55 protein-coding genes, 1 tRNA gene and 2 pseudogenes (1 of these 58 cut by a window edge) are annotated in these 55716 nt (G+C 75.3%); 32 read left to right on the top strand and 26 right to left on the bottom strand.

Annotated features, from left to right (window positions below; genetic code table 11):
* Window positions 1-122: the 3' portion of an NAD kinase gene (locus LO771_RS20120; RefSeq protein WP_230654437.1), read on the top strand. 781 nt of this gene lie to the left of the window's left edge; the window shows 122 of its 903 coding nt (coding positions 782-903); the start codon falls outside the window, past its left edge; its stop codon occupies window positions 120-122.
* 104 nt (window positions 123-226) lie between these two features.
* Here the strand turns inward: LO771_RS20120 and LO771_RS20115 are convergent, their stop codons facing one another.
* Window positions 227-508, bottom strand: coding sequence for a hypothetical protein (locus LO771_RS20115; RefSeq protein WP_230654435.1), 282 nt, complete (start codon window positions 506-508; stop codon window positions 227-229).
* A gap of 219 nt (window positions 509-727) precedes the next feature.
* Here LO771_RS20115 and recN point away from each other — a divergent pair, with 219 nt between their 5' ends.
* The 4 genes from recN to LO771_RS20095 all read left to right on the top strand — a co-directional run bounded on the left by recN (window position 728) and on the right by LO771_RS20095 (window position 5795).
* Window positions 728-2512 (top strand): DNA repair protein RecN, encoded by a 1785-nt coding sequence (gene recN / locus LO771_RS20110; protein WP_230654464.1) that lies wholly within the window; start codon window positions 728-730, stop codon window positions 2510-2512.
* 116 nt (window positions 2513-2628) lie between these two features.
* Window positions 2629-3495: a hypothetical protein gene (locus LO771_RS20105; RefSeq protein WP_230654433.1), complete on the top strand. Its 867-nt coding sequence runs from the start codon at window positions 2629-2631 to the stop codon at window positions 3493-3495.
* 196 nt (window positions 3496-3691) lie between these two features.
* The gene (locus LO771_RS20100; RefSeq protein WP_230654431.1) at window positions 3692-4858 is read left to right on the top strand and encodes a glycosyltransferase family 4 protein; all 1167 of its coding nucleotides are present in this window, start codon (window positions 3692-3694) and stop codon (window positions 4856-4858) included.
* 226 nt (window positions 4859-5084) lie between these two features.
* Window positions 5085-5795 (top strand): acetoacetate decarboxylase family protein, encoded by a 711-nt coding sequence (locus tag LO771_RS20095; RefSeq protein WP_230654429.1) that lies wholly within the window; start codon window positions 5085-5087, stop codon window positions 5793-5795.
* Between the two features lie 95 nt (window positions 5796-5890).
* On the opposite strand, the gene LO771_RS20090 is transcribed toward LO771_RS20095, so the two are convergent.
* On the bottom strand, window positions 5891-7816 hold the full coding sequence (locus tag LO771_RS20090) for a glycoside hydrolase family 15 protein (RefSeq protein WP_230654462.1): 1926 nt from the start codon (window positions 7814-7816) through the stop codon (window positions 5891-5893).
* 583 nt (window positions 7817-8399) lie between these two features.
* Here LO771_RS20090 and LO771_RS20085 point away from each other — a divergent pair.
* From LO771_RS20085 to LO771_RS20040, 10 genes are all read left to right on the top strand, one after another.
* The gene (locus LO771_RS20085; RefSeq protein WP_230654460.1) at window positions 8400-10061 is read left to right on the top strand and encodes a CTP synthase; all 1662 of its coding nucleotides are present in this window, start codon (window positions 8400-8402) and stop codon (window positions 10059-10061) included.
* 191 nt (window positions 10062-10252) lie between these two features.
* On the top strand, window positions 10253-10897 hold the full coding sequence (locus tag LO771_RS20080; RefSeq protein WP_230654427.1) for an NUDIX hydrolase: 645 nt from the start codon (window positions 10253-10255) through the stop codon (window positions 10895-10897).
* Window positions 10898-11192: 295 nt separating this feature from the next.
* A complete protein-coding gene (locus LO771_RS31400) occupies window positions 11193-14036 on the top strand; it encodes a tetratricopeptide repeat protein (RefSeq protein ID WP_308188954.1) in 2844 nt (947 codons plus the stop codon).
* A gap of 288 nt (window positions 14037-14324) precedes the next feature.
* Window positions 14325-15440 carry an alanine dehydrogenase gene (ald, locus tag LO771_RS20070; RefSeq protein WP_230654425.1) on the top strand — a complete coding sequence of 372 codons (1116 nt, stop codon included), beginning with the start codon at window positions 14325-14327 and terminating at the stop codon, window positions 15438-15440.
* 518 nt (window positions 15441-15958) lie between these two features.
* Window positions 15959-17086 (top strand): ParA family protein, encoded by a 1128-nt coding sequence (locus LO771_RS20065; RefSeq protein ID WP_230654423.1) that lies wholly within the window; start codon window positions 15959-15961, stop codon window positions 17084-17086.
* The gene (locus LO771_RS20060) at window positions 17071-17655 is read left to right on the top strand and encodes a hypothetical protein (protein ID WP_230654421.1); all 585 of its coding nucleotides are present in this window, start codon (window positions 17071-17073) and stop codon (window positions 17653-17655) included. Before LO771_RS20065 ends, LO771_RS20060 begins: the two co-directional genes overlap by 16 nt.
* Window positions 17656-17748: 93 nt before the next feature.
* Window positions 17749-18837 carry a segregation/condensation protein A gene (locus LO771_RS20055; RefSeq protein WP_308188953.1) on the top strand — a complete coding sequence of 363 codons (1089 nt, stop codon included), beginning with the start codon at window positions 17749-17751 and terminating at the stop codon, window positions 18835-18837.
* 581 nt (window positions 18838-19418) lie between these two features.
* The gene (gene scpB, locus LO771_RS20050) at window positions 19419-20000 is read left to right on the top strand and encodes an SMC-Scp complex subunit ScpB (RefSeq protein ID WP_230654456.1); all 582 of its coding nucleotides are present in this window, start codon (window positions 19419-19421) and stop codon (window positions 19998-20000) included.
* Between the two features lie 48 nt (window positions 20001-20048).
* Window positions 20049-21305, top strand: a complete 1257-nt coding sequence (locus LO771_RS20045; RefSeq protein WP_230654419.1) for a pseudouridine synthase — start codon at window positions 20049-20051, stop codon at window positions 21303-21305.
* Between the two features lie 174 nt (window positions 21306-21479).
* Window positions 21480-22460, top strand: coding sequence for a helix-turn-helix domain-containing protein (locus tag LO771_RS20040; RefSeq protein ID WP_230654417.1), 981 nt, complete (start codon window positions 21480-21482; stop codon window positions 22458-22460).
* A 117-nt stretch (window positions 22461-22577) separates the two neighbouring features.
* Here the strand turns inward: LO771_RS20040 and LO771_RS20035 are convergent, their stop codons facing one another.
* The gene (locus LO771_RS20035) at window positions 22578-22940 is read right to left on the bottom strand and encodes a DUF952 domain-containing protein (RefSeq protein WP_230654415.1); all 363 of its coding nucleotides are present in this window, start codon (window positions 22938-22940) and stop codon (window positions 22578-22580) included.
* 198 nt (window positions 22941-23138) lie between these two features.
* Between LO771_RS20035 and LO771_RS20030 the strand changes: the two genes are divergently transcribed.
* From LO771_RS20030 to der, 5 genes are all read left to right on the top strand, one after another.
* Window positions 23139-24152, top strand: coding sequence for an ADP-ribosylglycohydrolase family protein (locus tag LO771_RS20030; protein WP_230654413.1), 1014 nt, complete (start codon window positions 23139-23141; stop codon window positions 24150-24152).
* A gap of 454 nt (window positions 24153-24606) precedes the next feature.
* Window positions 24607-25692, top strand: coding sequence for a prephenate dehydrogenase (locus tag LO771_RS20025; RefSeq protein ID WP_230654412.1), 1086 nt, complete (start codon window positions 24607-24609; stop codon window positions 25690-25692).
* A gap of 220 nt (window positions 25693-25912) precedes the next feature.
* Window positions 25913-26632 (top strand): (d)CMP kinase, encoded by a 720-nt coding sequence (gene cmk / locus LO771_RS20020; RefSeq protein WP_230654409.1) that lies wholly within the window; start codon window positions 25913-25915, stop codon window positions 26630-26632.
* A 128-nt stretch (window positions 26633-26760) separates the two neighbouring features.
* Window positions 26761-27360, top strand: a complete 600-nt coding sequence (locus LO771_RS20015; RefSeq protein WP_230654454.1) for a 1-acyl-sn-glycerol-3-phosphate acyltransferase — start codon at window positions 26761-26763, stop codon at window positions 27358-27360.
* 99 nt (window positions 27361-27459) lie between these two features.
* Complete coding sequence (gene der / locus LO771_RS20010; RefSeq protein ID WP_230654407.1) at window positions 27460-28932, top strand: ribosome biogenesis GTPase Der; 1473 nt, start codon at window positions 27460-27462, stop codon at window positions 28930-28932.
* Between the two features lie 124 nt (window positions 28933-29056).
* Here the strand turns inward: der and LO771_RS20005 are convergent, their stop codons facing one another.
* Together LO771_RS20005 and LO771_RS20000 are read right to left on the bottom strand one after the other, a co-directional pair.
* The gene (locus tag LO771_RS20005) at window positions 29057-29425 is read right to left on the bottom strand and encodes a hypothetical protein (protein WP_230654405.1); all 369 of its coding nucleotides are present in this window, start codon (window positions 29423-29425) and stop codon (window positions 29057-29059) included.
* A 387-nt stretch (window positions 29426-29812) separates the two neighbouring features.
* Window positions 29813-30655: a hypothetical protein gene (locus tag LO771_RS20000; RefSeq protein ID WP_230654403.1), complete on the bottom strand. Its 843-nt coding sequence runs from the start codon at window positions 30653-30655 to the stop codon at window positions 29813-29815.
* A 592-nt stretch (window positions 30656-31247) separates the two neighbouring features.
* On the opposite strand from LO771_RS20000, the gene LO771_RS31125 reads away from it, so the two are divergent.
* Complete coding sequence (locus tag LO771_RS31125) at window positions 31248-31991, top strand: transglycosylase family protein (RefSeq protein ID WP_304944844.1); 744 nt, start codon at window positions 31248-31250, stop codon at window positions 31989-31991.
* A gap of 59 nt (window positions 31992-32050) precedes the next feature.
* Here the strand turns inward: LO771_RS31125 and LO771_RS19985 are convergent, their stop codons facing one another.
* Window positions 32051-32416: a hypothetical protein gene (locus LO771_RS19985; protein ID WP_308188952.1), complete on the bottom strand. Its 366-nt coding sequence runs from the start codon at window positions 32414-32416 to the stop codon at window positions 32051-32053.
* Between the two features lie 43 nt (window positions 32417-32459).
* Window positions 32460-32615, bottom strand: a pseudogene (locus LO771_RS19980) (IS5/IS1182 family transposase); the annotation flags it as partial.
* 164 nt (window positions 32616-32779) lie between these two features.
* On the opposite strand from LO771_RS19980, the gene LO771_RS19975 reads away from it, so the two are divergent.
* From LO771_RS19975 to LO771_RS19955, 5 genes are all read left to right on the top strand, one after another.
* Window positions 32780-33268 carry a GNAT family N-acetyltransferase gene (locus tag LO771_RS19975; protein WP_230654401.1) on the top strand — a complete coding sequence of 163 codons (489 nt, stop codon included), beginning with the start codon at window positions 32780-32782 and terminating at the stop codon, window positions 33266-33268.
* A gap of 309 nt (window positions 33269-33577) precedes the next feature.
* Entirely contained in the window at window positions 33578-34777 is a 1200-nt protein-coding gene (locus LO771_RS31120) for a transglycosylase family protein (protein WP_308188951.1), read from the top strand.
* Window positions 34778-35227: 450 nt separating this feature from the next.
* Window positions 35228-36091, top strand: a complete 864-nt coding sequence (locus LO771_RS19965; protein ID WP_230654399.1) for an acyl-CoA thioesterase II — start codon at window positions 35228-35230, stop codon at window positions 36089-36091.
* 513 nt (window positions 36092-36604) lie between these two features.
* Window positions 36605-37876 (top strand): MFS transporter, encoded by a 1272-nt coding sequence (locus LO771_RS19960; protein WP_230654398.1) that lies wholly within the window; start codon window positions 36605-36607, stop codon window positions 37874-37876.
* A 144-nt stretch (window positions 37877-38020) separates the two neighbouring features.
* Window positions 38021-38094, top strand: a tRNA-Pro gene (locus tag LO771_RS19955).
* A 78-nt stretch (window positions 38095-38172) separates the two neighbouring features.
* Here the strand turns inward: LO771_RS19955 and xerC are convergent.
* From xerC to LO771_RS19900, 11 genes are all read right to left on the bottom strand, one after another.
* Window positions 38173-39408 (bottom strand): tyrosine-type recombinase/integrase, encoded by a 1236-nt coding sequence (gene xerC / locus LO771_RS19950; RefSeq protein WP_230654396.1) that lies wholly within the window; start codon window positions 39406-39408, stop codon window positions 38173-38175.
* Entirely contained in the window at window positions 39396-39602 is a 207-nt protein-coding gene (locus LO771_RS19945; RefSeq protein WP_230654394.1) for an excisionase family DNA-binding protein, read from the bottom strand. Before LO771_RS19945 ends, xerC begins: the two co-directional genes overlap by 13 nt.
* Entirely contained in the window at window positions 39599-40963 is a 1365-nt protein-coding gene (locus LO771_RS19940; protein ID WP_374228203.1) for a replication initiator, read from the bottom strand. Before LO771_RS19940 ends, LO771_RS19945 begins: the two co-directional genes overlap by 4 nt.
* A 94-nt stretch (window positions 40964-41057) precedes the next feature.
* On the bottom strand, window positions 41058-41249 hold the full coding sequence (locus tag LO771_RS19935) for a hypothetical protein (protein WP_374228202.1): 192 nt from the start codon (window positions 41247-41249) through the stop codon (window positions 41058-41060).
* Window positions 41250-41345: 96 nt separating this feature from the next.
* Window positions 41346-41897, bottom strand: coding sequence for a GGDEF domain-containing protein (locus LO771_RS19930; RefSeq protein ID WP_230654393.1), 552 nt, complete (start codon window positions 41895-41897; stop codon window positions 41346-41348).
* Between the two features lie 97 nt (window positions 41898-41994).
* The gene (locus tag LO771_RS19925) at window positions 41995-42312 is read right to left on the bottom strand and encodes a SpdD protein (RefSeq protein WP_230654391.1); all 318 of its coding nucleotides are present in this window, start codon (window positions 42310-42312) and stop codon (window positions 41995-41997) included.
* A 17-nt stretch (window positions 42313-42329) separates the two neighbouring features.
* Window positions 42330-42524, bottom strand: a complete 195-nt coding sequence (locus tag LO771_RS19920; RefSeq protein ID WP_230654389.1) for a hypothetical protein — start codon at window positions 42522-42524, stop codon at window positions 42330-42332.
* A 16-nt stretch (window positions 42525-42540) separates the two neighbouring features.
* The gene (locus LO771_RS19915) at window positions 42541-42729 is read right to left on the bottom strand and encodes a mobile element transfer protein (protein WP_230654387.1); all 189 of its coding nucleotides are present in this window, start codon (window positions 42727-42729) and stop codon (window positions 42541-42543) included.
* Window positions 42730-42743: 14 nt separating this feature from the next.
* Entirely contained in the window at window positions 42744-43445 is a 702-nt protein-coding gene (locus tag LO771_RS19910) for a DUF2637 domain-containing protein (RefSeq protein WP_230654386.1), read from the bottom strand.
* A 102-nt stretch (window positions 43446-43547) separates the two neighbouring features.
* Window positions 43548-44927: an FtsK/SpoIIIE domain-containing protein gene (locus LO771_RS19905; RefSeq protein WP_230654384.1), complete on the bottom strand. Its 1380-nt coding sequence runs from the start codon at window positions 44925-44927 to the stop codon at window positions 43548-43550.
* Window positions 44928-44932: 5 nt separating this feature from the next.
* Window positions 44933-45283 (bottom strand): hypothetical protein, encoded by a 351-nt coding sequence (locus LO771_RS19900; protein ID WP_230654382.1) that lies wholly within the window; start codon window positions 45281-45283, stop codon window positions 44933-44935.
* 154 nt (window positions 45284-45437) lie between these two features.
* Here LO771_RS19900 and LO771_RS19895 point away from each other — a divergent pair, with 154 nt between their 5' ends.
* The 3 genes from LO771_RS19895 (at window position 45438) to LO771_RS19885 (ending at window position 47565) form a co-directional block, all read left to right on the top strand.
* A complete protein-coding gene (locus LO771_RS19895) occupies window positions 45438-45758 on the top strand; it encodes a putative quinol monooxygenase (protein ID WP_230654380.1) in 321 nt (106 codons plus the stop codon).
* The gene (locus LO771_RS19890) at window positions 45755-46996 is read left to right on the top strand and encodes a helix-turn-helix domain-containing protein (RefSeq protein WP_230654378.1); all 1242 of its coding nucleotides are present in this window, start codon (window positions 45755-45757) and stop codon (window positions 46994-46996) included. The genes LO771_RS19895 and LO771_RS19890 overlap by 4 nt, the downstream gene beginning before the upstream one ends.
* 362 nt (window positions 46997-47358) lie before the next feature.
* Window positions 47359-47565 (top strand): hypothetical protein, encoded by a 207-nt coding sequence (locus LO771_RS19885; RefSeq protein WP_230654376.1) that lies wholly within the window; start codon window positions 47359-47361, stop codon window positions 47563-47565.
* 474 nt (window positions 47566-48039) lie between these two features.
* Here LO771_RS19885 and LO771_RS19880 read toward each other — a convergent pair whose 3' ends face one another.
* Window positions 48040-48918: a hypothetical protein gene (locus tag LO771_RS19880; RefSeq protein ID WP_230654374.1), complete on the bottom strand. Its 879-nt coding sequence runs from the start codon at window positions 48916-48918 to the stop codon at window positions 48040-48042.
* Between the two features lie 473 nt (window positions 48919-49391).
* Here LO771_RS19880 and LO771_RS19875 point away from each other — a divergent pair, with 473 nt between their 5' ends.
* Window positions 49392-49811 (top strand): DUF6578 domain-containing protein, encoded by a 420-nt coding sequence (locus tag LO771_RS19875; protein WP_230654372.1) that lies wholly within the window; start codon window positions 49392-49394, stop codon window positions 49809-49811.
* A gap of 116 nt (window positions 49812-49927) precedes the next feature.
* Entirely contained in the window at window positions 49928-50362 is a 435-nt protein-coding gene (locus LO771_RS19870) for a hypothetical protein (RefSeq protein WP_230654370.1), read from the top strand.
* Between the two features lie 179 nt (window positions 50363-50541).
* Here the strand turns inward: LO771_RS19870 and LO771_RS19865 are convergent, their stop codons facing one another.
* On the bottom strand, window positions 50542-50772 hold the full coding sequence (locus LO771_RS19865) for a site-specific integrase (RefSeq protein ID WP_230654368.1): 231 nt from the start codon (window positions 50770-50772) through the stop codon (window positions 50542-50544).
* Window positions 50769-51859: pseudogene (locus tag LO771_RS19860) on the bottom strand (integrase core domain-containing protein). Before LO771_RS19860 ends, LO771_RS19865 begins: the two are co-directional and overlap by 4 nt.
* 60 nt (window positions 51860-51919) lie before the next feature.
* Between LO771_RS19860 and LO771_RS19855 the strand changes: the two are divergent.
* Window positions 51920-52189 carry a hypothetical protein gene (locus LO771_RS19855; protein WP_230654366.1) on the top strand — a complete coding sequence of 90 codons (270 nt, stop codon included), beginning with the start codon at window positions 51920-51922 and terminating at the stop codon, window positions 52187-52189.
* Window positions 52190-52597: 408 nt separating this feature from the next.
* On the opposite strand, the gene LO771_RS19850 is transcribed toward LO771_RS19855, so the two are convergent.
* From LO771_RS19850 to LO771_RS19830, 5 genes are read right to left on the bottom strand one after another with little or no spacing between them, the layout of a single operon-like run.
* Window positions 52598-53032 carry a hypothetical protein gene (locus tag LO771_RS19850; RefSeq protein WP_230654364.1) on the bottom strand — a complete coding sequence of 145 codons (435 nt, stop codon included), beginning with the start codon at window positions 53030-53032 and terminating at the stop codon, window positions 52598-52600.
* Window positions 53033-53072: 40 nt separating this feature from the next.
* Window positions 53073-53489: a hypothetical protein gene (locus tag LO771_RS19845; protein ID WP_230654362.1), complete on the bottom strand. Its 417-nt coding sequence runs from the start codon at window positions 53487-53489 to the stop codon at window positions 53073-53075.
* A gap of 31 nt (window positions 53490-53520) precedes the next feature.
* Window positions 53521-53883, bottom strand: a complete 363-nt coding sequence (locus LO771_RS19840) for a hypothetical protein (protein WP_230654360.1) — start codon at window positions 53881-53883, stop codon at window positions 53521-53523.
* An 8-nt stretch (window positions 53884-53891) separates the two neighbouring features.
* The gene (locus tag LO771_RS19835) at window positions 53892-55397 is read right to left on the bottom strand and encodes a WXG100 family type VII secretion target (protein WP_230654358.1); all 1506 of its coding nucleotides are present in this window, start codon (window positions 55395-55397) and stop codon (window positions 53892-53894) included.
* On the bottom strand, window positions 55394-55690 hold the full coding sequence (locus LO771_RS19830; RefSeq protein WP_230654356.1) for a WXG100 family type VII secretion target: 297 nt from the start codon (window positions 55688-55690) through the stop codon (window positions 55394-55396). The genes LO771_RS19835 and LO771_RS19830 overlap by 4 nt, the downstream gene beginning before the upstream one ends.
* Window positions 55691-55716: the final 26 nt, after the last annotated feature.

The following is a 55716-nucleotide window of genomic DNA, read 5'->3' as shown; positions in this document are numbered from 1 at the left end:
TGCGGCGCGGCCGCATCCCGGTCCGGCTGGCGCGGCTGCACCGGGCGCCGTTCACGGACCGGCTGGTGGCGAAGTTCGCGCTGCCGGTCACGGGCTGGCGGGGCGCCCCGCACGCCGGCTGAGCCCCGGGCGGCGGGCCGGCCAGGTCCCGGCCCGCCGCCCGGCACGGGCCCGGCGCGGTGCGTGCCGGGCCCGGTGCCGCACGGGGTGCGCGGGGTGCGCGGGGTCACTCCCGGGCCGGACCGGCCCCGGGACCGGCCCCGGGCCTGCCCGGCCCGGTGGGCGGCAGGCCCTGCGAGGCGGCGAGGAGCTCCATCCGGGCCCGGAGCAGTTCCACCACGTCCGCCCGCCGGCCATGGCCCTCCTCGTGCGCGAGCAGCTCCCGCAGCTGCTCCAGGGTGAGGGACCTGATGCGGTTGCGCAGGTCGGAGGCCGGCAGCCGGTCGAAGTCCGGCACCAGCCCTCCGTCCGAGGGGCCCTGACCCGCCGGTCGCGTCCAGTCGGTCATGGCGGCACTCCTCTCCGCCGGTGCCGCCGGGACGGGCCCGGCCGCCCCGGGGATCCGGCGGCTCCGGGCCGCGGTCGCCCCGCGGCACGTCCTGCCTGCCGGGTACCGCGTCCGGCTCCCGGAAAACCCGACCGGATCGAAGGAACCCTCCGCCACGGCGCGGGTGCTCGTCGCACTCGGGCCCTCGAACCTCGTAAGGTCGTGTCCGTGTTGGAGGAGATGCGGATACAGGCGCTGGGCGTGATCGACGACGCTGTCGTCGAGCTGTCGCCCGGGTTCACCGCGGTGACGGGCGAGACCGGCGCGGGCAAGACGATGGTGGTCACCAGCCTGGGACTGCTGCTCGGAGGCCGCGCGGACCCCGCGCTGGTCCGCACCGGGGCCGGGCGGGCCGTCGTCGAGGGCCGGATCAGCCTCGACGCGGCGTCCCCCGCGGCCGTCCGCGCCGCCGAGGCGGGGGCCGAGCTGGACGAGGGCGCGCTGCTGGTCAGCCGCACCGTCTCCGCCGAGGGGCGCTCGCGGGCGCACGTCGGCGGCCGGTCGGTCCCGGTGGGCCTGCTCGCCGAGCTCGGCGAGGACCTCATCGCCGTCCACGGCCAGACCGACCAGCAGCGGCTGCTCAAGCCGTCCCGGCAGCGGGGCGCCCTCGACCGGTACGCGGGCGCCGCCGTCTCCAAGCCGCTGGAGCGGTACCAGCAGGCCTTCCGGCGGCTGCGGGAGGTCGCGGCGACGCTGGAGGAGCTGACCACGCGGGCCCGGGAGCGGGCCCAGGAGGCGGACCTGCTGCGCTTCGGCCTGGAGGAGGTCGCCGCCGCCGAGCCGCTGCCGGGCGAGGACGCCGAGCTCGCCGCCGAGGCCGAGCGCCTCGGCCACGCCGACGCCCTGTCCTCGTCCGCGACGCTCGCCCACGGCGCGCTGGCCGGCGACCCCGCCGAGCCCGACTCGGTGGACGCGGGCACGCTGGTCGCCCAGGCCAGGCGCGCCCTGGACGCCGTACGGGCGCACGACCCGCGGCTCGCCGCGCTCGCCGACCGCCTCGACGAGGTGGGCTACCTGCTCGCCGACGTCGCCGCCGACCTGGCCGGCTACGCCGACGGGCTGGACGCCGACCCGGTGCGGCTGGCGGCCGTGGAGGAGCGCCGGTCGGTCCTCTCCCACCTGGTCCGCAAGTACGGCGCCCCCGAACCGGGCGCCGCCGGCGACGACGCGCAGGGGTCCGGCACCACCGCGGTGCTGCGCTGGGCCGAGGACGCCGCGGCCCGGCTGGCGGAGCTGGAGGGCGACGACGACCGCATCGGGGAGCTGGCGGCCGAGCGGGAGGCGCTGCGCGCCGAGCTGTCCGCGCTCGCCGCCGAGGTGTCCGCCGCCCGGCACGCCGCCGCGGGCCGGTTCGCCGAGGCGGTCACCGCCGAGCTCACCGAGCTGGCCATGCCGCACGCCCGGGTGACCTTCGCCATCGCGCAGACCGACGCCGACGCCGGGGACGGCCTGGAGGTCGGCGGCCGCACCGTCGCCTACGGCCCGCACGGCGTCGACGAGGTCGAGGTGCTGCTCGCCCCGCACCCGGGCGCGCCGCCCCGGCCGATCGCCAAGGGCGCCTCGGGCGGCGAGCTGTCCCGGGTGATGCTCGCCGTGGAGGTGGTCTTCGCCGGGGCCGACCCGGTGCCCACGTACCTCTTCGACGAGGTCGACGCGGGTGTCGGCGGCAAGGCGGCGGTGGAGATCGGCCGCCGGCTGGCGAAGCTCGCGGAGAGCGCGCAGGTCGTGGTGGTCACCCACCTGCCGCAGGTGGCGGCCTTCGCCGACCGGCACCTGGTGGTGGAGAAGACCAGCGACGGCACCGTCACCCGTTCGGGGGTCAAGACGCTGGACGACGCCGAGCGGGTCCGCGAGCTCTCGCGCATGCTGGCCGGACTGGAGGACTCCGAGCTCGGCCGCGCCCACGCCGAGGAGCTGCTGGCGGCCGCCCGCGCCCCCCGGCGCCCGGACCGGGCCGCCTCCTGACGGCCGGGGCCCGCCCCACCCGGCCGGGGCGGGCCGCCCCGGGACGGGCCGGTACGGGACGGATCGGTACAGGACGCGCCGGCACACCACGGGCCGGCACAGGACGAGGAGGAGCCGTGGCGGGACGGACCGAGCGCGCGGGACGGCACGGGGACGAGGGCGGCGGCCGCGGGCGGCTGCTCGTGCTCCTCGCCGCGGCCGGCGCAGCCAGGGCGGTGTACGCGGCCCTGGACCGGGTGCCGCCCGGTGAGCCCGCCCTGTGGGAGCGCCGCAACGGCCGCGGCCGCGTCGTCACCCTCTACCAGGGCCCCGCCGTCGCCGTCGCGGCGGCCACGGCCGTCGCCGCCGCCCCCCAGCTGCCGCCGCCGGTCCGCGCCGCCGCCGCACTGGCCGCCGTGGCCGGGGCCGGGGCCGGCGTCGCCGACGACATGGCGGGCGGGAAGGAGCGCGGCCTGCGCGCCCACCTGGCGGCGCTGCGGCGCGGCCGGGTCACCGGCGGCGCCGTGCGGCTCGCCGGCGTCGGCGCGGCCGGCCTCGCCGCCGGCTGCCTCCTGCACCGCAACACCCCGGACCGGCTGCTGGCCGCCGCGGTCGTCGCCGGCACGGCCGGCGCGGCTGACCTGCTCGACGCGCGCCCCGGCCGCGCCGCCAAGGCGGTCGTGGCCGCCGGGCTGCCCACGGTGCTGCGCGGCGGCCCCGGGGCCGCGGCCGCCGCCGCCCCGGTGGGCGCCGCCGCCGCGCTGCTCCCCGACGACCTCGGCGAGCGGACCACGCCCGGCACGGGCGGCGCGCTCGCCCTGGGCGCGGCCCTCGGCACGGCGTGGGCCGCCGGGTCCGGGCGGACCGGGCTGGCGGTGCGCGCGGCGGCCCTGCTGGCCCTCCACGCCGCGGCCGGGCGCGGCCTGTACGGGGAGGGATGGTGGGCGCGGCAGCCGCTGCGCGCCCTGGACCGGGCGGGACGGGCCGCACGGCCCTCCTCCTGACGGACCGGCAGGTCCCTCCGGACCGGCCGTCCGCCCCCCTCCGGCGACCCCCGGCCGCCGGAGGCGTCATCCGGCCCCGCGGCCCCTGTACTCTGCGGTGCACACCTGCGGTGCCGGGCGCCGGCCCGGGCCGCGGACCGGCCGTCCCCTCGCGCCGGGAGAGCTCGGCGGACCAGATCTACTCGGAGCGAACCACGTGGACGACACCTCTGCCCGGGGGGCGGCCCCCGCCCCCGAGCCGGGCCAGCTGCACGCGGTGCTCGTCGTCGCCGCCAGCACCGGCGGCGTCGGCGCCCACGTGCGCTCCCTCGCCCAGGGGCTCGTCGCGCACGGCCTCAAGGTGACCGTGTGCGGCCCGGCCGCCACCGACCCCCTATTCGGCTTCTCCGAGACCGGCGCCCGCTTCCACCCCGTGGAGATCACCCCCAGCTCCGGCCCGCGCAGCGACGCGGCCGCCATCGGCGAGCTGCGCCGGGCCTTCACCGGCGCCGGGGTGGTCCACGCCCACGGGCTGCGCGCCGGACTCCTCTCCGACCTGGCCCTGCGGACCGCCGGCCGGGTGCCCGGCATGCGGCCGCAGACCCCGCTCGTCGTCACCGTGCACCACGCCCTGCTCGGCACCGGCATGGAGCGGCGGCTGATGCGCCTGATGGAGCGGCGGGTGGCGCGCGCCGCCGACCTGCTGCTGGGCGCCTCCTCCGACCTGGTCGCCCGCGCCCGGGAACTGGGCGCCGGCGACGCCCGCCTGGGGCCGGTGGCGGCGCCGCCGCTGCCCGCCCCGACCCTGGACCGGGCCGCGGCCCGCGCGGCGCTGCCCGGAGCGGACGGCGACCGCCCGGTGGTGCTCGCGGTCGGCCGGCTGGCCCCGCAGAAGGGCTTCGACCTGCTGCTGGACGCCTCGCGGGAGTTCACCGGCCCCGGCCCGCGGCCGCTGGTCCTCATCGCGGGGGAGGGGCCGGAGGGCGCCGCGCTCCGCGACCGCGCCGAGGCCGAGGGCCTGCCGGTGCGGCTGCTCGGCCACCGCACCGACGTGCCGGACCTGCTGGCCGCCGCCGACGTCGTGGTGATCAGCAGCTGCTGGGAGGCGCGCCCGCTGGTGGCGCAGGAGGCGCTGCGCGCCGGGGTGCCGCTGGTGGCCACCGCCGTTGGCGGGCTGCCGGAGCTGGTCGGCGACGCGGCGGTGCTGGTGCCCCACGGGGACCCGCGTGCGCTGGGCCGGGCCGTCGCGGACCTGCTCGCGGACGCGCCGCGCCGTGCCCTGCTGGCGGAGCAGGGCAGGGCCCAGTCCGAGACGTGGCCGGACGAGGCGGCCACCGTCGCCCAGGTGCTCTCCGTCTACGACGAGCTGGTCCAGCGGGCCTGACGCCCCGCCCGCGGCCCCCCGTCCGCGGGCCCGCACGCCCGCCACCCTGCCCCTCCGGGGCGGCCCCGGACGGCCCAGGACGGCGCCGGGAGGCAGGCTCCCGGCCGGTCCGGCGCGGATCCGCCCGGGCCTCCCGGATCCGCCCGGCTGGCGCCCCGGCCCCGCCGCGCCGAGACTGTCGGGTACGGCCGCGCCCGTGCCGACCGGGCGTGCCGCGAGGAGGACGATGGCCGGGGATGCCGGCGGGGAGCGCAGGTTCCCCGGGGTCAGGGTGCTGGTCGGGACGTACGAGGCCGACGGCGAGCTCGTGGAGCCTCTGCTGCCCGCCGGCGTCGAGCCGTGGGACGACCCGGTGCGCTGCGCGGTGTGGGGCCTGGACTTCCCCTTCCCCGGCCCGCCCTACCGGCTGGCCGCGGTGGCGGTGCGCGTGCGCTTCGCCGACGAGCTGCACCACTTCTTCCCGGTGGCCTACTGCAGCCGGTCGGAGGAGCCGGAGGCCGGACTGGTGGGCGCCGCCGGGCCGCGCCGGCGGGCCGACATCGGGATGTCGGCCGCCGCCGGGCAGCGCATCCTCACCGTGGGCGGCGCCGACGGCGGACGGCTGATCACCGTGACCGCGACCCCGGACCGCCCGGCGTCGGTGGACGAGTTCGCCGGGCCGCCGCTGCTCCAGGTGCGCGGGGACCCGGACATCCCGCACCGGGGCCCGGCCGGCCCGTACCGGCTGGTGCGGACCGACCTGGTGATCGACGGCACGGCCCTGGAGGCCGGGCCCGGCCTGGTGACCGTGGACACGTTCTCCGAGCTGGACCCGCTCCTCGCCCTGGAGCCGGTCCGCATGCGGGACTGCTTCTGGGGCACCGTCGAGCTGCGCTCCGCCCGCGAGCGGACGGTGCACCGCGCGACGGGCGGCGGGCAGCGCCCCCGCCCCCGGTGAGCCCGCCCCCGGCGAGCCCCACCCGGGGAGCCGCTCCCACCCGGGGGGGGCCGCTCCCGCCCGGGGGGCCGCTCCCGCCCGGTCCGGCGGGGGCCTCAGCGCTCCTGGTAGGCGCCGCTGGCGTTCAGCCGCAGGGCGGTGTCGATCAGCGGCACGTGGCTGAACGCCTGCGGGAAGTTGCCGACCTGGCGCTTGCGCCGCGGGTCCCACTCCTCGGCGAGCAGGCCGACGTCGTTGCGCAGGGCCAGCAGCTTCTCGAACAGCTCCCGCGCCTCGCCGACCCGGCCGATCATGGCCAGGTCGTCCGCCAGCCAGAAGGAGCAGGCCAGGAAGGCACCCTCGTCGCCGGGCAGGCCGTCCACGTTGCGGCCGTCGGTGCCGTGGGTGGGGTAGCGCAGCACGAAGCCGTCCTCGGTGAGCAGCTCCCGCTGGATCGCCTCGATGGTGCCGATCACCCGCTTGTCGTCCGGCGGCAGGAAGCCGACCTGCGGGATGAGCAGCAGCGACGCGTCCAGCTCCCGCCCGCCGTAGTACTGGGTGAAGGTGTTGCGCTCGGCGTCGTAGCCCTTCTCGCACACGTCGCGGTGGATGGAGTCGCGCAGCTCGCGCCAGCGCTCGATCGGCCCGTCGGTGGGCGTGCCCTCCAGCAGCTTGATGGTGCGGTCGACGGCCACCCAGGCCATCACCTTGGAGTGCACGAAGTGGCGGCGGGGGCCGCGGACCTCCCAGATGCCCTCGTCGGGCTCGGTCCAGTGCTTCTCCAGGTAGCCGATGAGCTTGAGCTGCAGCATGTGGGCGTGGTCGCTGCGGGCCAGGCCGGTCATGTGCGCCAGGTGCAGCGCCTCGACGACCTCGCCGTACACGTCGAGCTGGAGCTGGTCGGCGGCGCCGTTGCCGGTGCGGACGGGGGCCGAGCCCTCGTAGCCGGGCAGCCAGTCGAGCTCCATCTCGCCGAGCTCGCGCTCGCCGGCGATGCCGTACATGATCTGCAGGTTCTCCGGGTCGCCGGCCACCGCGCGCAGCAGCCACTCGCGCCAGGCGCGGGCCTCCTCGCGGTAGCCGGTGCGCAGCAGCGAGGAGAGGGTGATGGCGGCGTCCCGCAGCCAGGTGTAGCGGTAGTCCCAGTTGCGGACGCCGCCGATGTCCTCGGGCAGCGAGGTGGTGGGGGCCGCGACGATGCCGCCGGTGGGGGCGTAGGTGAGCGCCTTGAGGGTGATCAGGGAGCGGACCACCGGCTCGCGGTAGGCGCCCGCGAAGGTGCACTGGGCGACCCAGCCGCGCCAGAACTCCTCGGTGGCCTCCAGCGCCGCCTCCGGGTCCGGCCGGTCGGGGGCGGGCAGGTGGGAGGCCTGCCAGGTGAGGGCGAAGGCGACGCGCTCGCCCTCACCGACGGTGAAGTCCGAGTAGGTGGTGAGGTTGCGCCCGTAGCTCTCCGCCTCCCCGTCCAGCCAGACCGAGTCGGGCCCGGCGACGGCGACGGTGCGGTACGAGCCGTCGGGCTCGTCGATGCGGTGCACCCAGGGCACCACCCGGCCGTAGGAGAAGCGCATCCGCAGCGCGGAGCGCATCCGCACCCGGCCGGAGAGGCCCTCCACGATGCGGATCATCTGCGGCACGCCGCCGCCCTCGGTGAGGTGGCGCGGCGGCATGAAGTCGATCACGCGGACGCCGCCGTGCGGCGTGTCCCACTCCTGCTCCAGGATCAGGGAGTCGCCCCGGTAGCGGCGGCGGTCGGCGGGGACGGCCGGGGCGTGCGCGGTCACCGGGATGCGCAGTTCCCCGGTGGACTCGAACTCGCTGAACTCGACGGGCTCCATCCGGGGGAGGGCGGCGGGCGCGGGGGCCTCGTCGGCCGGTCCGATCCGCCAGAAGCCGTGCTCGTCGGTGCCGAGCAGCCCCGCGAAGACGGCGGGGGAGTCGAATCGGGGCAGGCAGAGCCAGTCCACCGCCCCGTCCCTGCTGACGAGGGCGGCGGTCTGCATGTCCCCGATGAGTGCGTAGTCCTCGATACGGCCGGCCACGTGGATCTCCAGTTCGCGATGGTGCACGGCATCGTCCGGCGGTGTGGTCATGGTGGGGGGCCGTCGCTCGGCGATCGCTGGAGCTTCCCTCGTACGCAGGCGGCGCCCGGGGTGGCCGTGGAAGCCTCGGCGGCTCCGGATGTGTGGGGCGGGTGGTGGACGGCGGCAGGGGGCGTCGACCGCCCCCCTGCGACCGACGGCCCTGATGTCGGCGATGCGTCCGTGCAGAATACGACGGATGGGGCGGCTGTGGAGACCTCGGGCCGCCGCGGCGGGCGCGATCACCCGCGATCGTGTGAAAAGTAGCCCGACCGGAGGGTGCGCGACCACCCCTGCGGGCCATGCGGAACTGATCCTTCCGGGCCTCCCCCGGAACCGCCCGGACCCCCGCCGGAGCACGCACCTGCCCGGGCACTGATACCCTGGTACCCCGTGGACTGGTGGGATTCACCGCACGGTACCCGCCCCCCCCGACGCCCCCCGCGGCCCTCCGGCCGTCGGCGGACCGTCGCGGCGCGGCAGCCGGGCCCCCCTCCACAGGCGTCAGCCACGACCTGCGACCCACGGGAGCCCCCTCTTGGCACTGCCCCACTCCGGCAAGACCCAGACGACCAAGCACCTCTTCGTCACCGGAGGTGTGGCCTCCTCCCTGGGCAAGGGGCTCACCGCCTCCAGCCTCGGCGCCCTCCTCAAGGCGCGGGGCCTCCGGGTCACCATGCAGAAGCTCGACCCGTACCTCAACGTGGACCCGGGCACCATGAACCCGTTCCAGCACGGTGAGGTCTTCGTCACCGACGACGGCGCCGAGACCGACCTGGACATCGGCCACTACGAGCGGTTCCTGGACACCAACCTCCACGGCTCCGCCAACGTCACCACCGGCCAGGTCTACTCCACGGTGATCGCCAAGGAGCGGCGCGGCGAGTACCTGGGCGACACCGTCCAGGTCATCCCGCACATCACCAACGAGATCAAGTCCCGCATCCGCCGCATGGCCACCGACGACGTCGACGTGGTCATCACCGAGGTCGGCGGCACCGTCGGCGACATCGAGTCGCTGCCGTTCCTGGAGGCCGTCCGCCAGGTCCGCCACGAGGTCGGCCGGGACAACGTCTTCTTCGTGCACGTCTCGCTGCTCCCGTACATCGGCCCCTCCGGCGAGCTGAAGACCAAGCCCACCCAGCACTCCGTCGCGGCCCTGCGCAACATCGGCATCCAGCCCGACGCCATCGTGCTGCGCGCCGACCGCCAGGTCCCGCAGGCCATCAAGCGCAAGATCAGCCTGATGTGCGACGTGGACGAGGAGGCGGTGATCGCCTGCCCCGACGCGCCGTCGATCTACGACATCCCCAAGGTCGTGCACAGCGAGGGCCTGGACGCCTACGTGGTGCGCCGTCTCGACCTGCCCTTCCGCGACGTCGACTGGACCGAGTGGGACGACCTCCTGCGCCGCGTCCACCAGCCCGCGCACCAGGTCAGGGTCGCGCTGGTCGGCAAGTACATCGACCTGCCCGACGCGTACCTGTCGGTCACCGAGGCGCTGCGCGCCGGCGGCTTCGGCAACAACGCCCGCGTCCAGATCAAGTGGGTCACCTCCGACGACTGCCGCACCCCCGAGGGCGCCCGCGAGCAGCTCGGCGACGTCGACGCGATCTGCATCCCCGGCGGCTTCGGCGAGCGCGGCGTGGACGGCAAGGTCTCCGCCATCACCTACGCCCGCGAGAACGGCGTGCCGCTGCTCGGCCTCTGCCTGGGCCTGCAGTGCGTGGTCATCGAGGCCGCCCGCAGCCTCGCCGGCCTCGACGGGGCCAACTCCACCGAGTTCGAGCCCGCCGCCCAGCACCCGGTCGTCTCCACCATGGCCGAGCAGCTCGACATCGTGGAGGGCAAGGGCGACCTCGGCGGCACCATGCGGCTCGGCCTGTACCCGGCCAGGCTCGCGGAGGGCTCCATCGTCCGCGAGGTCTACGGCGGCGAGCAGTACGTCGAGGAGCGGCACCGCCACCGCTACGAGGTCAACAACTCCTACCGCGCCGAGCTGGAGAAGGCCGGTCTGGTCTTCTCCGGGCTCTCGCCCAAGGGCGACCTCGTGGAGTACGTCGAGTACCCGCGCGACGTGCACCCCTACCTGGTGGCCACCCAGGCCCACCCGGAGCTGAAGTCCCGGCCGACCCGCCCGCACCCGCTCTTCGCGGGCCTGGTCGCCGCGGCCATCACCCGGCAGCAGGAGCAGGCCGGGAAGTAGCCGCACCGGCGCCTGCCCGGGCCGCACCACGCCGCGACGGCGGCCGCACGATCTTGTGCGGCCGCCGTCGCGCTAGGTTGGACCCCGGGCCCCGAGCACCGGACCTCTGGTCGCGGACGGCGGCCCCCGGACGGCGGCCGGGCGGGACCCGGCCGCCGGGCCCGAGCGACGACTGGAGAGGTGCAGAGCCCATGACAGGCAGCGCAGCCGACATCCGCGACCTGGCCGAGGAGTGGCCGGTCCTCTCCTCCGAGACGCCCTTCCGGGGCGCGGTCACCGGTGTGCGGACCGACCGGCTGCGGATGCCCGACGGCTCCACCGCCGGCCGCGACTACCAGCTGCACCCCGGCTCGGTCGCCGTCCTCGCCCTCGACGCCGAGGAGCGCGTCCTGCTGATCCGCCAGTACCGGCACCCCGTGCGCCAGCGCATGTGGGAGATCCCGGCCGGCCTCCTCGACGTGCCCGGCGAGAACCCCCTGCACGCCGCGCAGCGCGAGCTGTACGAGGAGGCCCACTGCAAGGCCGACGACTGGCGGGTGCTGGTCGACTTCTACACCACGCCCGGCGGCTCCGACGAGGCCCTGCGGATCTTCCTCGCCCGCGGCCTCGGCGACGCCGAGGGCGAGCGGCACGCCGGGGAGGGCGAGGAGGCGGAGATCGAGACCGCCCGCGTGCCGCTGGCGGACCTGGTCGCCCGGATCCTCGCGGGGCACCTCCACAGCCCGTCGCTGGTCACCGGCGTGCTCGCGGCCCACGCCGCGCTGCGCGGCGGCGGAGCCGGCGCGCTGCGGCCGGCGGACGCGCCGTGGCCGGCCCGGCCGTTCCCGGCGGCCTGACCCGGGTGCCGCCCGCCGGCCTGCGCGTCGGCCTGCCGCCGGTCCGCCGCCGGTCCGCGATCCGCCGGACGGTGTGCGGTCGGCCGGCGCAGGGCCGTCCGGCGCGACGCTGCCCGGCGCGGCGCGGCGCTGCCCGGTGCGGGTCCCGCGCCGTCCCGGCCCCTCCTTCCGGGTGATCCGTAGGCTGGTACGACCGGAGGGTGACGGGGCGTGCGGCCACGGTGAACTACCCTTCCGGACGAGGGGTGCGCAGGCCGCCGCACCTGTCCGGTGGTGAGTGTCAGGAGAGGCTCGCGTGGCAGCTGAGACGGCGGCGGTCCACCCAGAGGACCCGAGCGGGCGGCCCGGCCCCTGCACCCTCCCCCCGGACCCCGTCCCCTTCGCCGGCCGCCGCGCCGAGCTCGCCGCCCTGCGCGCCGAGGTCGGCCGCCCCGGCCTCGCCGCGCCGGGCGACCGGGACGCCCCCGCCCGCCGCAGCCGCGTCCTGGTGGTCGCCGGACGGACGGGCTCCGGCCGCACCGCCCTCGCCGTTCGCTTCGCCCGCACCGTCGCCGCCGACCACCCCGACGGGCAGCTCTTCGTCCGCCTGGACGGCAGCGGCGACCGGCCCGTCCCGCCCGGACAGGCCGCCCGGCAGCTCCTCGCCGCACTCGGCGCCCCCGCCCCGGCCGGGCTGCCCGCCGACGCCGGACCGGCTGTGCTCCCCGGACCCGCCGGGCTCCCCGGACCGGCCGGTGCGGCCGGTACCGGCGGAGGCGGCCCGGAGGCGGACGGCGGCCCGGACCCCGCCTGCGAGGCCCTGCGGCGGGCCCTGACCGGCCGCCGCACCGTCCTCGTGCTGGACGACGTCCGCGACGCCGCGCAGCTCGAACCGCTCCTCCCCGACGAGCCCGGCTGCCTGGTCGTCGCCACCGCCGCCGGGCCCCTCACCGGGATCCCCGACGTCCGGCCCTGCGTCCTGGGCGGCCTCGACCCGGCCGCCGCCGTGGCGCTGCTCACCGCGCTGGTGGGGGAGACCCGCGTCGTCTGCGACCCCGTCGGCGCCGCCGAGCTCGCCGAGGCGTGCGGCTGCCACCCCGCCGCCCTCCGGCTGGCCGCCGGCTGGCTGCGGACCCGGCCGCGGGCGGCCGTCCCCGACGCGGTCCACGCCCTCCGCGACCTCGCGGCCGGTCCCGCCGCGCCGCCCGCTCCCCCCTCCGGGGGCGCTCCGGCCGCGCCCCCCGGCCCGGCCCCCGACCGCGGCCCGGGGGCCGGTACCGCCGAGGAGTCGGACATGCTCGCCGTGTGGGAGGCGTCCCGCCGCGCCCCCGCGGGGCCGCCGCAGCCGCCGTCCGGGCCGTCGCCCGCCGGGCCCGCGGAGTCCGACGTCCTGTCGGTGTGGGAGGCGGTCCGCTCCGGCGCGCCCGCCGCACGGTCCGCCGAGTCCGCCGGAGCCGCCCCGCGTCCGTCCGGTCGGACGGCCCCGGCCGCCCCGCGACCTGCCGCCCCGCGACCGGCCGCCGGGCCGCCCCGCCCCGCCGCCCCGCCGACCGTCCCGCCTGCCGCCGTCCCCCCGCCGGCCGTCCCGCGCCGCGCGCCGGGCGTGCCGCCGGTGCCCGCGGCCGCCCCCTCCGCCCCGCCCGCGCCGGGGGCCGCAGCGCCCTCCGGGCCGCCTGCCGCCCTGCTGTCCGTGCCGCTGCCGGTCCCCGGGCCGGGCCCGGTGGCCTGCACCCCGGCCGTGCCGCCCGCGCGTGAGCCGGCCGACCCCGCACCGCCGGCCCCCGCCGACCCGCTGACGCGGGCCTTCACCCTGCTCTACCGCGGCCTGCCGCCCGCCCAGGCCCGCATGCTGCGGCTGCTGCTCCTCGCACCCGGCTCCGCGGCCGACCTGCGGACCGCCTCCGCCCTGGCCGGCTGCCCGCCCGAGGCGGCCGGGCGCACCCTGCGGGCCCTGGCCGAGCAGCAGCTGCTGGAGGAGGAGCCGCCCGCACCGGACGGCACCGTCCGCCACCGGCTTCCGGCCCGGGTGCGCGCCCTCCTCGCCGGGACGCCCACCGGACCCGAGCGCCCCGCCGAACTCCAGCTCGCCCGCGCCCGGCTGCTGGAACGCCTGGTGCGCCTGGTCGAGTCCTGCCGCGCCCTGCTGGCCCCCGAGCCCGGGGCCCCCGCGCCCGAGCCGCTGCCCGGACCGCTGCGGCTGCACTCCGCCGCCCACGCCCGCGACTGGCTGCGCCGCGAACTGCCGGTGCTGCGGGCCGCCGCCCGCGACGCGGTCCGCGCCGCCGACCTGGACGGGCCGGCCGGCCGGCTCGCCGAGGCCCTGGTGCGCACCCTGCCGGCCGCCGGGCCCGCCGAGCCCGCCGTGCTGTTCGAGCTGCACGGGCTGGTCCGCGAGGTCGCCCGGCGCGGCGGCGCGCCCGGCCGCGAGGCCGCCGCCCTGGTCAACCAGGGCGACCTGCTCACCGCCGCCGGGGAGCCCGCCCGGGCGCTGGAGTGCTACCACGCCGCCCTGGAGCCGGCCCGTGCCGCGGGCGACGAGGGGGCGGCCGCCCGGGTGCTGGAGGCCGTCGCGGGCACCCACCGCGCACTGGGCGACCCGCTGCGCTCCGCCGACTGGTACGCCAGGGCGCTCGCGGTCCGCCGCACCCGCGGCGAGCAGCGGGAGGAGGCCCGGCTGTCCGCCCGGCTCGCCGAGGCGCTGGCCGCGCAGGGGCGGACCGAGGAGGCGGCGCGCGAGTACCGGGCGTCCCTGGCGCTGCTGCGACGGCTCGGGGAGGGCGTCGCCCAGGTGCCGGTGCTGCTGGAGGCGGCGCGGGTGCTGATGCGGGCGGGGCGGTCCGAGCAGGCGCTGCGGGCGTCCGGCGAGGCGCTGGCCGCCGCCCGGCGGTACGGGGACCGCGGACTGGAGCGGCGTGCGCTGCTGGCACTGGCCGACGTGCTGGAGGCGGCCGGCGACCCCGAGGGGGCCCGGCTCCACCGCGGTCAGGCGGCCCCGCCGTCCGCCCCCGCCCTCGTTCTGCCGCCCGCTCCCGCCCCCGTTCCGCCGTCCGCACGGTCGTCGGCCCCGCCGTCCCTGCCGCCGTCCGCCCCGCCCCTCGGGGGCCTCGCGGCCGGCCTGCCCGCCGAGGGCGGGTCCGGCCCGTCCGCCGGCCCCTCCTGACCGCACGGAGGGCCCTCCGCCCGGGCCCCGGCGGGGCGGCCCGCTTCCGCGACGAAAGGCCGGAAAGGGCATTGGGCCGGGTTTGTCCCCTCGTGGGCCCTTGCAAGCCTACGAAAGTGCCAATGATCGCCAGAGATTTGGTCGGTTTGTAAGGCTGGCGCATCGCCTGGGCTTCATTACACTCGATGGCAGATGCGCAGCGGCGTCGCACAACGGTGTGCTCCGCCCTGCGACCACCCGCCGGTGTTCCGCCGGTCGGGAACACCAGGGCAAGGGACGTGTATAGCCGTGAAGGTCGGCATCCCCCGCGAGGTCAAGAACCACGAGTACCGCGTGGCCATCACGCCCGCCGGCGTGCATGAGCTGGTCCGCAACGGCCACGAGGTCGTCATCGAGCGCGACGCAGGCGTCGGCTCCTCCATCCCGGACGCGGAGTACACCGCCGCCGGCGCGGCCATCCTCGACACCGCCGACGAGGTGTGGGCCTCCGCCGACATGGTGCTCAAGGTCAAGGAGCCCATCGCCGAGGAGTACCACCGGCTGCGCAAGGGCCAGATCCTCTTCACCTACCTGCACCTGGCCGCCTCGCGCCCCTGCACGGACGCCCTGCTGGAGTCCGGCACCACCGCCATCGCCTACGAGACGGTGCAGCTCGCCAACGGCGCCCTGCCGCTGCTCGCCCCGATGTCCGAGGTCGCGGGCCGCCTGGCCCCGCAGGTCGGCTCGTACCACCTGATGCGCTCGGCCGGCGGCCGCGGCGTGCTGCCGGGCGGCGTCCCGGGCGTGGCGGCGGCCAAGGCCGTCGTCATCGGCGGCGGCGTCTCCGGCTGGCACGCGGCCACCATCGCGCTGGGCATGGGCTACAACGTGACCCTGCTCGACCGCGACATCAACAAGCTGCGCGAGGCCGACCGCATCTTCGGCAACCGCATCCGCACCATCGCCTCCAACGCCTTCGAGCTGGAGAAGGCGGTGCTCGACGCCGACCTCGTCATCGGCGCGGTGCTGATCCCCGGCGCCAAGGCCCCCAAGCTCGTCACCAACGAGCTGGTCTCCCGCATGAAGCCGGGCTCCGTGCTCGTCGACATCGCCATCGACCAGGGCGGCTGCTTCGAGGACTCGCGTCCCACCACGCACGCCGAGCCGACCTTCCAGGTCCACGACTCGGTCTTCTACTGCGTGGCCAACATGCCGGGCGCGGTGCCGAACACCTCGACCTACGCGCTGACCAACGCCACGCTGCCCTACATCGTGGAGCTGGCCAACCGCGGCTGGAAGGACGCCTGCCGCCGCGACGCGGCCCTGGCGCTGGGCCTCAACGCCCACGAGGGCCAGCTGACCTACGGCCCGGTCGCCGAGGCCCACGGTCTGCACGCCGCCGACCTGGACACCGTGCTCGCCTGACGACACGCCCGTCGTCCCCCGGATGTCCGCGCCGGTCCGGCGCGGCCCCGGCGCCGCCGCCGCGGCGCCGGGGACCCGGGGATCCGGACGGCTCCGGCCGTCCCCGCCGACCGTCCTGCCCGGGCGGGACACCCCTCGCGGTGTCCCGCCCTCCGGCATGCCCGGAAACGGCCTTGCGGGCGTGTCCCCGACCGCGTGCCGGGCCGTGCGACCTGCTGTTCCGCGGTGCGTTCCGGGAGCGGAAGTGTCGCTGTGTCAACAAGTGTGCGAGGCATCACTCCTGCGGGTGAACAACGCGACCTGCCGGTTTGCCGCAGGATCAAAACGATGCCGTCACAGCGGCTTTCCTCCCTTGACAGACGGCCCTCGCGTACCCGACACATCGTGCCGACTCCGGCTGATTGTGTTGCTGCGAACGCCTGAAACGGCCTAGAGTCGCGAACCGTCGGCGTTGCCCGTTCTGTCTTCACGCTGACCAATCAAGAAGTGGCCTGGTCGCCAAGGAGGTAAGACGACTTGTGAATGAGTCGACATTTGCTCCCGGGGGTGGTCAGCCAGGACTGGCGGAGCACGCCGCCGGCCAGCCGGGCGAGGACGCCGGCACCCGGTTGCATGCCGTCGGCTCGGTCGCCGTCCGTACCTTCGAGGCGCGCCAGACCGCCGACCGCGACGGCGACCCTGCCGAACACGGCCTCTCCTACGCCGAGTTCCCCTACGGCTCCTACGAGGACCCGGACGCCGAGTACGAGCCCGACCCCGAGTACGCCGCGACGCTCGCCCCGGACGCCGCCCGCCAGCGCCGCGAGCGCGTGGGCCCCACCGGCCGCCCGCTGCCGTACTTCCCGATCCCCGCGCCGCTCGCCGAGCACGGCCCCGCGCAGATCATCGCGATGTGCAACCAGAAGGGCGGCGTCGGCAAGACCACGTCCACCATCAACCTGGGCGCCGCGCTGGCCGAGTACGGCCGCCGCGTGCTGCTGGTCGACTTCGACCCGCAGGGCGCCCTCTCGGTGGGCCTCGGCGTCAACCCGATGGAGCTGGACGTCACGGTCTACAACCTGCTCATGGAGCGGGGCATGACCGCCGACGAGGTGCTGCTGAAGACCGCCGTCCCCGGCATGGACCTGCTCCCCAGCAACATCGACCTGTCCGCCGCCGAGGTGCAGCTCGTCAGCGAGGTCGCCCGCGAGTCCGCGCTCGCCCGCGCCCTCAAGCCGCTGCTCGGCGACTACGACTACATCATCATCTACTGCCAGCCGTCCCTGGGCCTGCTCACGGTCAACGCCCTCACCGCGGCGCACAGCGTCATCGTCCCGCTGGAGTGCGAGTTCTTCGCGCTGCGCGGCGTCGCGCTGCTCACCGAGACCATCGAGAAGGTCTGCGAGCGGCTCAACCCCGAGCTGCGCCTCGACGGCATCCTGGCCACCATGTACGACTCGCGCACCGTGCACAGCCGCGAGGTGCTGGCCCGGGTCGTGGAGGCCTTCGGCGGCCACGTCTTCCACACCGTCATCGGCCGCACCGTGCGGTTCCCGGAGACCACCGTGGCGGGCGAGCCCATCACCACCTACGCCACCAACTCGGTGGGCGCCGCCGCCTACCGCCAGCTCGCCAGGGAGGTGCTTGCCCGGTGCCCCGCCGAGTGAGTCTCCCGGGGGCCGACGAACTGTTCCGGACCACCGGGGGGATGGCCCTCTCGCCGTCCCTCGCCCGGCAGCAGGACCAGGGCCGGCCGGAGACCGCGCGGGGGGCCGGCGCCGACCGGGACGGGGCCGCCGCGCAACGGCCCCCCGAGGAGGGACGCCACCCCGCGGAACGGCCGCCGGACGCGTCCGGCGACGGCCGCGGCGCCGAGGAGCACGGCAGCGCGGCGGGCGGCGCCGCCCCCGCGCACCGGACGGCCGGCCCGGGCCAGGGGCCGCGCCCCGACGCCGTGCCCGCGCCCGCGCCCGCCGCGGACGGCCCCGCCCGCCGCAGGACCCGCGCCGCGGCCCGGCGGCCCAGCGGCCGGGAGCGGCACGACGAGAAGATCACCGTGTACGTCTCCGCCGAGGAGCTGATGGACCTGGAGCACGCGCGCCTGGTCCTGCGCGGCGAGCACGGGCTCGCCGTCGACCGCGGGCGCATCGTCCGCGAGGCGGTCGCCGTGGTCCTCGCCGACCTGGAGCAGCGCGGCGAGGCGAGCATCCTGGTGCGCCGCCTGCGCGGACGCTGACCCGCCGCGCCCGCGGGACCCGCCGGGCCCGCGGCCCGCGCGTCGGCGTTGCCGGGCGACTCCGCCCCGCCGCAGGGCGCACCATGGACAGCGATGCGCACGACCGACGACCCCACCCGGCACGACCCGGACCGCCCCGCCCCCGGCGCCGGGCCCGCGCCCGCCCCGCGGACCGCCGACGCCGGGGCGCCCGCGTCCGCAGCCGCGTCCGGACCCGGACCTGTGCCCGGACCCGCGCCCGCCGCCCCGGACGGGGAGCCGCCCGGGCAGGAGCCCGGCCGGGGGCCCGGCCACGAGTCCGGCCCCGAGTCCGGGCAGGGCGGCTTCCAGGTGAGGCTGGCGAACTTCGAGGGCCCCTTCGACCTGCTCCTCGGCCTCATCTCCAAGCACCGGCTGGACGTCACCGAGGTCGCCCTCTCCCGGGTCACCGACGAGTTCATCGCCCACATCCGCGCCATGGGCCCGGACTGGGACCTCGACCAGGCCACCGAGTTCCTGGTCGTCGCCGCGACCCTCCTCGACCTCAAGGCCGCCCGGCTGCTGCCCGCGGCCGAGGTCGAGGACGAGGAGGACCTCGCCCTGCTCGAGGCCCGCGACCTGCTCTTCGCCCGGCTGCTGCAGTACCGCGCCTACAAGCAGGCCGCGGCCGTCCTCGCCGCGCGCTGGGACGCCGAGCAGCGGCAGCGCCCCCGCACCGTCGGCCTGGAGCCCCACCACGCCGCGCTGCTGCCCGAGGTCGTCATCAGCATCGGCCCCGAGCGCTTCGCCCGCCTCGCCGCCAGGGCCATGGCCCCGAAGCCCAAGCCGGTCGTGTACGTCGACCACATCCACACCCCGCCGGTCAGCGTCCGCGAGCAGGCCGCCCTCGTGGCCGCTCGGCTGCGCGCCGCGGGCGGGGCGAGTTTCGCCGAACTCGTCGACGACGCCGACGGCACGCTCGTCGTGGTCGCCCGCTTCCTGGCGCTGCTGGAGCTCTACCGGGAGCGGGTGCTGGCCTTCGAGCAGCCGGAGGCGCTGGGCCGCCTCCAGGTGCGGTGGGTCGGCGAGGAGGGGCGCACGGTCGAGGTCACGGACGAGTTCGACCGGCCGCCGGGGAGCGCGGACGGCGGGCCGGGGGAGGACGGCGGCCGGCGCGGCGGGGGACGGCAGAGCAGCGGTACGAGGAACGGTGGTCCGTCATGAACCGGGACGACGACAGGCAGGACGGCAGGCACGACGGCCGGGAAGGCCGGGACCCCTCCGGCCGGGAGGCCCGGCCCGCCCGGCGCGCCCTCGGCATGCCCGGCCGGCCCCGGCCCGCCGAGCACCTCCCGCCGGCCCACCTCCCGCCGGACGACGGCGGTCCGGACCCCGACGGCGGCGTCCGGACGGCGACGGGCACGGCCGCCGGTACCGCCGTGCACACGGGCGCCGAGCGGCCGTCCGCGGGCACGTCCGCGGCCGGCGGCGTGGCGGCGGACGTGCCGGAGCCGGCCTCCCCGCCCCCGCACGACCTGCCCCCGCACGACCCGCCTGTGCACGACCTGCCTGTGCACGGCCTGCTGCCGTCGGCCCCGCCCGCCGCCGTCCCGGGCCCGGCGGCCGCGTCCGGGCCCGCCGGCCCGCCGGTGCCGGGCCGGCACGCCGTCCCCCCGCAGTCCCCGGCGCCCGGCCCGGCCCCGGCCCCGGCGCCTTCGGCGCCCCCGGCGGGCGGCCCGCGGCCGCAGGAGGAGCCGGACCCCCTCGCCGCCGTGCCGCTCCGCGCCGCCCTCGAAGCCGTCCTCATGGTCGCCGACGAGCCCGCGACCGAGTCCCACCTGGCTTCCGTCCTCGCACGCCCCCGCCGCGAGGTCGCCGCCGCCCTGCGCGAGCTGTCCGCCGAGTACACCGCCCAGGGGCGCGGCTTCGACCTGCGGCCGGTCGCCGGGGGCTGGCGGTTCTACAGCCGCGCCTCCTGCGCCCCGGCCGTCGACCGCTTCGTCCTGGACGGCCAGCAGGCCCGCCTCACCCAGGCCGCGCTGGAGACCCTGGCGGTCGTCGCGTACCGTCAGCCGGTGTCCCGCTCCCGGGTCTCCGCCGTGCGCGGTGTGAACTGCGACGGCGTCATGCGTACGCTGGTACAGCGTGGCCTGGTGGAGGAGACGGGCACCGAACCCGGGACAGGTGCCATCCTGTACCGGACGACCGACTACTTCCTGGAGCGGATGGGGCTGCGCGGCCTGGACGAGCTGCCGGAGCTCGCGCCCTTCCTGCCCGAGGCCGACGACGTGGAAGCGGAGTCGCTGGAGGGCTCCGCGATCGCCGAGGCCTTGGCCGCCGCACGGGACAGCAGTCAGGACGACAGTGACGTGGTCAGCACCACGTGACTGTGACATCGCAGCTCGGCCGACGACGGAATCGACAACGGACTTTCAATGCGTAGCAGTGGCAGGAACAGCGGCGGCCAGGGCGGCAGCCGGGGCGGATACGGCAACCGGAGCGGCGGCTCCGGCGGCCGCGGCGGCCAGGGCGGGAGCCCCGGCGCCCGCAGCGGCCAGGGAGGCCAGGGCGCCCGCGGCGGCCAGGGCGGGAGCTCCGGCGCCCGCGGCGGCCAGGCAGGCCAGGGCGGCGGCCGCGGGGGCAACCACCGCGGCGCCGGCAACCAGCGCGACGAGCGCGGGCAGCGCTCCGGCCGCCCGCCGCGCCCCGAGGAGCGCTCCTACGGCGAGTACGGCGGCGGCCGCCCCGGCGGCCCCTCCGGAGGCCCCTCCGGCGGCCGCGGGAGGCCGCAGGGCCAGGGCGGCGGACAGGGCCAGGGCGGCGGACAGGGCCAGGGCGGCGGACAGGGCGGCCGGGGCCGCGCGCCCCAGCGCCCCTCCCGCCCCCGCGAGCTGGAGGCCAAGCTGGAGGACGCCGTCCGCGCCCGCCACGACAAGCCCCGGGTCGTCATCCCCAAGACCTTCGGCGAGCCCGAGGGCGAGCGGCTGCAGAAGGTCCTGGCCCGCGCGGGCATGGGCAGCCGCCGCGCCTGCGAGGAGCTGATCGACCAGGGCCGCGTCGAGGTCAACGGCCGCACCGTGCGCGAGCAGGGCGTCCGCGTCGACCCGGAGAAGGACGAGATCAAGGTGGACGGCCTCACCGTCGCCACCCAGTCGTACCTCTTCTTCGCCCTCAACAAGCCCGCCGGCGTCGTCTCCACCATGGAGGACCCCGACGGCCGCCAGTGCCTCGGCGACTACGTCACCAACCGGGAGACCCGCCTCTTCCACGTCGGCCGCCTGGACACCGAGACCGAGGGCATCATCCTGCTCACCAACCACGGCGAGCTGGCCCACCGCCTCACCCACCCCCGGTACGGCGTCACCAAGACCTACCTCGCCGCCATCGTCGGGCCCATCCCGCGCGACCTCGGCAAGCGGCTCAAGGAGGGCATCGAGCTGGAGGACGGCTTCGCCCGCGCCGACAGCTTCCGCGTGGTGGAGAACACCGGCAAGAACTACCTGGTCGAGGTCAGCCTCCACGAGGGCCGCAAGCACATCGTGCGGCGCATGCTCGCCGAGGCGGGCTTCCCGGTGGAGCGGCTCGTCCGCACCCGCTTCGGGCCGATCGCGCTCGGCGACCAGAAGTCCGGCTGGCTGCGCCGCCTCACCAACCCCGAGGTCGGCCAGCTGATGCGCGAGGTCGGCCTCTGACGGCCCGGCCCCGCCCGTGACGCGGCGCACCGGACCCCGCCCCGCGACCGCGGGGCGGGGTCCGGTGCATGTCCGGGCCCCGTTCGGCATACCCTGGTGCCCACGTCCCGGCGGAGGCGGAGCGCCCGCCCACCGGGCCGAGGCGTACGTACGACGGTGTCACGGAGGGGCGGGATGTTCGACTCACTGGGCCTGCCGGAGTCGGACAGCCGGGTGTACGAGGCCCTCGTGGCCGCCCCGCAGTCGGACGCCGAGACCCTGGCCGCCCGCTGCGGCCTCACCCCGGAGCAGACCCGCGCCTCGCTCGCCGCCCTCACCGAGCGGGGCATGGCCACCCGCACGCCGGACAGCGCCGACCACTACCTCGCCGTCGCCCCCGACGTCGCCATCGGCACCCTCATCGGCCGCCGCGAGGAGGAGCTGCGCGCCGCCCGCGCCGGGATGCACCGCCTCATGGACGCCTTCCGCGACGCCTCCCGCTACACCGACCCGGCCCGCTCGGTGGAGGTCCTCACCGGCAGCGAGGCGATATCCCAGCGCTTCGAGCACCTGCAGGACACCGCCCAGGAGCAGATCCGCGGCTTCGACCGCCCCCCGTACGTCCAGAACCCCGGGCTGAACCTCGGGCGGGCCCGGCGCCTGCTGCGCGACGGCATCCGCTACCGCGTCGTCTACGACCGGGAGGCGGTGGCCTGGCCGGGGCGGCTGGACAACGACATCCGGATCAGCTGCGAGGACGGCGAGGAGGCCCGGGTGCGGGTCGCCCTCCCGATGAAGATGATCATGGCGGACGACCGGATGGCCATCCTGCCCATCAGCTCCGGCAACCGGGTCCTGGACGCCGCCTACGTCGTCCACCCCTGCTCCCTGCTGGAGGCCCTGGCCACCCTCTTCGAGGCCGAGTGGGAGCGCGCCGTGCCGCTCAACGCCGCCGTCGGCGCCGACGGGGCGGACCCGGCCCCCGGCGGCCCGGCCGAGGACCACCGCCGGCTGCTCGGCCTGCTCGCGGCCGGACTCACCGACGAGGCCATCGCCCGCGCCCTCGGCTGGAGCGCCCGGACCACCCAGCGCCGCCTGCAGGGCCTCATGCGCGAGCTGGGCGCCACCACCCGCTTCCAGGCGGGCATGGCCGCCCGCGAACGCGGCTGGCTCTGACCGCTCCCGCGCCCGGCCGCGCCCGGGGCCGGCTCCGGCCCCGGACCGGCCGCAGACCGGCCCCGGACCTGCCGCAGACCTCCCGCGGACCGGCTCCCGGCCGCCCCCGGGGCCGGATCAGCTCCACGCCTCCAGCGACGCCCAGCGCCCGTCCGGCCCCCGCCGCACCTCCAGCATCCCGACGACGGCGCCGCGGTTGACGGCCCCGTAGACGTGCGGGAACAGCACGTCCGCGGCGGACCCGGGCGGCGGCGGGCCGTCCGGCTCCTCCCACCGCACCGCCGCGTCCAGCCGGTCCTCGTCGATGAGCAGCACCATCAGCGGGCCGTGGACCTCGGCGAAGAACGCGTTGGCCACCGCCAGCGCCGTCCGCTCGTCCGGCGAGCAGTGCACGAAGCCCTCAGCGGCGAGGGACGCGGGCGCGTAGGGGCGCTCCGGCGTCGCCAGCCAGTCGTCGAGCGGGGTCAGGTGCAGGATCATCCCCCTGTTGTACCGGAGCGCGGCCCCGCCGCACCCGCACCGGCTCCCTCACCGGCTCCCGCCGCCCGCCGCGTCCGCCGCGGCGCGGGAGCGCGCGCCCGGCCCGCGCGCCCGGCCCGCGCGCCGCGTCCGCAAACCGGTGGCCGCGGCGCCGCCCGGTGCGGTAGTCCTGGCCGTCCGCACGACAGGGGAGGGCACATGGGACGGCGGCCGGCCACCGGAGCACTGCTGGGTCTCGCGCTCGGGGACGCGATGGGATTCCCCACGGAGTTCAACGACATGGAGTCGATCGCGGCGAAGTCCGGCCCGTGGCGGGGGATGCGCCTGCCCGGTCCGGCGATCGTCACCGACGACACCCAGATGACGCTCGCCCTCGCCCGCGGCCTGCGCACCGCCTTGGAGCGCGGCCCCCTCACCCCGAGCCGGCTGGAGGCCCCCCTCCGCGAGGAGTTCGTGGACTGGTGGCGCTCCCCGGAGAACAACCGCGCCCCCGGAGCGACCTGCATGGAGGCCTGCCGACTGCTCAGCCGGCCCGGCCTGCCCTGGCAGGAGGCGTCGCAGACCGGCTCCAAGGGCTGCGGCGCCAACATGCGCGTCGCCCCGCTCGGCCTCGTCCCCGGCCTCACCGCCGACCAGCGGTCCGGCGCCGCCCAGCTCCAGTCCGCCCTCACCCACGGCCACCCCACCGCGCTCGCCGCCTCCGACCTCACCGCCCACGCCGTCCACCTGCTCGCGCAGGGCGCCGAGCCCCGCGAGCTCACGGCCCTGCTGCGCGACCACGCGCGGGAGAGCCGCGGCACGTACCGGCGCGACTGGCTCGGCGGCCTTGACGGCCTCAGCCAGGACCCCTCGCCGGAGCACTTCGCCGCCCGCGGCTGGGACGAGTGCCTGGAGGTCCTGGACCGGCTGGAGGCCGCCCTGCGGGCCCCCGACGTCGAGGCCGACCCGTGCCTGGCCACCGGTGCGGGCTGGATCGCCGAGGAGGCCCTGGCCACCGCCCTGCTCTGCTTCCTGATGCTGCCCGACGACCCGCCCGCCGCGATCCGCCGCGCCGCGTACTCCTCGGGCGACTCCGACTCGATCGCCTGCCTCGCCGGCGCCTTCGCGGGCGCCCGCCACGGCGCCGACGCGTGGCCCGCTGAGTGGGTGCACGCCGTCGAGTACCGGGACGAGCTGCTCGCCTTCGGGGAGCTCTGGGACACGGGCGCCTGACGTCCGCCCCGCGGACGTCTCACGGAACGGGACACGGGTCCCGCACCGCGGGCGGTGTCACTAGCCTGGGCCCGGCCGCCCGGAGCGGGATGCCGGGCGGCCCGAACCGGCGTGCGCCCCGTGCGGGACCGCCGACGGCCCCGCACGCCGCCCGCGTGCACCCGGGGGGCCGGGCGGGCCTGCGCAGCCGCCCGGCCGCCGGTCCCGCCCGCGCCCCTCCGGACCTCCGCGCCTCCGCACCTCGGTCCCTCCGGACCTCGGCCCCTCGGCGCCTCCGGACCCCCGCGCCTCCGGACCTTTGCGCGACCCGTCCCCGGCCGGCCGCCGTCCGGGCAGAATGGTCCCCGCGGCCCGCGCCGACCCGCACGGACCGCCCCCGCCACCGCCCCCGCCACCGCCTTCCGGGCCCGGAGCCCCCGGGCCCCGGAGCCGCCTCCCAGGGACGTACACCGCCATGCGCACAGTCGCCGTCGTCGGCACCGGACTGATCGGTACCTCCGCCGCCCTCGCCCTCGCCGCCCGCGGCATCACCGTCCACCTCCAGGACGCCGACCCCGACGCCGCCCGCACCGCCGCGTCCCTCGGCGCCGGCACCACGGAGGCCCCCGAGGACCCCGTCGACCTGGCCGTCGTCGCCGTGCCCCCCGCCCTCGTCGGCCGGGTGCTGGCCGACTGCCAGCGGCGCGGCCTCGCCCGCTGCTACACCGACGTCGCCAGCGTCAAGTCCGGCCCCCGCGCCGACATCGCCGCCCTGGGCCTGGACACCACCCGCTACATCGGCAGCCACCCCATGGCCGGCCGCGAGGTCTCCGGGCCGCTCGCCGCCCGCGCCGACCTCTTCGAGGGCCGCCCCTGGGTCCTCACCCCCACCCCCGACACCGACACCGACACCCTCAACGCCGCCCTGGAGCTGGTCGCGCTCTGCGGCGCCGTGCCCGTCGTCATGGACGCCACCGCCCACGACCGCGCCGTCGCCCTGGTCTCCCACACCCCGCAGCTCGTCTCCTCGCTCGTCGCGGCCCGCCTGGAGCACGCCGACGAGACCGCGGTGCGCCTCTCCGGCCAGGGCGTGCGCGACGTGACCCGCATCGCCGCCTCGAACCCCCGCATGTGGGTCGACATCCTCAGTGCCAACGCGGGCATGGTGGCCGACATCCTGGAGGACATCGCCGCCGACCTCGGCGAGACCGTCGCCGCCCTGCGCTCCCTCCAGGCCGACGACGAGACGAAGCGCGACGAGGGCGCCCGCGCCGTGGCCGAGGTGATGCGGCGCGGCAACGCCGGACAGGCCCGCATCCCCGGCAAGCACGGCGCCCCGCCCACCCGCTACGCCACCGTCGCCGTCGTCATCGGCGACCAGCCCGGCGAGCTGGCCCGCCTCTTCGCCGACGCCGGCCTGGCCGGCGTCAACATCGAGGACGTCGCCATCGAGCACTCCACCGGGCAGCAGGCCGGCCTGGTGCAGCTCTCCGTCGCCCCGTCCTCCGCCACCGGCCTCGCCGCGGCGCTGCGCGAGCGGGGCTGGCGGGTCCGCGACTGACGGGTCCGCGACCGGCGCGCCCGCGACCGGCGGCCCCGGCCCTCGCCACCGGTCCCCGGCCCCGGCCGCCGGGGCGCCCGGTCCGCACCCCGGCCCGCCTCCCGTGCGCGGTCCCGCCGGGAGCGGGCGGTCCCGGTCCGGCGGCCTCCGCGGGTCGACTAACCTTGAGGGAGACCCCCGCACCGAAACCCCTGCACCACGTCCCGAAGAGAGGTCCCCCGTGGAAACTGCCGGCCGAGCGAGCGCCCCGGTCGTCGTCGCCATCGACGGACCCTCGGGTTCGGGCAAGTCCACCGTCTCGCGTGCCGTGGCCGCCCGCCTCGGGCTGAGCTTCCTGGACACCGGCGCCATGTACCGGGCCATGACCTGGTGGATGCTGGCCAACGAGGTCGACGTCGACGACGCCGACGCGGTCGCCACCGCCTGCACCAAGCCCGTGATCGTCTCCGGCACCGACGCCGCCGGCCCCACCATCACCGTGGACGGCCGCGACGTCTCCGGCCCGATCCGCGGCCCCGAGGTCACCTCCCGGGTCTCCGCGGTCGCGGCCGTGCCCGAGGTCCGCTCCCGCCTGGTGGAGCTGCAGCGCACCTCCGCCGGGGCCGCCGAGCGCGGCATCGTCGCCGAGGGCCGCGACATGGGCACCGTCGTCTTCCCCCGCGCCACCGTCAAGATCTTCCTCACCGCCTCCGAGGAGGCCCGCTCCGCCCGCCGCGCCGCCGAGCTGCGCGCCAAGGGCGTCGACGAGGCCACCATCGCCGCCATGGCCGCGGACCTCGGCCGCCGCGACGCCGCCGACTCCAGCCGCACGACCGCCCCGCTGGCCAAGGCCGACGACGCGGTCGCGGTGGACACCAGCGACATGACCCTGGAGCAGGTCATCGACCACGTCGTCGACCTGGTCGAGGCCCGCGCGCCCCGCCCGGCGGCCGCCGGGTGAGCGCCACCGGAACCCGTACGGACACCCGGCGGCCCGCTCCTGCGGGCCGCCCCGCCGCCGCGCCCCCGGCCCGCACCGCCGCCGCACCGCAGCGCCCCACCGCGCGCGGCGCCGCCGTCGGCCGCCGCATCGGCATCGGCCTGGCCCGCGCGGGCTGGCGGGTGCGGGTGCTCGGCGCCTGGCGCGTCCCGGCCTCCGGGCCGGTGATCCTGGCCGCCAACCACGCCAACCTGGTCGACGGCCCGCTGCTGATGGGGATGTCCCCGCGGCCCACGCACTTCCTCGTCAAGGAGGAGATGTTCACCGGCCCGGTCGGCGCGGTCCTGCGCGGCGTCGGGCAGATCCCGGTGCGGCGCGCCAGCGCCGACCGGACGGCGATCACCACCGCTCTGCAGGTCCTCGCCGACGGCGGCGTCCTGGGCGTCTTCCCCGAGGGCACCCGCGGCGACGCCGACTTCGCGCAGGTCCAGGGCGGCCTCGCGTACCTCGCGCTGCGCTCCGGGGCGCCGGTGGTCCCGGTGGCGGTCCTCGGCACCGGCGACCGCGGCCGCACCCTGGGCGCCCTGCCGCCGCTGCGGGGCCGCATCGACGTGGTCTTCGGCGACCCCTTCGACGCCTCCGACGGCTCGCGGCTGCGCACCCGCAGGGCCATGCTGGAGGCCTCCGAGCGGCTGCAGACCCGGCTGGCCGGGCACCTCGCGCAGGCGCGGGAGCTGACCGGCCGCTGACCCCCGGCCCTCCGCGCCCCCAGACCTTCTGCGCCGCGACACCCGCGGCGCGACCCCCGGCCCCCGGGCCGGACCGACGGACGAAAGACGGCACTGGACATGAGCAACGAGAACACCGCCGCTTCGGAGGCGGGCGCCTTCGAGCACGGTGAGCTGGACCCGGCGGAGTACGCCGAGTTCATGGAACTGGCCGCCGAGGAGGGCTTCGACGCCGAGGACGTCGACGGCGACCTCGCCGCGGCCTCCCACGGCCCGCTCCCGGTGCTCGCCGTCGTCGGCCGCCCCAACGTCGGCAAGTCGACCCTGGTGAACCGGATCATCGGCCGCCGCGAGGCCGTCGTCGAGGACCGCCCCGGCGTCACCCGCGACCGCGTCACCTACGAGGCGTCCTGGGCCGGCCGCCGCTTCAAGCTCGTCGACACCGGCGGCTGGGAGGCCGACGTCCTCGGCATCGACGCCGCCGTCGCCGCCCAGGCCGAGTACGGCATCGAGAGCGCCGACGCGGTCCTCTTCGTCGTCGACGCCACCGTCGGCCCCACCGACACCGACGAGGCCCTCGTCAAGCTGCTGCGCCGGTCCGGCAAGCCCGTCGTGCTCTGCGCCAACAAGGTCGACGGCCCCTCCACCGAGGCCGACGCCGCCATGCTCTGGTCGCTCGGCCTCGGCGAGCCCCACCCGGTCTCCGCCCTCCACGGCCGCGGCTCCGGCGACCTCCTGGACGCCGTCATGGCGGCCCTCCCCGAGGCCCCGCCGCAGACCTTCGGCACCCCGCTGGGCGGCCCGCGCCGCGTCGCGCTGCTGGGCCGGCCCAACGTCGGCAAGTCCAGCCTCCTCAACAAGGTCGCCGGCGAGGACCGGGTCGTCGTCAACGAGGTCGCCGGCACCACCCGCGACCCGGTCGACGAGCTGATCGAGCTCGGCGGCAGGACCTGGAAGTTCGTCGACACCGCCGGCATCCGCCGCCGCGTCCACCTCACCGAGGGCGCCGACTTCTACGCCTCGCTGCGCACCGCCTCCGCCCTGGAGAAGGCCGAGGTCGCCGTCATCCTCATCGACGCCAGCGAGACCCTCGCCGAGCAGGACACCCGCATCATCTCCATGGCGGTGGAGGCCGGGCGCGCGGTCGTCATCGCCTACAACAAGTGGGACCTGCTCGACGAGGAGCGCCGCTACTACCTGGAGCGGGAGATCGAGAAGGACCTCGTCCAGGTCAAGTGGGCGCCGCGGGTCAACGTCTCCGCCCGCACCGGCCGCCACATGGAGAAGCTGGTCCCGGCGATCGAGACCGCGCTGGAGGGCTGGGAGACCCGCGTGCCGACCGGCAGGCTGAACTCCTTCCTCGGCGAGCTGGTCGCCGCCCACCCGCACCCCATCCGGGGCGGCAAGCAGCCGCGCATCCTCTTCGGCACCCAGGCCGGCACCCGGCCGCCGCGGTTCGTCCTCTTCGCCTCCGGCTTCCTCGAGGCCGGCTACCGGCGCTTCGTCGAGCGCCGGCTGCGCGAGGAGTTCGGCTTCGCCGGCACGCCGATCTCCATCTCGGTGCGGGTGCGCGAGAAGCGCCGCCGCAAGTAGCCGCCGCCGCGGGCGGCCGACGGGCCGCAGGCCCCGGAGCCGCCCGCACGCGCAGGCACGGAAGGGCCCCGGCCGCTCCCCCGCGGGGGAGCGGCCGGGGCCCTTCCGCCGTGTGCCGGAACCGTCAGGCCGGGCCGCCCGCGCGGCCCGGCGGCAGGGAGAGCATCCCCCGGTGCCGCCCGCCGCGGCCCGTCGACGGGGGGATGTGCCCGACGGGGGTCCACCCGCCGCCGTACTGGTGCCCCTGGGCGAAGGGCGATCCCGCCGCCCCCGCGCCGCCGTAGCCCGTACCGGAGGCCGGCGGGTCCGGCAGCTGCCGCTCCGCGTCCCGGCTGCCGTACGACCGCCGCAGGCCGAACCCGGTGAACTTCATGTCCTCCTCGCCGGTCCGGTCGCCGGGGAGGGTGCGGAACAGCCGCCGGTACTCGGCGCAGAGGCTGTCGTAGATGGGGGTGGCGGAGACGGGGCGTTCCGCCTCGTACGCGGGCCGCATGCCGGGGATCGCATGGGCGCCGGCGTGCCGCCGGGTGGGGGGGGGGGAGGGGTCGTAGGTCTGCACACACGGCCAACGACCGCGCGGCCTCCGGGATGCGGCCTGAGGGCGGTTGACCTGCGGTCGGTCCGGTGTGCGGCGGTCTCCGCGCACCGGGCCGACCGCAGGCGCGCGCGGCCGCCGGGCGGGGTCCCCGCCCGGCGGCCGCGCTCCGTCCGCCCCGTGCGCCCTGTGAGTCCCGTGCGCCCTGTCCTGCCGCCCCGCGGCAGCCGCGGGCCGGTCCGGTCCGGTCCGGGCCGGCGGTGTCGCCGCCCGCCCCGCCCTCCCGGCCCGGCCGCCCCGCCCTCCCGCGTCCCCGCCCTCCCGCGTCCCCGCGTCGCTGCGGGATCAGGTGCCGGCGAGCGGCAGCACCGCCCCGGCGAGCACGCCCTGCCCGGCGGCCCGGTCCAGCGCCTGGCGCAGCAGGTCCTCCCGGGGCTGGCTGCCGATGGTGCCCACCGGCGCCGCGTACATGTACACCTGCGACTGCCGGCTGGCCGCGGCCCGCCACGTGTCGGTGACCTGCAGCGGCTGGTGCGCCTGCCACCACGCCACGGTGCCGCCCTGCGGGCCCGGCTGGAGCACCGCGTGGAGCTGGCCCATCGCCATCAGCACCGACCAGCCCGCCAGCGGCTCCGGGGTCCGGTCCACGTCCTTCACCTCGCCGAAGCCGTGCTCCAGCAGCAGCTGCAGGAACTCGTCCTCGCCGGAGGTGCTGCCCGGCCGCCCCACGGGCACCGTCGGCTCGACGACCAGCGCGGCGTGCGGGGTGTCGCCGACCAGGACCAGCCCGCAGGTGATGGAGAGCACCGCCGGCTGACTGCCCTCCGCCTGGCCGCCGTCGCCGGGGACGGCCGGAGCGGTCCGGGCGGCGGGGGAGGGGGCGGCGGGCAGCCGGGAGCCGTCCCCGGCCCGGTCGCCGCCGATGCTGCGCATGGCGCCGCGCAGCTGCTCCTCCGTCACCGGGACGACCTGCGAAGGGATGCAGCGGGCGTGGGCGAAGGCGAGGACGGCGGTCTCCTCGCCCATGAACAGCACGGTGCTGGTCTGCTCGCGCAGCGAGTCGCCCGGGGTACGGCAGGACGTGCAGTCGTAGGTGTCGGGGGCGTTGCCGCCGGCCAGCAGCCGGTCGGCCTCGTCGTCGCCGATCTCGGCGCGGACCTCGTCGCTGACGTCGAGCATGCGCGGCACGGGGACTCCTCGGATCGTTTCCTGGATCGGGGCGCCGGATGCGGGGTGCACCCGGCCTCCTAACCCAACGGGCGGATGTGGCGGGGGTCACGGCCAGGCCCCCGGGCAGTCGTGAATTCGGCGGAATCCGACTGCGCAGCGTGCACGACCGTCCACTCCGTGTCGACAACGTGTCGGAGGTCACAGGCCGCCGGGCGTGCGTCAGGACACACCGGCGCGGACCGCCTGATCGGAAAATGCCGACAGAGTGCGCAAATCGGCCGTCCGCGACAGATCATTACCGCCGGTAACGGTCAGGTGATCTGGAAGAACCGTGAACCGGTTGAAAGCGACACGGAAGCTTTCCTACGGTCTGTCACCGGTGCAACGAGCACCACCCGGGTACGCCCTCCAGCGCACCGGACGGCCGCAGTTGAGCGGCGGTCAGGTGTCCGCCGCCGGTGACTGACAGGCCGGCGGCGCGTGGCGGGCGGCCGCGGCGGCGCGTCACGTCCGACACGTGCACGGCCGCCGGAGCGGACGAGGCGGCGGACGGTTCCGGTACCACCGGACACCGGCCGACCGGCCCACCCGGGGCTGTCGAGAGGAAGCAATGACCCTTCGTCACGAGACCGACGCCGCCACCGCGAACGCCGGGCAGGGCGCCGACCGGAACGGTGCGGCCGTCCGCCGCAACCGGGTCCGCGCCGCCGTCGTCGCGGGCGCCGTCGCCGCCGTCCCGGCGGTGGGCCTCGTCACGGCCACCTCCGCCTCCGCCGCCTCCGCGTCCACCTGGGACCGGGTCGCGCAGTGCGAGAGCGGCGGCAACTGGAGCATCAACACCGGCAACGGCTTCTACGGCGGCCTGCAGTTCACCCGCAGCACGTGGGCCGCTTACGGCGGCACCGCGTACGCCTCCACCGCCGACAACGCGAGCCGCGGCGCGCAGATCGCCGTCGCGGAGAAGGTCCTCGCCAGCCAGGGCCCCGGCGCCTGGCCGGTCTGCGGCCCCCGGGCCGGCCTGAGCAGCGGCGGCGCCGCCGCCCGGGTCGACGTCTCCGCGGGCTCGCGCAGCAGCCGCTCGGAGCACCGCAGCACCTGGCACCGGTCCTGGAAGCACTCCTCGCACCACTCCTCGGCGGGTGCGGTGCAGAGCCGGCGCCACACCGGCGGCTCCTCGGCCGGGACCTCCCCGGTCAACGCCTCCGGGCGCCACTACACCGTCCGGGCCGGCGACACCCTGGGCCGCATCGCCGACCGGTACGGCATCGGCTGGCAGAAGCTGTACCTGGAGAACCGCGGCGTCATCGGCGGCAACCCGAACCTGATCTACCCGGGGCAGAAGCTCTCGGTCTGACCCTCATGCAGGGCGCCAGGGCCCCCTACCAGCGGTGTTCTGCTGGGAGGGGGCCCGGCTCATGCCGCCGGGGCCGCCTGCGGGCCGCCGGAGCCCTCGGCGGCCCCCACGAAGGGGGCATCCACGGCTCGCCCGGCACGTTCCTGGCCGTGCGGCACGAGAGGGGTGCGGATCCGCGGCGTGAACCCGGGGTCGGCGTGTCCGAGGTGCGCGCCGAGGGCTTCGGTGCTCTCCCCTGCGTCCAGCAGCACGGAGGCGCAGAAGTGCCTCAGCGCGTGCATCCCGTCCTGCCGGGCCGCAGCGTGCCGCTTGTGCCGGACGCGGTGGCGCACGCCGGTTCCGTAGCGGTCGGCCCTGACCCTGTGGGGCCTGCCGTCGGGTCCGGTCCCGGTCTTGTACCAGCGGTCCTCGATGTGGCGGGCCAAGGCGGGTGCCGGGGGTCCCTCCCGGGCGGAGGCCGGGGGCGCGGCCGCGCCGTAGACGGGCCAGGACGAGCAGGGCCTGCCGGTCCGCGGGGAGCCAGAGCCACCGCGTACCCCGCTCCCGGCGTCGGGCGGTCACCAGACGGGAGAGGTACCGCGGAGCCGGGCTGGACAGATCGATCCCCGACGGGTGGACAAGCACGCGAAGCTCCCACTGGACAGGTCGCTCCCGGGCGACAACCCGTCCACCGGGAGCTGCACCTCTTCCCGGACACCGTCCCCACGCCGACCCGCCACCCGGTCAGCCAAGCGGGAAACGGCTCGCTCCGCCGAAAACCGATTGACCCGCCTGTATACCGTTCCCGCATGAGGAGCATGCTCCGTTTGGAGACCGTCAGCCCCGACAACTTCGACGCCGCAATCGGGTTGAAGGTGCGTCCGGACCAGGAGCATCTGGTCGCTCCGGTCGTCAAGTCGCTTGCGGAAGCGTATGTGCACCCTGACGTTGCCTGGCCGCGGCTCATCCTTGACGGCGACCGGCCGGTCGGATTCCTCATGGCGTTCTTCGACGCCGGCCTCACCGGTGACGACCGTGGCACCGGCCTTGGCTCCGGCCTCTGGCGCCTCAACATCGCAGCCGGAGAGCAGGGGCGCGGATACGGCCGATTCGCGGTCCGGTCCGTTGTGGCAGAGGCCCGTCGCCGCGGCGGCACCCGGCTGACGACTTCCTGGTACCCGGGTGGGGGAGGGCCTGAAGGCTTCTACCTGAGGCTCGGCTTCCGGCCGACCGGGGAGATGATCGGGGATCAGCGAGTCGGCGAACTCGACCTGACGCAGAAGAGCGTTCTGCCCTGAGGGGTCGCCTGGTTCATCCTTGGGTGGTGGCCGGCTCCGGGAACGGCGGGTGCCTCTTCTGCTGCGGTTCCGAGGTGGACGTCACCGCGTTCAGCCCGCGCCGAGGTCAACTGAGTCCCGGCCCCGAGCCGTCTGCGGGCCGTCCGGGGCCGGCCGACGACGACAGATGACGGCCACCGGCCACCGGCCACGGGGCCTGGGCAGGGCAGGGCAGAGAAGGCCGGCAGTGCTCTGCCGCAGGCTGCATACCCCGCAGGACGGACGCTCCTCGTCCGACCCCCGCGCGCCGGTTTCGCGACCGGCCGCCCCGTGCCCGGCGCGCAGCGCCCGGCACGCCCCTTCGGTACCCATCGGGCCCCGCCCGGCGCTCCCGGGCCGCTGCGAGGGCATGCGGGTGCAGGCCGGGCGCTGATCCCCGCACGGTGCGCCGTCGTGCAGGCCGTGCGGCCGTGCGGGCGCGGGCCGGGCGCTCCCGCAGTCCTGCCTGCCTGCCTGTCCGCCGTCCGCCGTACCGTCCGGAGCCGCCTCCCCACCCGGTGCCGTCCTCCGGTGCCGCCCGTTCGCCCGGTGCCGTCCTCCGGTCCGGATCCGGACCCGAGGACGGCACCGGCCCGTGGTCGTGCAGTCCGAGGCGCCGCCCTCCGCGCTCCTGCGCCGACCGGTGGAACCCCGCGGCGTGGCGGGCGCCGGGGCAGCCCGCCGTCGCGCAGGGCGGCCGTAGCGTCGACCCAGTGTGCTCATAGGACTTTCCGCTCGATCGTCGCGGCGCCCTGCACCGCTGCCGCCACCGCCGTCACCGTCGCTGCCTCCGCCACCGCAGCCGTCGCGGCCGCGGTCCTCGCGGCGACGCCCGCCGCTGCGGCCGCCCCCGCCGCACCCGCGCTCGACGATCCGGTCTGGGACCGCCTCGCCGCGTGCGAGAGCAGCGGAAACTGGCGTTCCAACACCGGAAACGGCTTCTACGGCGGCCTCCAGATCCTGCTGGGCACCTGGCGGTGGGCAGGCGGCCTGCGCTTCGCCCGCCGCCCCGACCTCGCCGTCCGCGAGGAGCAGATCACCGTGGGGCAGGAGATCTTCCGCCTCCAGGGCTGGCCGGCCTGGCCGGCCTGCGCCCGCCGGCTCGGGCTCCTCGACCCCTTTCCGGGTCCCGTCCCGGAGCCGTCGCCGGACCCCGGGTCCCCGTCCGACCCGCAGGACCCCGGCGTCCTCCCGCCCCCGGTCCTCCACCCGCGCCCGGACCGGCGTCCCGGACGCGGCCCGCACCCCGGCCGGGAGCCGCACCCCGGACACGGCCACCGCCCCGGACGCCATCCCCGCCCCGGTACAGGCCCGTACCCGGGGCACGGGCCGGACCCGGGAACGGGCCCGTGGCACGGGAGGCCCCCGGAGCCCGACCCGGGCACGGCGGCGGCCGGACAGGTACCGCAACCCGTCCCGTACCCCGGCGCAGGGGAACGGCCCGTCCCGGAAACCGCCACGCCGCCCGCGCCGGCGTGGCCCGCCCTGTGATCGGCGGGCCGCCCGTGCGCCCGGCGGACCTGCCCTGCCGGGACCGACAGCCCTGCCCCGCCGGTGACGCCGCCGGGCCCCGCCGTTACCGCCGTCCGGATCCGCCGGTACCGCCGCCCGGACAGCCCTCGCGGCCGTGCCGGCACCGTCCCCGGGGCCCGGACGGCCACGGCGGAGCCGCCTGGAGGGCGCCCCCCGCGTCCTGGTGCCCGCGCCTCCGGCCCGGCTCCCCGCCGTCCGCCGTTCCGTCTCCTGGTCGGCAGCGCTCCCGACCGGCGTCCCCTGAACACCGCCGCGGCGCCGTGTCCTCCCACCCGCCGCGCCGCCCCGCTCCGGCCCGATGCCGGGGAATGCCGCAGACCGGCGCAGACTTTCCCTCAGCGGAGAGGCAGCGCGAGCCGGCCGGAGACCCCGCCACGGCACTGCCGTCCACGGAGAGGAAGCACAGACATGGGCAGCCCCGTCGACCACCTCGTCGACCTGCTCGATCTTGAGCAGATCGAGCTCAACATCTTCCGAGGCCGCAGCCCCGAGGAGGAGCTGCAGCGCACCTTCGGCGGCCAGGTCGCCGGCCAGGCGCTGGTGGCCGCAGGACGCACCGTGGACGCCGGGCGCCCCGTCCACTCCCTGCACGCCTACTTCCTGCGCCCGGGCCTGCCCGGCGTGCCGATCGTCTACCAGGTGGACCGGATCCGCGACGGCAGGTCGTTCACCACCCGGCGCGTCCTCGGCATCCAGAAGGGCCGCAGCATCTTCGCGCTCACGGCGGACTTCCACCTCCCCGAGCCCGCCGCGTTCGAACACCAGGACGCCATGCCCGACGTGCCCGACCCCGAGAGCCTGCCCAGCGCCCTCGACGAGGTCAGCGCGCGCATCGGCGAGCGGCCGCCCTTCATCAGCCGCCGGCAGCCCTTCGACATCCGCTACGTCGAACGCCTCCGCTGGACCAAGGAGGAGCTCGTCGGCGTCGAGCCCCGCAGCAGCGTCTGGCTGCGCACCAACGGCAGGCTCCCCGACGACCCGCTGATCCAGGTCTGCGCCCTCACCTACGCCAGCGACATGACGCTCCTCGACTCGGTGCGGGCCCCCGTCGAGCCCCTCTGGGGCCCCCGCACCTTCGACATGGCCTCCCTCGACCACGCCATGTGGTTCCACCGCCCGTTCCGCGCCGACGAGTGGCTGCTCTACCAGCAGGAGTCCCCGGTCGCCACCGGCGCCCGCGGGCTCGCCCGGGGCCAGATCTTCGACCGGCAGGGGCGGCTCGTCGTCTCCGTGATGCAGGAGGGCCTCTTCCGGCCCGTCGCCCGCGGCTGACGGGGCCCGCCCCGGCCCGGACCCCCTCCCGGCCCCCGGACCCCCTCCCGGTGCCCGGACCCCCTCCCGGCCCCCGGGTGACCGCCCCGGCGCGGCGCACCCCGAAAGCGTCGACGCCCCCGGCCGGGCCGCAGAACACCCCTCGGAGACGGGGCCATCCGTCCCGGCGCGGGGCGCCCCACCGCGGGCGGCCCGCGCCGGCCCGCTCCACCGCCCCGGCGGCCCGGCCCGCCTCCACCCCCGGACCCCGCCTCCGCCCCCCCCCGCGCCCGCCGGTCCCCGCGCCGCTTCTCGGCACCCTCCCGCCTCCTCTCGCCCCGACCCCGCAAACCCACACTCCGCGCAGTCCCGCCCCCTGCCCCCCTGCCGCAAGGACGAGACCCCGTGTCCACACCGCCCGCCCCCCGTCCCGCCGCACCGTCCGCAGCCTCGGAACCGCCGCCGGACCCCGCCACCGCCGCCCCGGTCGCCACCGCCGCCGCTACCGGTCCGACAGTGCCGCCCGGTCCTCCCGTGCTCCCTCCCCACCCCGCCCCACCGGGCCGGCTGCGCCGCGCCGCCCGCAGCGTCCTCGCCGACGTCACCCCGCTGCGCACCAGCCCGCACTACCGCCGGGTCTGGTTCGGCCAGACCGTGTCCTCGATAGGCCAGCAGATGACCGCCGTCGCGGTCTCCGTCCAGGTCTACGCCCTCACCGGCTCCAGCTTCGCCACCGGACTGGTCGGGCTCTTCTCCCTCGTCCCGCTCGTCGTCTTCGGGCTGTACGGAGGCGCCGTCGCCGACAGCGTGGACCGCCGCAGGCTCGGCCTGGTCGGCGCCGCCGGCCTGGCGGCGGTCTCCGCCGTCCTCGCCGCCCAGGCGGCCCTCGGACTGCGCCAGGTCGCGGTCCTGTACGCGGCCGTCGCCCTCCAGGCAGTCTTCTTCGCCCTGAGCTCCCCGGCCCGGAGCTCGATGGTGCCCCGCCTGGTGCCCGCTGAGCAGCTCCCCGCCGCCAACGCCCTGGCCACCGTCTCGATGAACCTCGGGCTCACCGTCGGCCCCATGCTCGGCGGCGTCCTCATCGGCGTCTGGGGCTACCAGTCGGCCTACCTCGTCGACGCCCTCGCCTTCAGCGCCACCCTCTACGCCATGTGGCGGCTGCCCTCCATGCGCCCCGAGGGAGCCCGCAAGGGCCGCGCCTCCGTCCTGGACGGGCTCCGCTTCCTCCGCGACCGCCCCAACCTGCGCACCAGCTTCCTGGCCGACCTCGCCGCCATGATCTTCGGCATGCCGAGGGCCCTCTTCCCCGCCATCGCCGCGGGCTTCTACGGCGGCGACGCCCGCACCGTCGGGCTGCTGGTCTCGGCGCCTGCGGTGGGCGCCCTCGCCGGGGCCCTCTTCTCCGGCTGGGTCGGCCGCGTCCACCGCCACGGACTCGCCGTGATCGCCGCCGTCGCCGCCTGGGGCCTCGCCATCGCCGGCTTCGGCCTGGTCCGCAACCTCTGGCTCGGCCTGCTCCTGCTCGCCGCCGCGGGCTGCGCCGACACCGTCAGCATGATCTTCCGCAACACGATCATGCAGGCGGCCGCCCCCGACGACATGCGCGGACGGCTCCAGGGGATCTTCATCGTCGTCGTGGCGGGCGGCCCCCGGCTGGGCGACTTCGAGTCGGGCACCGTCGCCGCCCTCACCACCACGGCGTTCTCGGTCGTCAGCGGCGGCCTGGCCTGTGTCGCCGCCATCCTCGCGCTCACCGCCCGCTACCCGTCCTTCGCCCGCTACGACGCCCGCCGCCCCACCCCCTGAACCCCTGACCAGCCACGCCACGCCCGCCCCACCCGCAACCCGGCAGCGAGCACCCCCCGACGTGCTGTATTGTTTTCCTCGTCGCCGGGACACCGGGGACGGGCCGCAAAGCCGGAAGCCGCAAGGCCGAAAGCAGCGAGGCCTCGGGACGTGGCGCAGCTTGGTAGCGCACTTGACTGGGGGTCAAGGGGTCGCAGGTTCAAATCCTGTCGTCCCGACGCAAGTCGGAAGCCCCGACCAGAGCGATCTGGTCGGGGCTTTGTGCTGCGTACAGCAGCGAAGTACAGCAACGGGGGTCAGGGGCCGAGGTCCCCGAGCGTGCTGCCGAGCTTCCGCAGGGCCTTGCGGGTGCTCTCGGCGGGCACGTGGGTGTAGACCTCCATCGTGACGGCGATCTGCGAGTGGCGGAGGATCTGCATCGCGATCCGCGGGTGCACGTCCAGGGCCGCCAGCAGGGAGCCGCAGGTGTGCCGGGTGTCGTGGACCCGGATGCGGCGCACGCCGGCCCGCTCGCAGCGCCGGGCGAACTCCCGGTTGAAGTTCCGCGGTTCGACCGGGGTGCCGTAGCGGGTGGTGAAGACGAACCGCGAGTCGGTCCACAGCTCACCGGCCGCGGCCCGGGCCCGCTCCTGGGCCTCCGCTCGCGCGGTGAGGGCGTCGACGCAGACGGCCGGCAGCGGCAGCACGTCCGCGGAGCCCTCCGTCTTGGTCTCCGCGTGGAGGAGGCGGCCGCCGACCCGCTGGAGCTGCCGGCGGATGCGCAGCTCCCCGGCGTCGAGGTTCACGTCGTCCCAGGTGAGTCCCAGGACCTCGCCCTTGCGCAGGCCCAGGACGAGGATCAGGACGTAGGCGGGGAACAGCGGGTCGCGCGCCGCCTTGGCCGCCTCCAGGAACCGTCTGGCCTCCTCGACCGACCAGGGGTCCGGTGTGCTGCGGCGGGGCGTGGAGAGCTTGATCAGCTGAGCGGGGTTCCTGGAGATGACCTCCTCCGTCATCGCGTTGCCCAGAGCGCTGCGCAGGACCGCGCGGGCTCCCCGGACCGTCCGGGGCGACGGCGTGCTCCGGCAGCACCGGCCGACGGCGCAGCAGCGGCGGGAGCCTTCGTCCCGCCGCGCGTCCTTGCCCTGGGCGCAGCACTGGCAGGTGCGTTGGACGGTGTTGAGCCAGGCCCGCACGTCCTGCACGGACAGCCTGTCCAGCCGCTTCGCGCCCAGGTACGGGACGATGTACAGACGCACCAGCGTCTCGTAGGTGGCCACCGTCAGCGGCTTGCGGGCCGGGGTGATCACCTCGCGCATCCAGTACTGCAGGTACTGCCCGAGGGTGGGGACGCTGGTGGCCACAGGACCGGCCTTCGCCGCCGCGTGGAGCTTCACCCACTTCTCGTGGACCTCGGCGCGGGTCTTGCCGTAGACGTACTTGCGGCCCCGCTTGCCGTCCGGCTTGGTCACCCACACGTAGGCGGCGAAGCCGTTGCGGTAGGGGTAGATCGAGCCCTCCCCGTTGCCTCGCTTGCCGCTCATGCCGACCACTCCTCGGCCTCGGCCGCACAGCGGGCGACGTACTCGTCCACCCAGGCGGGCAGGATGCGGCGGTTGCGGCCGATCTTCACCGAGCGGATCTGCCCGGTGAGGACGAGCATCTTCGTCTTGGACAGGCCGAAGCCGAGCATGTCGGCGACCTCGGCCATGGTGTGCCACTTCCGTTCGATCACGACGGCGGTCACGGGGTGGGTTCTCCTTCCGTTCCGGGTGCGGGGGTGAGGGCTTGGGTGAGCCAGGTCTCGCCGGGGGTGAGGCCGGTGCCGGCGAAGGCCCAGTGGGCGAGGACGAGGGTGGTCTCCTCCTCCTGGGCGCCGGTGAGGTCCGGGCGGGTGCCGACGAGGGTGGCGAGGGCCTGGGCGCGGCGCCAGGCGGCGCGGGCGTCTCGGAGGGCGCCGAGGGTGGTGGAGTAGCGGCGGGTCTTGGTGGAGAAGTGGCCGCGGAAGCCGAGCATGTGGGCCCAGGCGCGGAGCCGGAGGTCTTGGAGGTCGGGGCGGGCGCCGAGGTCCCAGCAGGTGCGGATCATGCGGCGGGCGTGGTCGGTGAGGTCGAGGTGCGCCAGCTCGGCGATCAGGCGGACGGGGCGGTCGAGGGTGCCGGTGGCGGTCTCGGCGCCCTTGGTGGCGTATTTGGCGATGTAGGCGGCCACAGTGCGTTCGGTGAGGTCGGTGCCGCCGTCGAGGTCGGCGGTGCGGATGGCGCGGATGTCGAGCTGGCGGCCGAAGGTGAAGGCATACTCCCGCCCGTCGACGGTGGGGCCGGGGATGCGGGCGGCAGCAGAGGCGGCGCGGATGGCGTCGGCGAGCAGGTCCGGGGTGGCCCAGCCGGGTGGTGGGGTGTGGCCGCCGTCGGGACCGTCGAGGCGGATGACGGCGTGGAAGTGGACCAGGCCGCGGCGCTGGTACTCGGCGACCTTGGCGAAGGAGACCCGGGCGTGGTCCTTGAAGGCGCGCTGAGTGAGCCCGGCGCGCTTGGCGACCTCGCGGCGCAGGTAGATCCCGAAGCGGGCCCAGATCTTCCCGGCATGGGCGTTCCAGAGCACCGCGCCGCGGTAGTCGTAGGTGGCGGGGTCGAGAGGCGTGCCGAGCTCAGCCGCATCCTCGCCATGCAGTACCCCGCAGCGGCAGGGGCGGATCTGCCCGGCTGGGCCGGTGGGGCGGTTGTGGACCGGGCCGAAGGAGGGGGCGGTGAAGGTGGCGAAGACCCGCGGGTGGGTGGCGACGTGGTCGGGGGTGCCCTTGCCGCCGCGCAGGCCTGCGGTGATCAGGTGGTAGGTGTCGCGGCGGTAGGTCTCGGCGCAGGCCGGGCAGCGGGTGGTGCGGCGGTTGCCGCAGCGGATGAGGAGGTGGCCGGCGGGCAGGGCGGTGGAGGTGAGGTGGTGCAGGACTTCGCCGGTGGCGGGGTGGATCTCGGTGCGGTGGCCGTCGAGGCGGACGGGGTGAGTGCAGCCGCCGAGGCCCTGGAGCTGGCGGAGCAGGGCGGGCATGGTGCCGAGGGCGGCGATGGAGACCAGGTCGGCGACCGGTGGCGGGGTGGTGGCGGGCATGCGAGGGCGGTCCTCCTGTCCGAGGGCGCGGGGAAGCGGGGAGGGGAGGGGGCCGGCCCGGCCCCGGAGCAATCGCAGGGCCGGGCCGGGCGGGTCAGTGGGTGGCGGTCGCGCGGGCCGGGCGGGTCCGGGGGGCGGTGCCGGTGCCGTGGCAGGCCGGGCAGGCGACGGTGAGCGTCGGCAGGGTGCCGGAGGGGTCGCGGGGGCCGGTGGTGATGGCGGCGGTGGCGTGGCCGTCGCAGTGCGGGCAGCGGCGGGCCGGGGCGGGGGCGTGCTGGGGCATCATGGGGGTCTCCTTGCGGGCTCTCGGGTCTGGCAGGGGGTTGAGGTCCCCGGGGCGGCGGGATGCTTGGCGGCTCGTTGCCGCCCCGGGGACCGGCTTTCAGCGGCGGCGCGAGCTGCGTCCGGAGGGCTTGGCCGCGTACATGGCGGCGTCGGCCGCGGTGAGCGCGTCGCTCAGCGTGGGCACCGGCAGGTCCGCCACGGCCGCGGCGCCGATTGAGGCGGACAGCGGCAGCCAGCCCCCGGCGTGCGGGACGGGCTCGTGCAGCACCCGGTGCAGCTCGCCCAGGCGTCCGGATCCGTCCAGGACGGCGGCGGCGAACTCGTCGCCCCCGAGGCGGGCGGCGACACCGGCCCGGCCGGTCCACCCAACGAGGCGCCGGGCGGCGGCGGTCAGGACGGCGTCCCCGGCCGGGTGGCCGTGGGTGTCGTTGGTGTGCTTGAAGTCGTCCAGGTCGACCAGGAGCACGGTGGTCCGGGCGGGGTGGGTGCGGATGAGGTGGTCGGCGCGGGCGGTGAAGCCGTCGCGGGTGTGCAGGCCGGTGAGCGGGTCGCGGCGGGCGGCGGCCAGGCGGTGGGCGAGGACGGTGCCGTGGGTGGTCCAGCCGAGCAGCGGGACGCCGGCGGCGGCGAGGAGCGGGGCGAGGTCCATGCGGGAGGGTCCTTTCCGGGCGGCGGTGCGGGCAGGGGTCGAGGTCTCCGTGGCGGCGGGATGCTTGGCGGCTCGCTGCCGCCCCGGGGACCGGCTTTCAGCGGCGGCGGCGGCGGGGGGCCGGGCCGAGGAGCTGGCGCAGGACGACGGCGCAGACGGCGACCGAGGCGGCGGTGACGGCGACGGCGAGCAGCAGCGCGGTCAGGACGGTGGCGAGGGCGACAACGGCGCCGACGGCGGCGGCTCCGGCCGCGAGGCAGGGGGCGAGGGGGCGCCGGGCGGGGGCGGTCGGCACGGGGGCGGCGGGGGTGTGCTGGCAGGTGCAGGCGGGGGCCTGTGCGGTGTGCTGGGCGCTGGTGATCAGGTGGACCGGGGCCGGGGTGGGTGCGGGTGCGGGCAGGCGGGGGCGGAGCATGGCGGGGCCTCCTTGGGTCACTTGGCGTTGGTGGTGACGGCGTCGACGCCGGTGCGGGTGGTGTGGTCGATGGCGGGGGCGATCCAGGTGTGGGCGAGGTAGAAGCCGAACAGGGCGATGGCGGCGGCGACCCACAGGCGGATGCCGAGGAACTTGATGGCGGCCCAGGCGATGGCGCCGAGGACGGCGACCAGGGGGAGGGTGACGGTCATGGCAGGGGGCTCCTGTTCAGCGGGCGGGGCAGCGGTGGGTGCGGGCGGCGAGTTCGGCGGCGGCGCGGCTGTCGTAGTCGGTGGAGAAGCCGCAGCGGGGGGCGGTGCAGGCGGCGGTGTGCTTGGTCCGGCCGCGGCTGTCGTAGTAGGTGGCGACCTGGACGGGGCCGATGCGGAGCACGTTGCGGGGGCGGATCGGGGGCATGGCGTGACCTCCTGTCAGGCGGGGGTGAGCTGGGCGGCGATGGCGTCGGCGAGCTGCTGGGGGACGCCGAGGCGGGTGCGCAGAGTGGCCGTGTCGATGGGGGTTCCGGTGCGGGCGTGGTGGGCGTCGGCGACCTTGCGGGCGTGGTCGACCAGCGCGGCCGGAACCGCCGGAGCGGGTGCAGCGGGTGCCGGCATCGGGGCCGGTGTGGGCTCCGGGGCGGCGGGCAGCGCCGGAACGGGCTCAGCGGCGAGCGGCTCCGGAACGGGGTCCGGTACCGGGGCGGGGGCGGGCTCGGCGTAGACCGGCGGGTCGGGATCCGGCTCAGATGCCGGGGCCGGGGCGGTGGGGGTGTGGGCGAGGAGGGTGCCGCCGAAGAAGGCGACGGCGGGCCATCCGGCGACGAGGATGCGCAGCCAGGCCGGGACCGCGGTGAGGTCGAGGAGTCCGGCGGTGGCGATGTTGGCGCCGAGGGAGGCGGTCAGGGCGGTGGCGAACCAGGTCCAGGCCGAGCGGGCCGGGGCCCCGGTGGCGCGCAGGGTGCGCATGCGGCGCCAGGCGGCGACGAGCAGGAGGTCGACGGAGACGGGGTAGGCCCAGGCCTTCCAGCCGTGCTGGCCTGCGGCTTCGGCGATGTCGTGGAGGTGGGCGAAGGACAGGGCACCGGCGATCACGGCCTGCACCAGTACGGCATCCGGGCGCGGTGGGCGGGGCATCGGCGGGTCCTCCTTCCAGGGGGGTCGGGCCCGGCATCGGGCATGACTGGGGTAGGGACCTGGCGCGGAGGGCGGCCGCGCCGACCGTGGGGGAGCGGGGTGTCAGCCGGTGGCCGGGCGGGGGGTGGCCAGCGGCGGGGCGTCGGCCGGCACTGGTGCGGCGGGGAGGTGGGGGCGGAAGGGGTCCAGGGCCGGGAGGTCGGGGACCAGGTGGGCGGTGGCGCGGCAGGCGGCGGCCGCGGCGGCGAGGGTGAGGTGGGGGGTGCGGATGCGGGACCAGCCGCCGGAGGAGTCCCCGGCGACCGCGAGGCCGGGCAGCTCGGGGGCGATGGCGGTCGCGGCCAGCACCGCTTCGGGGGCCACGTCGCCGAGGCCCATCTCGGCGGTGGGGCGGTCGTTGACGCGGTGCACGACGCGGCCGGTGAGCTGGGCGCGGAGCATGGTGGCGCCCTTGCCCAGCTCGGCGCCGAACCGCTGCCCGCACACCTCCAGGTAGATCCCGGCCGCGCGGCCGAGCTGGGCAAGGCGGATGAGCTGGGTGACCATGCGGTCGCGCCGCTCCTCGTCCTTTCGGGTGGCGGTGAGGAAGAGTTCGGCGACCTCGTCCACGATCAGCACGACCGGCACCGGGCGGACCTTGGGCGGCAGGCCCCACAGGTCGGAGGTGATCTCCTCGTCCGCCACCGCCCGGGTGATGCCCTGGTGGGCGCGGATCAGGTCGTAGCGCTCCTCCATCAGCCCCACCAGGGCGTCCAGGAGGTCCGCGCCCTGGGCGGGGTCGGTGGCCAGGGCGGAGAAGCGGGGGGCGAAGGGGGCCTGCTCCACCCCGCGCTTGCAGTCGATCCCCGCCAGCGCCACCGGCCGGGTGGCCAGGCCGCAGATGAGGTTGCGCAGGTAGACGGACTTGCCGGACAGGGTCGCGCCCAGGGTCAGCGCGTGCGGGATCGTGCGGTAGTCGCGGACGAATGCAGTGCCGTCCTCGCGCAGCGCGACCGGGACCAGCAGCGGCCCGCCCGGCAGGCGGCGCGGCATCCGCACCCGGCGCAGCACGTCGAAGCCGGTCATCCGCAGCTCCACCACGCCGGGCCGGATCTCGGTGACGTGGACGGCGTGCACCCCCCAGGCGTGGCGCAGCCGCTCGGCCGAGGCGGCCACGTCGGCCGGCTCCTGCCCGGGCGCCAGGCGCAGCCGGATCCGCAGGCCGGTGGAGGTGGGGCGGACGCGGCGGACCTTCGGCGGGACGGGGCGGACCTCGTGACGGCTGGTGGCGCGGACCAGCAGCGCCCGCAGCCGCGAGGGCGGGACGGTCAGCCCGCAGGCGTCCATGGTGGAGCCGTAGGTGGCCGCGAAGCGCGCGGTGGCCAGCGGCAGGCCGAGGGCGGACCAGTACAGGGCCGGGGCCTTGGCCCGGGCGATTGCGGCGCCGGTGGCGGCCGCGGTTAACGGCCCGCCCACCTCCAGCAGCGTCAGCAGCTCCGGCATGACGCTCAGCCCTGCACCGAGGCCGGGACCAGCGCGGTCACCGCCACGGCCCGGAAGGAGATCCCGTGCCGCTTCTGGCCGTTGAACTCGCTCTCCCAGTCCCGCGCCTTGAGCCCGGTGACCGCGACCGGGGTGCCGACCGCCAGGCCCTCGCCGGGGATGCCGGACTTGGGCACCGAGACCGTCAGGAGGTTGGCCTCCCCCTCGTCGGCCACGGTCAGCCCCACGGTCACCATCGGGGAGCCGGTCTCCCGGTCGATGGCGATCTCACCGGTCTGCCGGTTGGCCACCTTCGGCGCGGGCGGCACGGCCACGAACACGAACGCAGTCGAGGTGTCGACCTTGAAGGACGGCATGACGCAGCTCCTTGAGTCAGCTCCGGCGCCAGGCGCGCCGAGTAGCAGCTTCACTATGAAAGTAGTCGCAGAGATTCTGCGAGTCAACAGAATCTGCGAGTAGCAGTGAAGCTGAACTTCTGCGACTCTGGCGTGTGACCACAGAGGAGGAAGCATGACCAGCGGTTTCGGCCTGGTAGTCCGCTTCGAGCTGCGCGACGACGCCGCCGCAGCCGCCTTCGATGAGCTGGTGGCGGAGACGCTGCCCGCCATCAAGGCGCACGAGCCGGGGACGCTCGCCTACGTCGTCCACTCCGTGCCGGACGAGCCGGGCGTGCGTGTCTTCTACGAGCTGTACGAGGACCGGGCCGCCTTCGCCCGCCACGAGGAGCAGGCCCACACCAAGCGCTTCCTCGCCGAGCGCGAGCAGCACCTCTCCGCCGTGCACGTCACCTTCCTCCAGGCCGAGGCGGGGAAGGGCCCGGTGACCCCGTGACCCCGGAGGAGCGACGCGCCTTCGGCGCCAGGGTCGCGGAGCTGCGGGAGCAGCGTGGCTTCACCCAGAAGGAGATGGCCGCCGAGATCGGCCGCACCGCGAGCTGGCTCTCCCAGGTGGAACGAGGCGTCCAGCCGGTCAACCGCCTCGACGTGCTCCGGCTCCTGGCCGACGGGCTCGGCGTACCCCTGCAGGTCCTCCGCCCGGACGCGCCGGCCGCTACGGAAGCCACCGAGCCCGAGCAGGCCGAGGAGCCCAACGACCTCGACCAGGCCCGGCTGGTCATCTCCGGCCACCCCGTCCCCGAGGTACTGCTTGCCGCGGAACCGGCCGGCGCCCCGGTCACCACAGAGGAGCTGCGCCGCGCCGTCGACGAGGTATGGGATCTCACCCACGGCAACCGCTTCGCCGAACTCAGCGCCGCCCTGGGCCCGCTGGTGCCCCGGATCGAGCGCGCCGCGCGCACCGCCCCCGAGGCGGACCGCCCCGAGCTGTGGCGTCTGCTGAGCCGCACCTACCAGGCACTCGCCTCCGCCTTCGTCCGCCAGGACGAGGCCGACGCCGCATGGGTCGCCGCCGACCGCGCCATCCGGGCCGCCGAGGAGTCCGGCCGCACCCTCGAAGTCTTCGCCAGTGTCTACCGGCTCGCCCAGGCCTTCGTCCGGCTCAAGCACCTGGACCAGGCCGAGCACGCCGCCACCACAGCGCTCAACGCCCTGGAGCGCCACCAGCAGAGCCGGGACGACGAACCCGAGACGCTGTCGGTCATCGGCGCCCTGCACCTGGTGCTCGCCCTCATCCACGCCCGCGCCGGAGACCGGAGCAAGGCACGGCAGGAGATCGAGCGGGCCCGCAAGGTCGCCCGGCGGATCGGTGAGGACCGCAACGACTTCAACCTGGAGTTCGGCCCGACCAACGTCGACATCCAGGCCGCCTCCATCGCCGTCGAGCTGGGCGACGCCGGAGAGGCCATCGACATCGGCACCCGGATCGACGCCTCCGGCCTGTCCGTGGAGCGCCGCGCCCGACTGCTCATGGACCTGGGCCGAGCCTATGCACAGCGGCGCCAGTCCGGCGAAGCCCTCGCAGTGCTCCTCCAAGCCGAGGAACTGTCGCCCGACCTGATCCACACCCACATCGATGCCCGCAACACCATCCGGGACCTGGTGCTGGTCGCGGGACGCTCGGCCGCACCCGAACTCCGGGAACTCGCAGAGCGGGCAGACGCCCGGCCATGAGTGAGTAGAAATCTTCTCTACGGGTTCAAGGCTCGCTCCGCTCGCCGCGGCGCCGCGCGGCGCCGCTCGCCGTCGCTCCTGTCTTCGCCCCGCTCCGGCGGCGGCCCGCTCCGCGCCGCAAGGCGGGAGGGTGGCGGGATAGGCCCGCACGGGGCTGGGGCGGCCGGCTACGCGGCTTTACGCACCTCTCCGGACCGGGACCCGAGTCGAGCAAGACCAGGGGGCCACTCGGCCAAATTGCGGTCAGGCCCAGAAGCCCTGACCGAGTCGCAACAGCTTACGGCCCCCTGATCATGCTCGACCCCAGACCAGACAGGACACCGCCCAAAGCCGCTACACCGGCCTGTCGGTAGCGTGACGCCATGGACACGCCCCGGATCAAGGTCTACGGCTCAGCCACAGAGATCACCATCGCGGCCAATGCCGCAGGGCTTCACGCTCTCGCCGAACAGCTCGTTGATCTCGCCGACCCGGAACTCAGCGGCGGATATCACGTGCACCTTGACGCGGGGATCAACTTGGAGGATGGGCCGATCAACTTGATCCTTGAGCGAGACGACCAGCTCTGAAGGATTCAGCTGCACGAGACGCGCTGGACGGTTGAGTGTCTAACTGCGCTACAACGGCCCCGTACTGGGACGGACAATCACGGACTCCCGTGGATAGTCGTCGCAGGTCACAGGCGGTTCGAGTGCAGGTGGCGCGACCGCCCGCATTGCTTCGGGACGAAGAAGCCTTGTGCCCGTTGCGTGCCCGTTCCAGAGGGACATGGCGGGGACTCACGGGGAACAGCGGAGCCGATTGCACTCCGGCCCAGGTCGGGGAGTTGCCAGGTCAGACACCACCCGCATACGGCGTCTTCCAAACTGGCAACATCCCCGGAGAGGCGAATTCTCGGAGCCGTCTCTGGGGCGTGAGAGGTGGACCAGCGATGACCAGCGTTGACAACCGGTAACGGCGTCAACGCTGGCCAGCGCGACAGTTCTACAAGCGTCGCAGCTCAACGAGTCGGCTGTTCAGTAGACGGTCGTGTCACTTCCGGTTCATCTCTCAAGCACCTCAGTCGGGGCCGTCTCATTCCACTCCGTGGACGTATCGACCACGAGGCCGCCATCTAGGCTGTGGTCATCACGACGGCGAATGAGCTGCCATGAATCGGTCATCTCGCCGGAGGACAACGCAGTAAGCCGCCACTCCGATCCATTCATGCCCGGACTGTCCACGCGCAGCCGCACCAGATACCAGCTGTGCGCGCCGACAACCGGCACGGTGAGTGAGACGCAGGGGACACCGACGGCATCGCGGTGCACCTCCCATATCCCCTCAACCGGTTCGCCGACTGCCAAGCCAGGAAGGAATCCGGTCGGCATGCCGAGTCCCGTGAAGGTGCCAGATGCCGAGAAGACAAGGTCTGTGCCGCCTGGCCCGGTCCAGGTGCCCGGCAGCGCGGCGGCCGCCGGATCGATGGCACCGCCGCCCTGGTCTCGCAGCACCCAACCGGAGGCAACCGCAGGGAGCACACATCCTTGGAGGAGGAGCAACCAGGAGGAGACGAGCCCGAGGCTCCCCTTGGCCCAGGGGATGAACGTGTACGCCACAGCCGCGAGATGGTTGATCAGCCAGGCTCCCACGAGCGAGAGCAACACCAACCCTGCTGCTGACGCTACAAGCTTGTGCGCCCGCGGCCAACGACGGCCGGCCATCATGCCGAAGGTCACCGCCATCAGGGCAATGCCAGCTGCAACACCGGCAACGACTGCTGTGGACCATGCGAGGCTGCCCAGCACCCGCCCCCGGCTGCCAGCCAGCGACTCGGATCGCCATATGGCCACCAGTAGCGGCCCGGTCCCCAGCGTCAGCCAGCCCAGTGCTGCACCGAACGCCGCCCCTGCCGCCCCGCACCACCGCACCCAACGTTCCACGGCCTGGCCTCCCCTGCCCTCTCACCACTCCGCGATCGCGCCACCCTAACCGGGCGGCGAGGAACCCGTCTGGGCAGCACCTGCCATGGAGAAGGTGAAGGGGCGATTCCGAACAACAGCCCCACTGCCGCCCCTCTCCTGTCGATGAGCAGGCTATGGCCGTCCTCAAGGCCCCACAGCTTCTGCGCACACTCCGCTGCAGCACCTCGTCAAGGCGCACTCGCCACAGCCGAACTGACATCACCAGGCGACATCAACGTCGCCGGACAACGGCGGACAGGGCCGGGCGAAGAAGGATGAAGGGACGCCCTAAGTCGCGGGGTCCGGCAGGCGGCGGGGTACCAGAGCCGAACTCCTAAGGCGGGTATCGGTTGGAGGCCGGCGCTGTCGGGGCCCTCACACCAACGCCCCGCCGGTCCCACTAGTGGCGAAAACCTCTGGTGAGCGTGGTGCAGTCGGCGGAGGATGGCGGCATGACGCTGACGATTTGGGTCGATGACTGGCAGATCCAGTGCTGCGGGCAACCCTTCGCGCCGGGGGAGACCGTGTCGTGGAACCTACTGGAGGTCGATCCGGAAGACTATGCCGATGTCGTCGGCAGTGAGAACGCGCCCAGGATCGACTTCCGCGAGGAGCATCACGGTGAGGAGGAGGGACACGCGTCCACGCGGTTGGAGGTGGTGACAGTCGCCGAGGTGCACTGCCGCTACGAGGTGCCAACCGGTAGCGAGGGGACTGTCCCCTTCCCGGTCCCCGGTACGACCGTGCTGGTGCCTGTGGCGAAGGCAGACGGGTGGGCGGAGGTTCAGCCAGGCGTCCGATTCGCGGGCTACTTGGTGACTGCCCGGCGTGCCACAGCCGTGCCAGGCCAGGCGGCTATTGACGCGGACTGACGGGCAATGACCGGCGCAGCGGCGCTTCATCGCACATCAGCGGGTTTCTAGGCCAGCGGCCAAGCGGGTTCGGAGGCTTACAAAGCAGCGGTTTCACGCTCCGCTACAGTCTCGCCATGGATCCGCGCACTCTCGTTGGACGTCGGCTGCACGGCGTTGTTGCTGCGTGGCACGTCTTCGAGGGCGTCAAGGATCACCAGCCGATCGATGTTTGGCTGTTCCTTGACGTGGGTGGTCCCGTCGAGATCGGTGTTGCCTCGGACTGGCGTCTGACACTTGACGCCTCACAGCCATACGAGCCGTACGACATGCAGGAGTGCGGCGTAGTCGAGGTACGCCCGCTCTCTGGGCACTTCCCGCTCGCGAAGCATCGGGGAGAGGAGATCCAGGACGTAGGTGAGGACATCCACCCCTTGGCCGGCCGCATGAGGATGGATCTCCGGTTTGCGTCTGGTGCGGTGCGGTTCGAGAGCTACGGCGGAGAGCTGCGAGTCCAGGCCGTGCCCGGCGGTACAGCAACGAAGTACAGCAACCACGCCGACTCTCTCTGACGGCGGACGACGGTGCCCGCCTTGCCGAGCAGCCCAGCAGCTCTCGTTGACCACTGTGCCGTTTGCTGGGGGTCAAGGGGTCGCAGGTTCAAATCCTGTCGTCCCGACAGTACGGCGAAGCCCGCCGACTTGGATCATCGATCCAGGTCAGCGGGCTTCTTCGTGTTCGCGAGACAGGATCAGCGAACGATCCGCAGGTGACGCCCGGGGCCGGGCTCTGGGACCACTTTGGGACCGGCAGATCTCTGGCCCGCCCCGAGGTGGGCGCTCAGGGCAGCCCCGGCCTGCTCGATCGAGCGGCGGTCGGGGTGCAGGTAGCGCTGCGTGGTGGTGAGCGAGCCGTGCCCGGCGATCCTCCGCAGGACGTGCAGGGGGACTGCGGGTGCCGATAAATCATCCGCCCAGGTCACGCTGCGTGCTGGTCCTCGTGCAGGGTTCCGCCGAGTCGCTCTCGTCGGCGGACCTCCAGATGTCTGATCTCGCTCGGTTTGTTGATCGGGTGAGGGAGCGGGCACAGGGGAGCGGCTTGACACAAGGCTTGGTGCGGGCGATGCCGGTTGTAGTGGGTTTCGAACTCGCGGAGCGCGTGGAGGAGGTGGGCTTGGTTCCAGATCAGGGTGCGGTCCAGGAGTTCGTGTCGGCAGGTTTGTACCAGCGCTCCATCAGAGAGTTCATCCGCGGTGTCTGAATGCCGATGGTGACCACCTTCAGCCTGGCGTCGGTCATGAGAGCGTTGAAGGCGGCCGTGAACTTCGAGCCGCGGTCACGGATCAAGAACCTGGCCCTGCTGCCCGCGTTCTCCAGGTCCATGAGCAGATTGCGTCCGAGCTGCACGATCCACTCCGCGGTCGGGTGCGCGGTGGCGCCGAGGATCCGGATGCGCCTGGTGGAGTGCTCGATCACGGCGAAGACGTAAAGTCGCGCCCCGGTCAGGGTACGGACCACGAAGAGATCGCAGGCGAGCAGCGCCTCGGCTTGGCTGCGTAGGAAGTCGGCCCAGGTGCTGCTGTGCCGTTCGGGGGCAGGTGGGGCGCCGTGCTCTTTGAGGATCTCCCAGACGGTGGAGGCGGCGACCTTGATTCCCAGGGCCGCAAGTTCACCGTGGATCCGGCGATATCCCCACGAGCTGTTTTCGCGTGCGAGGCGCAGGATCAGGGCGGGGATCGATCGGACGCTGGGCGGGCGACCCCGACGCTTCGGTACGCAGGTCGCAGCGTGGCGGCGCTTGAGCAAGTCGCGGTGTCAGCGGAGCAGCGTGTCCGGGCGTACGAGCAGCAGGAGGCACCTCAGCTTGTCCGGCGGAAGGCGGTGGAGCAGGCCGGCGAGGATTGCTCGGTCGGTGTTGGTGGACGTGGGCTTTCCGACCTGGCGTTGCAGAACCAGCAGTTGGTGCCTGAGCGCCAGGATCTCAATGTCTTTCTCCCGGTCGCTCATCGGCAGGAGACGCAACAGGGCGAGGGTGTTGGTCGCAGCGAGGTAGGCGAAGCGCAGCAGCACGAGAGATCATGATGACGCGGACGTTTCGCGAGGGGAAGGTGCCGGGAGAGCGGGGCGGGGTTGAAGATCATCGATCACGGCGCTGACCTGGGTGGACAATTTACCGGCACCCGCAATCTGCTGGCCAGCGTCCTCAACCGATTTCTGGGACTTCCCGCCTGCACCGACCAGAGCACCCACCCGGACGTGGACGAGCCGCCTGCCGACGACGAGGTGATCGTTGAGGACACCGCCGCGCCCGCTCATGCCCGGAGCACGGCATCGAAATCCACGCGGTCTACGACGGCCGGCGTGTCGATGGCTCCTACGACCCCTCGACCCAGGCCGTGACCATTGCGGCCGGCCCTGTTCAAGGGGAATACGGGTCCCCCAGCGGAGCTTCGGTCGCGCTCGTGCAGGCGCTCAACCTGCACGTCAGCCCGCAACGCAACGCCTGGTCCTTCTGGACCGTCACAGCCGCCGGGAAGCTCCTGCAGAGCATCCGGTAGCTGATCATCTGCCGACTCCCCGGAGAGCTTGGATCCGCAAGGCCCTGTCCCTGCATCGGAGCATGGCTTCACACTCCTTGCCGTGGACCGCTGCCGGTCCCGGGGCGGCAGGCGGGGACCGGACTGCCTGGTCATGGATCGGTCTCCGAGGTGATGGGTGGTGGTCCCCCGACGATGCCGGCATGGCTACTGCGTGGGGAGTCGGAGTGAGGCGGTGAACCCATGAGCCGAGCGGGTGGGACCACCTGGGTCAGTCGGCGGTGTCCCGGGCCTCGTAGCCGAGAAGGTCTCCGGCCAGCAGGGGGTGGACCAGCTCCTGGATGTACCAGGCCAGGTCCGTCATCTCCGTGGCTCCGGGGAGGGATCGCCGGTTGATCGACGGGGTGAAGGAGGCCGTCTGCCTGCCGGGGCAGAAGAGCAGGGTGCCGCCGGTCTCGGCATCGGGCCGGTAGACCGAGATGCCCACGTGCAGGTCCCGCGCTTCGGGGGCGTCGAGCCGGGCGAGGACCTGTGGTTTGTCCATGGGGTCCTCGCGGGACCAGTCGAAGTCGCCGTCGTCCTCGACCATGCAGGAGATGCCGAGCGGCTCCGCCGGAGTCCACCCGCGGCCTGCGAGGAGCCGGAGGGTTCCGGCGACGGTGACCTCTTGGTGGAACGTGAGGTCGATGTCGGCGGTCCTGGACAATCCCGTCAGCTCCATTGGATGCTCGGCCGGTGGGGACACCTCAAGCTGTTTGTGCGGACGACGGTGAGGCCGAGTTGATCAGAGTCTGCAGGTCGTACACCAGCACCAGCCAGTACCTGTCGAGTGCGGCGAGGTTCCGGAAGATCTGCCTCGCGGTGCCCCCCTGCCGCTCGCGGTCCCGGTCGAAGTCGCGGATGGTGAACAGGGAGTCGTATCGCTCGAACAGGATCCCGCGGTCTTCTTCGTACTCGTGCGAGAGCTCGACCTCGACAGCCCCGCGCTCCAGCTTCCCCGCGTAGTCGATGAACTCGCCCTCGACCGGGTGCAGGATGGTGCCGGCCGCTTGTCCGATGTCGGAGATCAGCGCGTCGACCGGCTTGCCGGGGTGGATGAAGATGGAGTAGTAGCCGCTCAATGGGGGGTTTCCTGGGCCGGGCGACGGGAGATCCGTAGTCATGATCCGTCCGCGAGTCGAGGTCGGCATCTGCTTAGCCCAGGGCTTGGGCGATCTCTCGGCCCCTGTCCGTGAGCCGGAGCCAGCAGGGCTCGAAGTGGTCGAGGGAGGTGAGATCTTCCCAGTCGGAAGTGATGCGGCCCAGGATCATGGCTGTGTCCCCCGGCCAGTCCAGGAAGTCGCCGCTGTCGAAGGCCGAGTTGGACAGCTCGCCCGCACGGGCGAGGCCCTCGTCCAGCAGGTAGCGGATCAGGCGTAGTGTCTCGGCTTTCACCCCTTCAGGGGTCGCGTCGGCCGCCTCCTCCTCGATGAGCGAGACGACCGTGGTCAGGCCGATCCAGTCGGTGAGGCCCTGGTACAGGATCTCCTCCACCACGGGGTTGTTCTGGAGGTTCATTGTGCCCTTCACTGGGTCCGCGGCAGATGGATCTTCCAGATCCGGCCGCCGGCTTGGGTTGCGTTGATGTCTATCGTCTCGCCGCCGGATCCAGAGACGTTGCGGTACTGCACGCGGACACCGTCCGGACGCGTGTAGGAGGACACCTTCTGACCGGGTCCGGGGCGCGGGGCCCCGTCGGTCAGCTTGTCCCAGAGACGGTCGAGTTCGGCCTTGTCGCGAGCCGACCGCACGGGCATCTTGCGACCGGTGTTCTCGCCGAGCACCTCACCGTCGTCCTTGAGAATGTCGTCGGCGGACAGCTTGTCGATGTCGACGCCCGGATCCCGCCCCGGCGGCAGCTCTCCCTCCTCGCCAGGCTCCGACTCGCCCCCACGCCCGCCGCCAGTGGGCGGTTCCTCGCCGCCTCCTCCGCCGCGTCCGCCGACGCCTCTGGGGGTACCTCCCGGCCGGAGGCTGGGGGAGGGTTGGCGGGCCTCGGTGTCGGCCATCTCGCGTTCGAGGGTCTGAGCGACCTCGGTGGTCTCGGCTTCGGCGGTCTCGACCTCGGGGACGCCTTCGGCGGCGGAGGCCAGCACGGTCTCCAGGTCGGCGATGCCCTCGGCGGCGTAGTCGGCGACGGCGGCGTCCATGACGCCGTCGACGGTGGCGAAGATCGCGGCGGCCTCGCCGGCGTCCAGGGCGGCGGCCCCGGCGTCGGAGCCGCCCAGGGTGACCACGGTGCCCAGCACACCGAGGATCGTGGTGGCGCCGATGGCCAGGCCTGCTTCGGCGGCCTTGTGCTCGAACTCGCTGTGGGCGTGGTCGACGGCCTGGGCGAACCTCTCGCACACCGCGGCCAGTCGCAGGCAGGCGAGGTGGGCGGTGGACAGGGGTGCGTCGCCGCCGGCGTCGCAGTCCTGCCAGATCTTCCCCCAGAAGTCGGCCATGGCCGAGAGGGAGGCGCTGGAGTTGTTGTCGGTGAGCGCCTGGACCTGCAGGTGCAGGTCGCGGGCGGTGTCGTCGAGGTCGGCGGCGGCCTGGCGGTAGGCGGCGGCCGCATCCCGCAGCCGGTCCTGGTGGCCGTCGGGCCAGTACCGGTCGATCGGCGGCGGCCAGTGGTTGCTGCCGGGGCCGATGGACGAGGGCGGGTCGGGGTACATCACGTCGGCGATGACCGGGGGCGGGCCGAACAGGCGGGGGCTGCCGGTGCGGGCCTTGGCGTCGGAGTGGTGGTCGGCCTTGAGGTAGTTGTTGGCGGTGCGCACCAGCCCGTCGGCGGCCTGCCCGACCGCGCGCACGGCCGCGGACAGCACCGGGAACAGGGCTCGGGCCGCCGGGTCGTAGCTGGTGGCGAAGGCATGGCCCCACCGGTCGTCCCCGGCCATCCCCGCCGCGCCGCGCAGGGCCGAGCCGAGGGTGTCGGCGATGTGGTCGAGGCGGTCCTGGCCGCGGGCGAAGGCCAGGGCGACCTGGTGCAGGTCCTCGGGGGTGACGTCGATCGGCCCGCCCCCGCCGGTGTCGGCGGGTATCACGCGCGGCCCCAGATCCGCAGGTTGGCGCTCTCGGCCGCCCGGTAGTTGCCGTGCGCGGTGCGGGTCACCGCGTGCAGGCCGCGCAGCGTGCGGTGCAGGTCCTTCGAGGTGGCCCGCCACTGCGCAAACGCGACGCGGAACCGGTCGTGCGCCTCGCCCTCCCAGGACTGCGCGACCCGGGCCAGGCCCGCGTCCAGCTCCGACAGCTGCTCCTCCAGGCGGTCGGCGCTCGCCTCCAGGCCGGAGATGAGTTCCGCCAGCGCTCCGAACTCCACCTTCAGGCGTCCCGTCACGATCCCCGTCCTCCCCGTGCAGGCGA

Origin of the sequence: Streptacidiphilus sp. ASG 303, from assembly GCF_020991365.1 — a bacterium.
Lineage (GTDB): Bacteria > Actinomycetota > Actinomycetes > Streptomycetales > Streptomycetaceae > Peterkaempfera.
This window is presented reverse-complemented; position numbering and strand designations above follow the sequence as displayed.

What these genes read in the sequence shown, in the direction of transcription:
- LO771_RS20115 (WP_230654435.1), bottom strand. Translation starts at nt 508, where the DNA reads ATGACCGACTGGACGCGACCGGCGGGTCAGGGCCCCTCGGACGGAGGG.
- recN (WP_230654464.1), top strand. Translation starts at nt 728, where the DNA reads ATGCGGATACAGGCGCTGGGCGTGATCGACGACGCTGTCGTCGAGCTG.
- LO771_RS20095 (WP_230654429.1), top strand. Translation starts at nt 5,085, where the DNA reads ATGGCCGGGGATGCCGGCGGGGAGCGCAGGTTCCCCGGGGTCAGGGTG.
- LO771_RS20080 (WP_230654427.1), top strand. Translation starts at nt 10,253, where the DNA reads ATGACAGGCAGCGCAGCCGACATCCGCGACCTGGCCGAGGAGTGGCCG.
- LO771_RS20055 (WP_308188953.1), top strand. Translation starts at nt 17,749, where the DNA reads ATGCGCACGACCGACGACCCCACCCGGCACGACCCGGACCGCCCCGCC.
- scpB (WP_230654456.1), top strand. Translation starts at nt 19,419, where the DNA reads ATGGTCGCCGACGAGCCCGCGACCGAGTCCCACCTGGCTTCCGTCCTC.
- LO771_RS20045 (WP_230654419.1), top strand. Translation starts at nt 20,049, where the DNA reads ATGCGTAGCAGTGGCAGGAACAGCGGCGGCCAGGGCGGCAGCCGGGGC.
- LO771_RS20040 (WP_230654417.1), top strand. Translation starts at nt 21,480, where the DNA reads ATGTTCGACTCACTGGGCCTGCCGGAGTCGGACAGCCGGGTGTACGAG.
- LO771_RS20035 (WP_230654415.1), bottom strand. Translation starts at nt 22,940, where the DNA reads ATGATCCTGCACCTGACCCCGCTCGACGACTGGCTGGCGACGCCGGAG.
- LO771_RS20030 (WP_230654413.1), top strand. Translation starts at nt 23,139, where the DNA reads ATGGGACGGCGGCCGGCCACCGGAGCACTGCTGGGTCTCGCGCTCGGG.
- LO771_RS20025 (WP_230654412.1), top strand. Translation starts at nt 24,607, where the DNA reads ATGCGCACAGTCGCCGTCGTCGGCACCGGACTGATCGGTACCTCCGCC.
- der (WP_230654407.1), top strand. Translation starts at nt 27,460, where the DNA reads ATGAGCAACGAGAACACCGCCGCTTCGGAGGCGGGCGCCTTCGAGCAC.
- LO771_RS20005 (WP_230654405.1), bottom strand. Translation starts at nt 29,425, where the DNA reads ATGCGGCCCGCGTACGAGGCGGAACGCCCCGTCTCCGCCACCCCCATC.
- LO771_RS31125 (WP_304944844.1), top strand. Translation starts at nt 31,248, where the DNA reads ATGACCCTTCGTCACGAGACCGACGCCGCCACCGCGAACGCCGGGCAG.
- LO771_RS19975 (WP_230654401.1), top strand. Translation starts at nt 32,780, where the DNA reads ATGAGGAGCATGCTCCGTTTGGAGACCGTCAGCCCCGACAACTTCGAC.
- LO771_RS19965 (WP_230654399.1), top strand. Translation starts at nt 35,228, where the DNA reads ATGGGCAGCCCCGTCGACCACCTCGTCGACCTGCTCGATCTTGAGCAG.
- LO771_RS19940 (WP_374228203.1), bottom strand. Translation starts at nt 40,963, where the DNA reads ATGCCCGCCACCACCCCGCCACCGGTCGCCGACCTGGTCTCCATCGCC.
- LO771_RS19935 (WP_374228202.1), bottom strand. Translation starts at nt 41,249, where the DNA reads ATGATGCCCCAGCACGCCCCCGCCCCGGCCCGCCGCTGCCCGCACTGC.
- LO771_RS19930 (WP_230654393.1), bottom strand. Translation starts at nt 41,897, where the DNA reads ATGGACCTCGCCCCGCTCCTCGCCGCCGCCGGCGTCCCGCTGCTCGGC.
- LO771_RS19925 (WP_230654391.1), bottom strand. Translation starts at nt 42,312, where the DNA reads ATGCTCCGCCCCCGCCTGCCCGCACCCGCACCCACCCCGGCCCCGGTC.
- LO771_RS19920 (WP_230654389.1), bottom strand. Translation starts at nt 42,524, where the DNA reads ATGACCGTCACCCTCCCCCTGGTCGCCGTCCTCGGCGCCATCGCCTGG.
- LO771_RS19915 (WP_230654387.1), bottom strand. Translation starts at nt 42,729, where the DNA reads ATGCCCCCGATCCGCCCCCGCAACGTGCTCCGCATCGGCCCCGTCCAG.
- LO771_RS19910 (WP_230654386.1), bottom strand. Translation starts at nt 43,445, where the DNA reads ATGCCCCGCCCACCGCGCCCGGATGCCGTACTGGTGCAGGCCGTGATC.
- LO771_RS19905 (WP_230654384.1), bottom strand. Translation starts at nt 44,927, where the DNA reads ATGCCGGAGCTGCTGACGCTGCTGGAGGTGGGCGGGCCGTTAACCGCG.
- LO771_RS19900 (WP_230654382.1), bottom strand. Translation starts at nt 45,283, where the DNA reads ATGCCGTCCTTCAAGGTCGACACCTCGACTGCGTTCGTGTTCGTGGCC.
- LO771_RS19895 (WP_230654380.1), top strand. Translation starts at nt 45,438, where the DNA reads ATGACCAGCGGTTTCGGCCTGGTAGTCCGCTTCGAGCTGCGCGACGAC.
- LO771_RS19885 (WP_230654376.1), top strand. Translation starts at nt 47,359, where the DNA reads ATGGACACGCCCCGGATCAAGGTCTACGGCTCAGCCACAGAGATCACC.
- LO771_RS19875 (WP_230654372.1), top strand. Translation starts at nt 49,392, where the DNA reads ATGACGCTGACGATTTGGGTCGATGACTGGCAGATCCAGTGCTGCGGG.
- LO771_RS19870 (WP_230654370.1), top strand. Translation starts at nt 49,928, where the DNA reads ATGGATCCGCGCACTCTCGTTGGACGTCGGCTGCACGGCGTTGTTGCT.
- LO771_RS19845 (WP_230654362.1), bottom strand. Translation starts at nt 53,489, where the DNA reads ATGACTACGGATCTCCCGTCGCCCGGCCCAGGAAACCCCCCATTGAGC.
- LO771_RS19840 (WP_230654360.1), bottom strand. Translation starts at nt 53,883, where the DNA reads ATGAACCTCCAGAACAACCCCGTGGTGGAGGAGATCCTGTACCAGGGC.